This window comes from Citrobacter braakii, from assembly GCF_002075345.1.
In the GTDB taxonomy this organism is placed as follows: Bacteria; Pseudomonadota; Gammaproteobacteria; order Enterobacterales; family Enterobacteriaceae; genus Citrobacter; species Citrobacter braakii.
The window spans coordinates 1-57,180 of the sequence record NZ_NAEW01000003.1 but is presented as its reverse complement, the minus strand read 5'-3'; the positions used below and the strand labels follow the sequence as shown (position 1 = coordinate 57,180).

Here is a 57,180-nt window from a genome sequence, read left to right as displayed (position 1 = left end):
AATATGCCCATGCTGCATCACGATAATCTCGCTGGCTTCCGTCAGGGCCGATAAACGGTGGGCGCTAATAATGACGGTTCTGCCTTCGCCCCACTGGCGCAGGTTATGCAGGATCTGATGCTCGGTACGACCATCTACCGCCGACAGCGCATCATCCAGAATCAGGATTTCAGCGTTCAGGAGTAGCGCTCGAGCGATAGAAATACGCTGTTTTTGCCCACCAGACAGCATCACCCCACGTTCGCCCACTTCGGTGTCGTAGCCCTGCGGAAGACGTAAAATATCCTCATGAACGCTGGCAAGGCGTGCCACATACTCGATCTCTTCCTGCGTGGCCTGAGGGCGTCCTAACGCGATGTTATTGCCAACGGTATCCGAAAACAGGAATGGCGTCTGGCTGACAACTGCCAGCCGGCTGCGCCAGCTATCCAGTTGTAATCGCGTTAAGGGGATATCATGAAAGCGCACATCGCCGTGGGTGATATCAAAATGACGCTGAATCAGCGACAGCACCGTACTTTTCCCCGCGCCGGTAGGCCCACAAATGCCCAGCATCTGCCCAGGTTTAAGCTGGAAGTTCACATTTTCCAGCGCCGGGTGTGTCGTTTGCGGGTAGCAAAACTCGCGAATCGCCACCGCCAGCTCCCCACGCCCTTCCGGTACCGGTTCAGTGCCGTCATCCACCACCGGCGCTTCAGACAGCATGGCGCGAATACGGCTGTACGCCGCGCTGCCACGTTCGACGATGTTAAACATCCATGCCAGCGCCAGCATCGGCCAAATCATCAAACCGAGATACATCATAAAGCTGGTGAGCTGGCCGAGCGTCAGCGAACCGTGCACCACCATCCAGCTTCCCCCAGCAATCGCCAGTAGGTTAGCCATGCCAATGGCGATATAAATCGTGGGATCAAAGCGGGCGTCAATGCGCGCCACGCGCAGGTTTTTCTTACCGGTATCTTCGGCATCGGCGGCAAATAATGCCGATTGCCGATCCTCCAGACCGAAGGCCTTAATCATGCGAATACTGGTCAGGCTTTCCTGAGTACGGTCGTTGAGACTGGAAAACGCCGCCTGCGCCAGCTTAAAGCGGTTATGGAGTCGATCGCCGTAACGTTTGATCATCAACGCCATCACCGGCATCGGCAGCAGCGCAATTAACGTCAACTGCCAGCTTATCTGCGTTGACATCACGATCAGCACCGCACATCCCATTACCAGCGAATCTACCAGCGTCAGCACGCCTTCTCCGGCGGCAAATACGACGCGATCGACATCGTTGGTCGCACGCGCCATCAGATCGCCCGTGCGGTGACGCAGATAAAATTCTGGATGCTGGCGACTCAACTGACGGTAATAATCTTCCCGCAGCTCAACCGCTAGTTGGTAGGATGCGCCAAACAGCAGCACGCGCCAGACATAGCGCAGCAAATAAACCACCACTGCAATCAGGGCAATTGTTCCCACCCACATCAGCAGCCACTCGGTGGTGAAGCGTTGAGTCGTCACGCCATCCACAATGATCCCGACCACTTTCGGCGGAATAAGCTGAAGGATAGCGATGATGATAAGCAGGGCCACCGCCCCGAGGTAGCGACGCCACTCCCGGCGGAAGTACCAGCTTAATTGAGCAAATAATCGCACGCGTTATGTCCTGACAAGATTTCCGGCAATAAGCGCCGGGAGAGTTATTCAATAGGGAGAGCAGTTGTGTATTTAATCTGTTCCATCGCAAAGCTGGAGGTGACGTCAGACAGGCCCGGTACGCTGTTCACCAGGCGCTTATAAAATTCATCGTAGCTTTTCATATCGGCGACCTGCACTCGCATCAGGTAATCATATTCCCCAGCCATACGCCAGAACCCCAGAACCTCCGGCATACCGGTGACTTCGGTGACAAAGCGGCAATACCATTCACTGCTGTGATGCTGAGTCTTAATCAGCACAAACGCGGTCAGCCCCAGCCCCAGTTTTTCTGGATCTAACAGGGCGACTCTACCCAGCAGGATACCGTCATCCTCAAGCCGTTTGAGGCGTTTCCAGCAGGGGGTGGTAGTCAGATTAACGGCATCTGCTAACGCCTGCAAAGAAAGGGTGCAGTCCTGTTGCAGTAAGCTAAGCAGCTTACGGTCAATTTTGTCTAACATATCCACTCCACAGAGAAGAATTTTCTCCTTACATTCTATTTTAAAGGCTAAATGGCAACAATTTTTTCCGTGCTTTTCGCTATTCTTGGCACAAAATGACAAATGGATATCTATTAATGATGAATAGCTCCTGGGTTAAAAACGCCATCAATGAAATCAACGCGGATTATCAGCGTTCTGCGGATACGCATCTCATTCGTCTGTCGCTACCGGCGTTCCCGGGCATTCAGATCTATTTAAAAGATGAGAGCACGCATCCCACCGGGAGCCTGAAGCATCGTCTGGCGCGTTCACTGTTTCTGTACGGATTGTGCAATGGCTGGATTAAAGAAGGCACCACCATCATTGAATCATCGTCCGGTTCAACGGCGGTCTCTGAGGCTTATTTCGCCCGACTGTTAGGGCTGCCGTTTATTGCCGTCATGCCTTCCTGTACGGCGAAGCGTAAAATTGAACAGATTGAGTTTTACGGTGGTCGCTGTCATTTCGTGGAAAGCGCCTGTGAAATCTATGCGGCCTCTGAACAGCTGGCGCGTGAGCTGAACGGTCATTACATGGACCAGTTCACTTATGCTGAGCGCGCTACCGACTGGCGTGGCAATAACAATATTGCTGACAGCATCTTCCGTCAGATGCAGTGCGAGCCCAACCCTGTCCCCCGCCATATTGTAATGAGCGCCGGAACCGGCGGCACCTCTGCAACCATTGGCCGCTATATTCGCTGTCAGGGCTACGACACCCGCCTGATGGTGGTGGATCCGGAAAACTCAGTCTTTCTGCCCTTCTGGCAGGATCGCGATGCAACGTTACGCAGCCCGGTAGGAAGCAAAATCGAAGGCATCGGCCGCCCACGTGTCGAACCCTCCTTCATTCCTGACGTAGTCGATGAAATGCTGCGCGTGCCGGATGCCGCAAGCGTGGCCACCGCACACTGGCTGGAAACGCAGTTGGGCCGCAAAGTCGGCGCTTCAACCGGCACCAACATGTGGGGAACGCTGCAACTTGCCGCCCGTATGCGCGATGCCGGAGAAAGCGGTTCACTGGTCACGCTGCTGTGCGACAGCGGCGAACGCTATCTTGAAACCTACTACAACCCGCAGTGGATCGACACGCACATCGGTGATTTAACGCCGTGGAAAGCGGAACTCACCCGGCTTCTGAACACCCATTAATGGGATAAAAAAAGCCAGACGCGAAGTCTGGCTTGCTGGAAGGGATCTCTCATTCGGGGGAATAAGGTAGATGCGGATTGTCCAGCCAATGCGTCAAAAAGTGTGACACCGCCTGATTGCGGCAATGCCCAATCACCGACAAATGCGGCAGTTCAGCAATCAGTTGTGGCATCGCGTTACCCATAATCAGGCCGCGCCCAACGCTACCTAACATTTCGCGATCGTTCATGGCATCGCCAAACGCCATACATTCGGCCATTGAATAACCTAAGTGGTCGCTTAGTACCGCCAGCGCCGACCCTTTGTTACAGCCCACCGGCAGCACCTCAAGGCAATCAACCGCGGAAAAACAGAGATTTACCTGCTCACCCAGCGCCTCATTCAGTTGAATGCGTAATTGGATCAGGGAGTCATGATCCCCACAGAAACAGACTTTCGTTACCTGATGAGCCGGGATACGTTTCACATCGACGATCTGGTAGCGAAATCCGCTATACACATGCGCCTGTAGCAGCGATAGGATCTCTTGTCCGGTGAACCAACCGTTGTCATTAAAGACATGCATGCTGGCTGTAGTATCCCACTTCTGATGTAACACGATATCCGCCACAGTCGGATCCAGATCCTGACGGTGCAATACATCGCCCTCAACAGAGTGAATGCGCGTGCCGTTACCCGTGATCAAAAAGGCGTCCAGTGAGATAGACCCCAAAATATGGCGCATCTCCAGCACATGGCGGCCGGTGGCAAATGTCAGGGTGATCTCGCGTTCACGCAGGCGCGCCAGCGTTGAAAGCGTTTCGTCACCTAAATGGTGATTCGGCATCAAAAGGGTGCCATCCATATCAAATGCAGCCAGACGAGCCATTTCTTTCTCCACACTGTGACGCGGTTAACTTGTGATTCAGTATCACCTGAGATATACGGAAGTAATAGTGAATATATAAAATGAATTGTTCCGGGTTTATTACACAAAATCATTCAAGTTGCATCCAGGCGGTAAGTGAATGAACGTCCAGGAGCATGCAGTGACTGGGGTGAATTAACGCCGCCAACAAAGAGGTAGCTTGAAGGATGACGTGTATATGAGATTGTTGAATCGCCTGAATCAGTACCAACGCCTGTGGCAGCCGTCGGCGGGAGAACCGCAGTCGGTGACCGTCGGGGAGCTGGCAGAACGCTGTTTTTGCAGCGAGCGCCACGTGCGTACCCTGCTGAAGCAAGCGCAGGATGCTGGCTGGCTGGAGTGGCACGCCCAGTCGGGGCGTGGGAAACGCGGGCAACTGCGCTTTTTGGTGACGCCAGATTCGCTACGGAGCATTATGATGGAGCAAGCGCTGCAAAAGGGGGAGCAACTTAGCGTACTGGAGCTGGCTCAGCTGGCGCCGGGAGAATTAAGAACGCTGCTCCAGCCGTTTATGGGCGGTCAGTGGCAAAACGACACGCCAACCCTGCGTATCCCCTATTACCGCCAGCTCGACCCTTTGCACCCTGGATTTCTCCCCGGTCGCGCAGAGCAACACCTCGCCGGACAAATATTCTCGGGCCTGACCCGGTTCGACAGTATTACGCAACGCCCCTGCGGAGATTTAGCCCACCACTGGAATATCTCCGCCGACGGCCAGCGCTGGGATTTCTATATTCGTTCCACCCTGTACTGGCATAACGGCGATGCGGTCAGCAGCACACAGCTACATCAACAGTTGCTGAAGCTGTTAGAGCTACCCGCGTTAAATAAGCTGTTTATCAGCGTAAAGCACATTGAGGTGACGCATCCCCAGTGCCTAACCTTTATTTTGCATCGCCCCGACTTCTGGCTGGCGCATCGTCTGGCAAGCTACAGCAGTCACCTGGCACATCCCGAACTCCCGTTTGTTGGTACCGGTCCGTTTCGGTTGACGCTGTTTACCCCAGACCTGGTGCGCATCGAGAGTCACGATCACTACCACCTGAGTCATCCGCTACTAAAAGCCATTGAATACTGGATAACCCCGCAGCTTTTCTCCCAGGATTTGGGCACCAGCTGTCGCCATCCGGTTCAAATTGCAATTGGTAAACCCGAAGAGCTTCCCATGCTAAGCCAGGTAAGCAGCGGGATCAGCCTCGGTTTCTGCTATCTCACGCTCAGAAAAAGCGCGCGGCTGAATACGCAGCAGGCCCGTCGCCTGGTCAATATTATCCACCGTTCTTCCCTGCTACAAACGCTTGACGTGGATGAAAACCTGATCACGCCAAGCAATGCGCTGCTGCCGGGATGGACGATCCCCCAATGGGATGAACTGGACGACGTGCCGCTACCGGAAAAACTTACGCTGGCCTATCACCTGCCGGTAGAGTTGCACGCCATGGCTGAACAGCTTCGCCAGGCGCTGGCGCTACTCGGCTGTGAATTAACGCTTATTTTTCATAATGCTAAAAACTGGGATGGCGACCATCCTTTAGCCCAGGCCGACCTGATGATGGGAGACAGGCTGATTGGCGAAGCACCTGAATATACCCTCGAACAGTGGCTGCGCTGCGATCAGCTCTGGTCACATGTATTGAGCTCGCCAGCATATACTCATCTGCAAACCACCCTGGATGCCCTGCAAATCCAGGCCGATGAGGACGATCGTCATGCGGCTTTACAACACGTTTTCGCCTCGCTGATGCATGACGCGACCCTGACACCGCTGTTCAATTATCACTATCGTATTAGCGCTCCGCCGGGCGTGAACGGCGTACGCCTGAATCCTCGCGGCTGGTTTGAATTTACCGAAGCCTGGCTACCGCCTCCGTCGGCGTGAAGAAGCTGGTCGGCGACACGCCCAGGCGCTACCATAAGGGTTTCGTTATTTGTCAGGAAAAACCATGAAACGTGCCGTTGTTGTATTCAGTGGGGGTCAGGACTCCACAACCTGTCTGGCGCAAGCGCTGCATCAGTATGATGAAGTGCACTGCGTGACCTTTGATTATGGTCAGCGCCATCGCACTGAGATTGATGTCGCACGTGACCTGGCCTTAAAACTTGGCGCGCGTGCGCACAAGGTACTTGATGTAACGCTGCTCAGCGAACTGGCCGTCAGCAGCCTGACCCGCGATAATATTCCGGTACCCGATTACGAACCGGATGCGAACGGCATTCCCAATACCTTTGTGCCAGGGCGCAATATTCTGTTTTTAACGTTGGCGGCGATTTACGCGTATCAGGTGCAGGCGGAGGCGGTCATTACCGGCGTTTGTGAAACGGATTTCTCTGGATATCCGGACTGCCGCGATGAGTTCGTCAAAGCCCTGAACCATGCCGTAAGCCTGGGAATGGCGAAAGATATCCGCTTTGAAACCCCGCTGATGTGGATCGATAAAGCCGAAACCTGGGCACTGGCCGATTACTGGGGCAAGCTGGACCTGGTACGCGAAGAAACGCTGACCTGCTATAACGGCATCAAAGGTGACGGTTGCGGTCACTGCGCGGCCTGTAATCTGCGCGCCAACGGCCTGAACCATTATCTGGCAGATAAACCGGCAGTGATGGCGGCAATGAAGCAGAAAACAGGACTAAAGTGATCGATTTGCCGGATGGCGGTGCACGCACCTTATCCGGCTTTCGACGTTCACCGTGGTCAATATCGCCCGTAAGCCTGATAAGCAAAGCGCCGTCAGGCTTCCTTCCATCACTTCACCATCTGCTCCAGTTTTTCGCGCAACTCCCCTTCCAGCGGTAGCGCCTTTTGCGTTTTCAAATCAATACAGACGAAGGTAATCAACGCGTCTGCCACCACCTGTCCTTCCGGCTCCAGGGTGATAGTCTGGTTCAACACACCGCTTTTGCCATTTAGCTGTTGCACCTGACTGGTAATGGTCAGCAGGTCGCTCAGCACCGCAGGGCGGCGGTAGTTAATGTTAATATTCACGACCACAAAAGCGATGTTGTGTGCGGTCATCCACTGAAAGCTGTCGCTGTTTTCCAGGCCATCCCAGCGGGCTTCTTCCAGAAACTCAAGATAGCGAGCATTGTTAACGTGCTGATAGACATCAAGATGAAAACCACGAACTTTGATTTGTGTTTGCATAGCGCAGGAGCCTTACGTTGTTTTTATAGGAACACACTTCAGGGTAAGAGGTCATAACTGGTATGACCTCTACAGTCTGGCAAACTTTCAGCACTCTGCAAGTTATTAAAGTGTTAAAACTGCCAGATTGCGCTCTACCAGCGAACTCCCCATGCCCGGCACCTGCTTTAAGTCCTCCACCGTTTTAAACGGCCCGTACTCCTCACGATAGCTGACAATCGCCTGTGCTTTCTTCAGACCTACGCCATTCATGACTCGCGCTAAATCCTCCGCAGAAGCGCTGTTGATGCTTACCCTAGTGCCTTCATCATCGCTCGCTTTAGCCGGTTGCGTGGCTTTGCTTTGTGCTACTCCCGTAGCATCCGCTTTGGCTTGAGTCGCCTGGCTTTTGGCGACTGGCTCTGCAGCCAGTGCGCTTTGAGCCATACCGGTGCAGGTCAATGAAAGGGTAATAAGCAGGGCTTTGATTCCATGTTTCATACTGTTTTCTCCTTGTTTGTTAACAGTGGAATCACGATAGCGAGGTGCAGAACGGCAGACAAACGGCAAATATCAGAAATGGAAAAGGCCGCGAAAGCGGCCTTTGGTTGATACAACTTTTTGCAATTTTTTGCGAGTAGCCTCGGTTATTGCTGCTGTTCCAGCGCGTCACCGACTTTAATTTTTGCGGCTTTACGCAGGTTGCTCATCAGCGCTTCAAAGACAATCTGCGCATTGTTCTGGGTAATCCCCTGAACCATCGCTTTCTTCTGCTCTTCAGGCATAGAACCGGCTTTCACCTCGTCCAGCGCCAGCAGTACAACGTTACCCTGCATGTCGTTCGCCACGCCGTAGCTCGGTTTATCTTTCGCCGGCAGGCTCAGGCCAAAGGCCGCCTGACTCAGCGGATCCTGACCCGTACGGCTCAGCGTTTTCGCCTCGCCAAAGCTCAGACCCGCCGCTTTCATGGCTTCATCGCCTTTACCAGCTTTCAGATCCGCCAGCAGTTTATCGGCATCAAGCTTCGCCTGCTGCTCTGCTTTATTGTGCTTAACAAGCGCAGTTACCTGATCTTTCACTTCAGCCAGTGGTTTAACGGCTTCAGCTTTGTGCTCTGCAATTCGCAATACAAACGCGCGATCGCCATCCACGGTGATGATGTCGGAGTTACTGCCAGGCGTACCGTTCTCACCAACCAAACCACCATTGAAAATGATGTCAGCGACCGGTTTGAAGTTCAGCTCTTCCGGCAGGCTGTCACGGCTAAACCAGCCCGTTTCAACCGCTTTCATACCCGCCGCCTGCTCCGCGCCCGCCAGGGATTCGTTATCGTTGCTGGCGGCATCGCTCACTTTCTGCTGCAGCGCATAGTAGGCATCCAGCGCTTTTTCCTGCTTCACTTTCGCCGCAATGTCGTCACGCGCTTCGCTCAGCGGTTTAACCTGCGCAGGCTGCACGTCGTCAAGACGCGCAACGAGGAAACCAACGGAAGACTTAATCACACCTGACAGCTGGCCTTTCTCTTTCAGACCGGCATTCTTCAGCTCATCCGGGGTGGTGGAATCTTCCAGCCATCCCATATCGCCGCCTTTACGGGCAGAGATGATGTCAGCAGATTTTTCTTTTGCCAGCGCAGCGAAATCACCGCCTTTGTTCAGCTCGTCCAGTACCGCTTTGGCTTCATCTTCCGTTTTGGTCTGAATGATGCTGTAGCGGTTACGCTGCGGCTGAGTGAACTGATCCTGATGCTGGTCATAATAAGCCTGAATATCAGCATCGCTGGCCGTCTCCTGCATAGCAGCAGCATCCAGCTTGATGTAGCTCACGCGGAACTGTTCCGGCGTCATAAAGTTGTTTTTATTCTGCTCGTAGTAGCTGGCAACTTCCTGCTCGGTAACAGACTGCTTCGCGGCCAGTGCGTTAACGTCAATTGTCGCCTCGCGAACGATACGCTGCTGTGCGACCAGCGCCGCCAGCTCGTCCGTTTCGCCTTTCAGCATGAAGTCCGTACCGGCAACGCCGTTAATCAGTTGCTGGGTAGTAAGCTGATTACGTAATGCCTGAGCGTACTGGTCTGCGGTCATTCCCATCTGATTAACAATCGCGTTGTAGCGATTGTTATCAAATTTACCGTCCACCTGGAACGCAGGCGTGGCGAAAATAGCCTGTTTAACCTGATCGTCGCTGATGTTGAGATTAAGCTCGCGGGAGTACTGATCCAGCAGCGCTTCGTCAATAAGACGATTCAGCACCTGCTGACGCAGCGTTTTCATGTAGCCTTCGTTCGCAGCCAGTTCGGAGTATTGATCGCCCAGCTGTTGCTGCATGCGGTTACGTTCGCTGTTGAACGCATTCTCGAACTGCCCGCGGCTAATCTCCTGGCCATTCACTTTGGCGGCGAAGTTATTGCCCCCGCCAATCAGGTAACCACTCACGCCGGTCAAAATGAACGACACGATAATGATACCGAAAATAATCTTGAGCACGAGACTGTTAGCAGCCGTGCGTAAGCTGTCCATCATGGTGTAACCACACTCCGCTGTAGATGACTATACGCGTTATCTCTCAAGCCGCCTGCGCGTTGTCACAACAGCGGCGGCAAGGATTTTGAGTATATATGCTTCACGCAGCATAGCGTTTCCTGAACGCTGCGTACAAAGGCCTATTGTGACAAGAAACAGGGGCAATTGTCAGCCCACAACGCGTAGAAAGTACCGGAATTACAAATAAAAAAGGCACATCAGTCGATGCGCCCTTGTACTTCGTCACATCCCCAAAGGGGAAATCACTTAGTTTACCGCGTCTTTCAGTGCTTTACCTGCACGGAAGCCCGGTACTTTAGCCGCGGCGATGGTGATCTCTTTACCTGTTTGCGGGTTGCGACCAGTACGGGCAGCACGCTCTTTAACGGCAAAAGTACCAAAACCTACCAGCGCTACGTCATCACCTTCTTTCAGAGATTCGGTAACAGAAGCAATAATTGCATCTAACGCACGTCCAGCCGCAGCTTTAGAGATATCAGCCCCTGCAGCAATTTTGTCGATCAGTTGAGATTTATTCACTCTTCTCTTCCTCTTTATAATTTATATCGCACCTGAATCCTTCAAAGTGCGAACGCGCAGCAGTTATATCAGGCCTGCCATGCCCTTACAACACCCGTTAATGATGGCAAGCCCAATCCGTCATCTAAATTAGCTATACAAAAAAAGGCTGGCAAGTCCGAAATGGTCTGCCAGCCCTGTTTTTATTAGTGCTCTTTGCGCGAGGTCACTATTTTGCGGTCACAACCTGCATTCCGGAGGGCTCATTTTGCAACGCGAGCGTCAGAACCTCCTCAATGCGTTTCACCGGATGGATGTCCAGATCGGCAATTACGTTGTCCGGAATCTCTTCCAGGTCACGTTTGTTTTCGTCTGGAATTAAGACCGTTTTAATACCACCACGGTGTGCTGCCAGCAGTTTTTCTTTCAAACCACCAATAGGCAGAACCTGGCCACGCAGGGTGATCTCGCCGGTCATCGCCACGTCGGCGCGAACCGGGTTACCGGTCAGACAAGAAACCAGCGCGGTACACATGGCAATACCCGCACTTGGACCGTCTTTCGGCGTCGCCCCTTCAGGTACGTGAACGTGGATGTCGCGTTTTTCGTAAAAGTCCGGATTAATGCCCAGTTTTTCCGCACGCGCGCGCACCACGGTCAGCGCAGCCTGAATGGATTCCTGCATGACTTCACCCAGAGAACCGGTGTAGGTCAGCTTACCTTTACCCGGTACGCAAGCGGTTTCGATGGTCAGCAGATCGCCGCCAACTTCCGTCCATGCCAGACCGGTTACCTGGCCAACGCGGTTTTCGTTGTCCGCGCGGCCATAGTCAAAGCGCTGTACGCCCAGGTAGTCGTGCAGGTTGTCGCCATTGATCTCAATATGTTTCAGCGACTTGTCGAGCAGCAGCTGTTTCACCGCTTTACGGCACAGTTTGGAAATTTCACGCTCCAGACTACGCACTCCAGCTTCACGGGTGTAATAACGAATAATGCCCACAATGGCGCTATCGTCGACCGTCAGCTCGCCTTTTTTCAGCGCGTTACGCTCAATCTGTTTCGGCAACAGGTGACGTTTAGCAATGTTCAGCTTCTCGTCTTCGGTATACCCGGACAGACGGATCACTTCCATACGATCCAGCAACGGTGCGGGAATATTCATGGAGTTAGAGGTCGCAACGAACATCACGTCGCTGAGATCGTAGTCCACTTCCAGGTAATGATCGCTGAACGCCACGTTCTGCTCTGGATCCAGCACCTCAAGCAGTGCGGAAGCCGGATCGCCACGCATGTCGGAAGACATTTTGTCGATCTCATCAAGCAGGAACAGCGGGTTTTTAACGCCCACTTTAGCCATTTTCTGGATCAGTTTACCCGGCATCGAACCAATATAGGTCCGGCGGTGACCGCGAATTTCAGCTTCATCACGCACGCCACCCAGCGCCATACGGATGTATTTACGTCCGGTTGCTTTAGCGATGGACTGTCCCAGAGAAGTTTTACCTACCCCCGGCGGCCCAACCAGGCACAGGATCGGCCCCTTGATTTTATTCACACGGCTTTGAACCGCGAGATACTCAAGAATACGGTCTTTGACGCGTTCCAGACCGTAATGGTCGGTATCGAGGATTTCCTGAGCCTGACGCAGATCTTTTTTGACCTTGCTACGCGCATTCCATGGCACCTGAACCATCCAGTCGATGTAGCCACGGACTACGGTCGCTTCCGCTGACATCGGAGACATCATTTTCAGCTTCTGCAGTTCTGCTTCCGCTTTCTCTTTTGCCTCTTTCGGCATTTTCGCCGCGTCGATTTTACGCTTCAACGCTTCGTTTTCGTCCGGCGCATCGTCCATCTCGCCGAGCTCTTTCTGAATGGCTTTCATCTGCTCGTTCAGATAGTACTCACGCTGGGATTTTTCCATCTGCTTTTTCACGCGGTTGCGAATGCGTTTCTCAACCTGCAGCAGATCGATTTCAGACTCCATCATCGCCATCAGATATTCCAGACGTTCGTTAACGTCGGACATCTCCAGTACGGACTGCTTGTCAGCAAGCTTCAGCGGCATGTGCGCAGCGATGGTGTCCGCCAGACGTGCAGGATCGTCAATGCTGTTCAGCGACGTCAGCACTTCGGGCGGGATTTTCTTGTTCAGCTTGATATAGCCTTCGAACTGGCTGATAGCGGTACGCACCAGCACTTCCTGTTCGCGCTCATCAATAGCAGGCGAGTCGAGGTACTCCGCTTTCGCAGAGAAGTGCTCGCCGTTGTCAGACAGCGCTGAAATACGCGCGCGCTGTAACCCCTCGACCAGCACTTTTACGGTGCCGTCAGGCAGTTTCAGCATCTGCAAAATAGAGGCCACGGTCCCGACGGTGAAAAGATCGTTTACACCCGGCTCATCCGTTGACGCTTCTTTCTGGGCAACCAGCATGATTTTTTTATCATGGTCCATAGCCGCTTCCAGACAACGGATAGATTTTTCCCGCCCTACAAATAAGGGTATGACCATGTGCGGATAAACCACCACATCGCGCAACGGCAATACGGGGATTTCAATGCGTTCAGAACGCTCAGGATTCATAGAGCTCTCTCTTAGTTTAGTTTCCGCCAGGTAATCAGGTGGTACGACTGTGCTCCACACCACCTTTAACATGTATGTCAGTATATGGGGATGTTTCCCACACATTCAACGCCATGTTTACGGAAAAATAAAAGGGGAGATAAAATCCCCCCTTATTAATTAAATGTCTGTATGAATTGATGAATTATTCGCCAGATGCCTGCTGCGCTTCCGGCTTACCGTAAATCAGCAATGGCTTGCTCTGGCCGCCAATCACCGACTCATCGATCACCACTTTTTCGACGTCTTCCATAGAAGGCAGATCGTACATAGTGTCAAGCAGTGCGGCTTCGACGATAGAACGCAGACCACGAGCACCGGTTTTACGTGCCATCGCTTTTTTGGCGATCGCATCCAGCGCTTCCTCACGGAATTCCAGATCAACACCTTCAAGATTGAACAGCGCCTGGTACTGCTTGGTCAGGGCATTTTTCGGCTCTTTCAGGATCTGGATCAGCGCTTCTTCACTCAGTTCGCTCAGCGTCGCTACAACCGGCAGACGCCCGATGAACTCAGGGATCAGACCAAATTTGATCAGATCTTCCGGCTCCACCTGCGACAGCAGTTCACCTTCACTGGCTTTATCAGACTGCGCTTTTACCGTTGCGCCAAAACCAATGCCGGAGCCCGTTTCAACACGGTTAGCAATGACTTTATCCAGACCGGCAAAGGCACCGCCGCAGATAAACAGGATCTTGGAGGTATCAACCTGCAGGAATTCCTGCTGAGGATGTTTACGCCCCCCCTGCGGTGGAACGGCAGCAACCGTACCTTCGATCAGTTTCAACAGCGCCTGCTGTACGCCTTCGCCAGAAACGTCACGGGTAATGGACGGGTTGTCAGACTTACGAGAAATCTTGTCGATTTCATCGATATAGACGATCCCGCGCTGTGCTTTCTGCACGTCGTAATCGCACTTCTGCAGTAGTTTCTGAATAATATTTTCAACATCTTCACCCACATAACCAGCTTCGGTCAGCGTGGTGGCATCGGCCATAGTGAACGGAACGTCCAGCAGGCGTGCCAGCGTTTCAGCCAGCAGCGTTTTACCGGAACCCGTCGGGCCAATCAGCAGGATGTTACTTTTGCCCAACTCGACGCCATTGCTGGTGTCGCCGTTGCGCAGACGTTTGTAATGGTTGTATACCGCGACCGCCAGCACTTTCTTCGCCTGCTCCTGACCGATAACGTAATCGTCCAGGTGGTTGCGAATTTCATGTGGCGTCGGCAGCGCACTGCGTTCACGGTGCGGTGCTACTTCCTTAATCTCTTCGCGAATGATGTCGTTACATAAATCAACACATTCGTCGCAGATATACACGGATGGTCCGGCAATCAGCTTACGCACTTCATGCTGGCTTTTGCCGCAAAAAGAGCAGTACAACAATTTGCCCGAGCCATCTTTGCGTTTATCTGTCATGGGTCAAAACCTCTTCTTTGTTCTTTGTGCCGCACACGACGACGCAAATGCCATTCTCAGGCGCAAGACGCTAGTCAGCGTTGTGCCGCTCCAGGTAATTATAGCGGTACACCTGCGCGCTGGGCATTAATTACGATGGGTCAAAATCGAGTCGACCAGACCGTACTCTACCGCTTCAGAAGCGGAGAGGAAGCGATCGCGCTCGGTATCACGTTCAATCTGCTCAAGAGATTGACCCGTATGATGCGCCATAAGTTCGTTCATGCGCCCTTTTACCTTCAGGATTTCACGGGCATGAATTTCAATATCCGTTGCCTGGCCCTGGTAACCGCCCAGAGGCTGGTGGATCATGACGCGAGAGTTAGGCAGGCAAAAACGTTTACCTTTCGCCCCGGCAGTCAGCAGGAACGCGCCCATTGAGGCCGCCTGGCCCATACAAATGGTGCTGACGTCCGGCTTAATAAACTGCATGGTGTCATAGATAGACATCCCGGCAGTGATCACTCCACCAGGGGAGTTGATGTACAGGTAGATATCTTTTTCTGGGTTTTCTGCTTCCAGGAACAGCATCTGCGCCACGATCAGGTTAGCCATATGGTCTTCGACCTGGCCGGTCAGAAAAATGACGCGTTCCTTAAGTAGACGAGAATAGATATCAAAAGAGCGCTCACCACGTGAGGTCTGTTCAATGACCATCGGCACCAGCGCCATATGGGGTGCAAAGTTATCTCGTTCGCCGCTGTATGACATTTCCGTCTCCTGGATAAAATTTGAAAAAACCTGCTGTGCTGATTGTAACCTTATGGACGGATTATCAGCTAGTCCCTCTGTAATGGGTACGACATCGCCATAATTCAAGCATAACAATCTTTTGTTGTAACGCTAACACTGAAACGCTGTTTTCGCACTCTTCCCATGCAAAATCCGTGACAAAAAAAAACCCGCCACCAAAAGGTGACGGGCTTGCGTACGAAATTCGTGCTAAATAAGCGACGAATTACGCCTGCTGGTTCATCAGCTCGTTGAAGGAAGTGGCTTTTTCAGTCACTTTCGCTTTCGCCAGAACAGCTTCAACAGCCTGCTCTTCCAGAGCGACGTTACGCATGTTGTCCATCAGCTCTTTATTTTTGCTGTAGAACTCAACAACTTCTTTCGGATCTTCGTAAGCAGAAGCCATCTCTTCGATCAGGCCTTTAACGCGATCTTCGTCAGCTTTCAGCTCGTTGGTACGAATCACTTCGCCCAGCAGCAGACCTACAACTACGCGACGCTTAGCCTGTTCTTCGAACAGTTCACGCGGCAGTTCCAGAGCTTGTTTTTCGTTGCCGCCAAAACGCTGTGCAGCCTGACGACGCAGAACGTCGATTTCGCTGTCGATCAGAGCAGCCGGAACGTCGATGTCGTTAGCTTTTACCAGACCTTCGATCGCCTGAGACTTAACGCGGTTACGCACAGCGCCTTTCAGCTCACGTTCCATGTTTTTACGTACTTCAGCGCGCAGACCCGCTACGGAACCATCTTCAACGCCGAAACGTTTGATGAATTCTTCAGTCAGTTCCGGCAGTTCGCGCTCTTCAACTTTCTTCAGGTTGATAACGAACTTAGCGGCTTTACCTTTCAGGTTTTCAGCGTGGTACTCTTCCGGGAAGGTCACATCGATAGTGAACTCTTCGCCAGCTTTGTGGCCTTTAACACCTTCTTCAAAGCCTGGGATCATACGACCCTGGCCCATCGCCAGTACGAAGTCAGACGCTTTGCCGCCTTCGAACTCTTCGCCGTCTACAGAGCCGGTGAAGTCGATGGTTACACGGTCTTCTGCATCAGCAGCGCCGTCTTTGTCTTTCCAGGTAGCCTGCTGCTTACGCAGGGTGTCCAGCATCACGTCAACGTCAGCGTCGGTGACTTCAACAACCGGTTTTTCAACTTCGATTGCTTCCAGGCCAGTCAGCTCAACTTCCGGGTAAACTTCGAACTCTACCGCGTAAGTAAAATCTTCACCCAGTTTGTATTCGCCCGGAACGTAGTTCGGTGCGCCAGCCGGATTGATTTTTTCTTTGATGATCGCGTCAACGAAGTTGCGGCTCATCAGGTCGCCCAGAACGTCCTGGCGAACAGACGCGCCATAACGCTGAGCAACAACATTCATCGGTACTTTTCCTTTGCGGAAACCGTCAATACGCACTTTCTTCGCTACGTTGACCAGCTCGCTTTTCACAGCGGTCTCGATGCTGTCAGCAGCGATAGTAATCGTTACACGGCGGCCAAGGCCTTGAGTGGTTTCAACTGAAACTTGCATCTTGTTACCTCAAAAAATCACAGTGCTCGGTCAACTCTTCTCCGCAAGCACAGGTTGTTGGCTTCGCGGAACTGGGATGTTCTCATAAGCAATCACATTCCCTGTCGTCAGAATCATCCCGAAGACATTCCGAAAAATAAGACGCGCATTATAGCGGCATCACTTTTATGAGTCGAGAACGGTTATCGCGCGTTGCTGCGGCTTTTTTCACAATTCCCGGCTAATTTTTGTCTGAATACTGTACGACTGCCCCAGAATTCAGACAAAACAAAACGGCCCGCAGGCCGTTTTCACATAATCTGTAGCAACATACTGGAAAAGCGTCGGTTGTTGCAAATCCGTTTTTACGCGATGCTTCCCGCCCCACGACACGGAGGCGATGCAAAAATCGTATCCTGCAACGCTTCCCACTCCTTAATGGTGTAGGTATGCAGGGCAAGTGCATGAACGGTTGTGGAAAGCTCCACCGTTAAGGTGCTGTAAATCATCCGATGACGATTCAGAAAACGCTCACCTGTAAAGCGATCGCTAACCAGCACAACCTTAAAGTGGCTTTCAGAACCTGCCGGGACATTGTGACGATAGCTTTCATCCACAACTTCGAGGAACACGGGTTGGAACGCTGCCCTTAATTTTTCTTCTATTTGCTCACGAATCATCATGAAGTTTTTCCTCCGACAACGCTGAGATGTCACCCATCCCTTTAAATACTAGCCGCTTTTACCGCTTTCATTACACCTTAGCAACAAAAAATTAGCGTTTGTCTGATTTTCTCAGCCAAATGGATGAAGTTCACTAAATCCTCACTTCGATTTATTGCAAAAAGTCCGTTTATGGTCTCCACAAAGACATAAAACTGACAACACAATGAATTTACATGCGTTACCCACTTCCCCTCATCGTTGGCGATGTTATGATGGCGGGAATTTTCTCCAACCATACAATTTAGATTCGCTGAGAGCCCTGGCATGTTTAAAAAAATCCTCGTCCCGTTTGTCGCGCTGTTTATGTTAGCTGGATGCGCAACGCCGCCGACCACTATTGAAGTTTCCCCGAAAATTACCCTGCCACAGCAGGACCCGAGCCTGATGGGAGTGACCGTTAGCATCAACGGTGCCGACCAGCGTCAGGATCAGGCGCTGGCAAAAGTTACCCGTGACAACCAGCTTGTTACCCTGACCGCGTCCCGCGATCTGCGCTTCCTGCTGCAAGAAGTACTGGAAAAACAGATGACCGCACGCGGTTATATGATTGGGCCAAACGGTGCTGTTAACCTGCAAATCATTGTTAGCCAGCTGTATGCAGACGTGTCCCAGGGTAGCGTGCGCTATAACATCGCCACCAAGGCAGACATCGCCATCATTGCGACCGCTGCTAACGGCAACAAGATGACCAAAAACTACCGCGCAAGCTATTCTGTTGAAGGCGCACTGCAGGCCTCTAACAAAAATATCGCTGACGCCGTTAACAGCGTGCTGACCGATACCATCGCTGATATGTCTCAGGACACCAGCGTTCACGATTTCATCAAGCAGAACGCTCGTTAATTTCTGCCCATATGGCCCGGCGTTCGTCGGGCCTATAGAAGCCCATGTCCAGTCATTACTTACGTATTTTTCAGCAACCACGTTCAGCTATCCTGCTCATACTGGGATTCGCCTCCGGTTTACCACTCGCACTGACCTCGGGTACGCTTCAGGCATGGATGACGGTCGAGAATATCGATCTTAAAACCATCGGTTTCTTTTCTCTGGTCGGCCAGGCCTACGTGTTTAAGTTCCTCTGGTCTCCGCTAATGGACCGCTACACGCCGCCGTTTTTAGGTCGGCGCCGTGGTTGGCTGCTGGCAACTCAGGTGCTGTTACTGATTTCTATCGCCGCGATGGGCTTTCTGGAGCCTGGCACGCAGCTACGCTGGATGGCCGCGCTTGCGGTGGTGATCGCGTTTTGCTCGGCATCGCAGGATATCGTCTTTGACGCATGGAAAACCGACGTGCTACCCGCCGAAGAACGCGGCACCGGCGCGGCTATCAGCGTGCTGGGCTATCGTTTAGGGATGCTGGTTTCCGGTGGGCTGGCTCTGTGGATGGCCGACCGCTGGCTGGGCTGGCAAGGAATGTACTGGCTGATGGCGGCGCTGCTGATACCTTGCATCATCGCTACCCTGCTAGCGCCCGAACCGACTGATGCCATTCCGGTGCCCAAAACGCTGGAGCAAGCGGTTGTGGCCCCGCTGCGCGACTTCTTTGGTCGTAACAACGCCTGGCTAATTCTGCTGCTTATCGTTCTGTATAAGCTCGGGGATGCCTTTGCCATGAGCCTGACTACAACCTTTTTAATCCGCGGCGTCGGATTTGATGCGGGTGAAGTTGGCGTGGTGAATAAAACGCTCGGACTACTGGCAACCATCGTTGGCGCGCTGTACGGCGGGATCCTGATGCAACGCCTCTCGCTGTTTCGCGCATTGCTGATTTTCGGCATCCTGCAGGGGGCGTCGAATGCGGGCTACTGGTTATTGTCCATCACTGACAAACACATGTTTAGTATGGCCGCCGCCGTCTTCTTTGAAAACCTGTGTGGTGGCATGGGTACGGCAGCGTTTGTCGCCTTATTAATGACGCTGTGCAATAAGTCCTTCTCAGCGACCCAGTTCGCTCTGCTCTCCGCGCTTTCCGCCGTTGGTCGCGTTTACGTTGGCCCGGTAGCAGGTTGGTTTGTTGAAGCGCACGGGTGGTCAACGTTTTATTTGTTCTCTGTGTTTGCCGCTATCCCCGGCCTCATACTGCTGCTGGTTTGTCGTCAGACTCTGGAACATAGCTGGCAAAATGAGAGCTTTATTCCGCGCACGGAATTTCGTGGCGCGTACAGCCTGGCATTAATGACGTTGGTTGCGGGCTGCTGTCTGCTGGTGGTTTGGCTGCTGCTGTTAACCATGAACGCGCTGGATTACACCCACTTCTCCTTCCTGCCGGAACTGCTGGAAATCTCGGTAGTGGTCGCGGTCTGCGGGGTCGTTTTTGGTGGATTGCTGGATTATCTGGCACTGCGCAAAACCCGCCTGGCGTAAAAATCCACATTAATATCGCCGTTGTAATCACCCTGCGTAATTATAACGGCTAAATAAACAACAATTACTAAAAATATTATTTGTTATTTTGTGCGCCAAAGAATTTGGAAATTATTGACGCCTTTTATATATACTATTTCCCTTACTCGATTCAGCCACTACAGATTTATTTTTTGTTCTTCAATTGTCTTTTTATTGATAATCAATTGTTAAACAATTGTTTTATTTTCGTATTGGTTATACCAATTGCCCTCAGCACGTCTCCCGCTTGCCCGCTTTCGTTATAACGTGATGTTGCAACAGGTTCTTAAAGTCAAAACGACATATATTGCAACATATGTGACATGCCCGGCAGAACCCAGTAACACAGATCCAAGGATGTTTACAGTAATGTAACCTTCCCGTAAAATGCCCTCACACTTTAAACGCCACCCGGTCCCGTGGAATTGAGGTCGTTAAATGAGACTCAGGAAATACAATAAAAGTTTGGGATGGTTGTCATTAATTGCAGGCACTGCATTACTCAGTGGCTGTAATTCTGCGCTGCTTGACCCTAAAGGACAGATTGGACTGGAACAACGTTCACTGATACTGACGGCATTTGGCCTGATGTTGATTGTCGTTATTCCTGCCATCTTGATGGCTGTTGGTTTCGCCTGGAAGTATCGTGCAAGCAATAAAGATGCGAAGTACAGCCCGAACTGGTCACACTCCAATAAAGTGGAAGCTGTGGTCTGGACGGTGCCGATCTTAATCATCATTTTCCTTGCAGTACTGACCTGGAAAACTACTCACGCTCTTGAGCCAAGCAAACCGCTGGCGCATGACGAGAAGCCCATTACCATTGAAGTGGTTTCCATGGACTGGAAATGGTTCTTCATCTATCCGGAACAAGGTATCGCTACCGTGAATGAAATCGCCTTCCCGGCGAATACTCCGGTTGAGTTCAAAGTGACGTCCAACTCCGTGATGAACTCCTTCTTTATCCCGCGTCTGGGTAGCCAGATTTATGCCATGGCCGGTATGCAGACTCGACTGCATCTGATCGCCAACGAAGTCGGTACTTATGATGGTATCTCCGCAAGCTATAGCGGACCAGGCTTCTCCGGTATGAAGTTCAAGGCTATCGCAACAAAGGACCGCGCCGAATTCGACCAATGGGTTGCTAAAGCTAAACAGTCCACGAACACCATGAGCGACATGGCTGCGTTCGAAAAAGTGGCTGTGCCAAGCGAATACAACCAGGTGGAATACTTCTCCAACGTGAAACCTGATTTGTTTAAAGACGTTATTAACAAATTTATGGCTCACGGTAAGAGCATGGACATGACCCAACCCGAAGGTGAGCACAGCGCACACGAAGGAATGGAAGGCATGGACATGAGCCACGCGGAATCCGCTCACTAAGGGGCCGAGGAAGAATACGATGTTCGGAAAATTGACGCTGGATGCAGTGCCGTTCCATGAACCAATTGTCATGGTTACGATCGCTGCCATTATCATCGGTGGTGCGGCCTTACTGGGCCTAATCACTTACTTCGGTAAGTGGACCTACCTGTGGAAAGAGTGGCTAACTTCGGTTGACCACAAACGCCTTGGCATCATGTATGTCATTGTCGCAATCGTCATGTTGATTCGTGGCTTTGCCGACGCCATCATGATGCGTAGTCAGCAAGCGCTGGCTTCTGCAGGTGAAGCAGGCTTCCTGCCACCTCACCACTACGACCAGATCTTCACGGCTCACGGCGTGATTATGATCTTCTTCGTGGCAATGCCATTTGTTATCGGTCTGATGAACCTGGTGGTTCCGCTGCAGATCGGCGCACGTGACGTTGCATTCCCGTTCCTGAACAACCTGAGCTTCTGGTTCACCGTTGTCGGCGTAATCCTGGTTAACCTGTCTCTGGGCGTGGGTGAATTCGCACAGACCGGTTGGCTGGCGTACCCGCCACTCTCGGGAATAGAGTACAGTCCAAGCGTCGGGGTCGATTATTGGATATGGGCAGTCCAGTTGTCCGGTATTGGTACAACCCTAACCGGGATCAACTTCTTTGTGACCATCATTAAGATGCGTGCGCCAGGAATGACCATGTTCAAGATGCCGGTATTTAGCTGGGCATCGCTGTGTGCGAACATCCTGATTATCGCGTCTTTCCCAATCCTGACGGTTACCGTCGCGTTGCTGACCCTGGATCGCTATCTGGGCACCCATTTCTTTACCAACGATATGGGCGGCAACATGATGATGTACATCAACCTGATTTGGGCCTGGGGCCATCCGGAAGTGTACATTCTGGTTCTGCCGGTCTTCGGTGTGTTCTCCGAAATCGCTGCAACCTTCTCACGTAAACGTCTGTTTGGTTACACCTCACTGGTGTGGGCAACCGTCTGTATCACCGTTCTGTCGTTCGTTGTTTGGCTGCACCACTTCTTCACCATGGGTGCAGGCGCTAACGTTAACGCCTTCTTCGGTATTACCACCATGATTATCGCCATCCCGACCGGGGTGAAGATCTTCAACTGGCTGTTCACCATGTACCAGGGTCGTATCGTATTCCACTCAGCGATGCTGTGGACGATTGGCTTTATCGTTACCTTCTCAGTCGGCGGCATGACCGGCGTACTGCTGGCGGTTCCGGGTGCGGACTTCGTGCTGCACAACAGTCTGTTCCTGATTGCGCACTTCCATAACGTTATCATCGGCGGCGTCGTATTTGGATGCTTCGCAGGTATGACCTACTGGTGGCCAAAAGCGTTTGGCTTCACGCTGAACGAAACCTGGGGTAAACGCGCATTCTGGTTCTGGATCATCGGCTTCTTCGTGGCGTTTATGCCGCTGTATGTGCTGGGCTTTATGGGGATGACCCGTCGCCTCAGCCAGCAGATTGACCCGCAGTTCCATCCGATGCTGGTCGTTGCCGCCTGCGGTGCCGCGCTGATTGCATTGGGTATCCTGTGCCAGCTGATTCAGATCTTCGTTTCTATTCGCGACCGCGAGCAGAACCGCGACCTGACCGGTGACCCATGGGGTGGTCGTACGCTGGAGTGGGCAACCTCTTCCCCGCCTCCGTTCTACAACTTTGCCGTTGTGCCGCACGTTCACGAGCGTGATGCCTTCTGGGAAATGAAAGAAAAAGGTGAAGCGTACAAGCAGCCTGCGCACTATGAAGAAATTCATATGCCGAAAAACAGCGGTGCCGGTATCGTCATTACCGCCTTCGCAACACTGTTTGGTTTCGCCATGATCTGGCATATCTGGTGGCTGGCGATTGCAAGCTTCGCAGGCATGATCATTAGCTGGATTGTGAAAAGCTTTGATGAAGACGTGGATTACTACGTGCCGGTCCCGGAAGTCGAAAAACTGGAAAACCAGCATTTCGATGAGATTACTAAGGCAGGGCTGAAAAATGGCAACTGATACTTTAACGCACGCGACTGCCCACGCGCACGAACACGGGCACCACGATGCAGGCCAGACCAAGATCTTCGGATTCTGGGTCTACCTGATGAGCGACTGCATTCTGTTCTCTATTCTGTTTGCAACCTATGCCGTTCTGGTGAACGGCACAGCAGGTGGCCCAACAGGTAAGGACATTTTTGAACTGCCGTTCGTTCTGGTTGAAACATTCCTGCTGTTATTCAGCTCTATTACTTACGGCATGGCGGCGATCGCCATGTACAAGAACAACAAGAGCCAGGTTATCTCCTGGCTGGCGTTGACCTTCTTGTTCGGTGCCGGATTCATCGGGATGGAACTCTATGAATTCCATCACCTGATTGTTAACGGTATGGGTCCGGATCGCAGCGGCTTCCTGTCTGCGTTCTTCGCGCTGGTCGGCACGCACGGTCTGCACGTCACCTCCGGTCTTATCTGGATGGCGGTGCTGATGGTGCAAGTTGCTCGTCGCGGCCTGACCAGTACTAACCGTACCCGCATCATGTGCCTGAGCCTGTTCTGGCACTTCCTGGATGTGGTGTGGATCTGTGTGTTCACTGTTGTTTATCTGATGGGGGCGATGTAATGAGTCATTCTAACGAGAGCGGCGGCGCATCCCATGGCAGCGTAAAAACCTACATGACAGGTTTTATCCTGTCGATAATCCTGACGGTTATTCCGTTCTGGATGGTCATGACAGGTTCTGCCTCTCCTGCCGTCATTCTGGGAACTATTCTGGCAATGGCAGTGGTACAGATTCTGGTGCACCTGGTGTGCTTCCTGCACATGAATAGCAAATCTGATGAAGGTTGGAACATGACAGCCTTTGTCTTTACTGTGCTAATCATCGCCATCCTGGTTGTGGGCTCCATCTGGATTATGTGGAACCTTAACTACAACATGATGATGCACTAAGAGCGGCGATTATGATGTTTAAGCAATACCTGCAAGTAACAAAACCAGGCATCATCTTTGGCAACCTGATCTCGGTGATTGGGGGATTCCTGCTGGCCTCGAAAGGCAGCATTGATTATCCCCTGTTTATCTACACGTTGGTTGGGGTGTCACTGGTTGTGGCGTCGGGTTGTGTATTTAACAACTACATCGACAGGGATATCGACAGGAAGATGGAGAGGACCAAAAACCGCGTGCTGGTTAAAGGTCTGATTTCCCCTGCGGTCTCGCTGGTATACGCCACCCTGCTGGGTATTGCTGGCTTTATGCTGCTGTGGTTTGGCGCGAACCCTCTGGCCTGCTGGCTGGGGGTAATGGGCTTCGTGGTCTATGTGGGCGTCTATAGCCTGTACATGAAGCGCCATTCCGTTTATGGCACGCTGATTGGCTCACTCTCCGGTGCTGCGCCGCCGGTGATTGGCTACTGCGCCGTAACCGGTGAGTTCGATAGCGGTGCGCTGATTCTGCTGGCTATTTTCAGTCTGTGGCAGATGCCGCACTCTTACGCGATTGCGATTTTCCGCTTTAAGGATTATCAGGCAGCCAACATCCCGGTACTGCCGGTGGTGAAAGGTATTTCGGTCGCGAAGAACCATATCACGCTGTACATCGTGGCGTTTGCTATCGCCACGCTGATGCTAACCCTGGGCGGCTATGCTGGTTATAAATACCTGATTGTTGCTGCGGCGGTGAGTGTCTGGTGGTTGGGCATGGCGCTGCGCGGTTATAAAGTGGAAGATGACAGGGTCTGGGCACGCAAGCTGTTCGGTTTCTCCATCATCGCCATTACCGCGCTTTCCGTGATGATGTCCGTTGACTTTATGGTGCCAAACTCGCAGAACCTGCTGACTTACGTCTGGTAACGATCTGCTGATACGAAAAGGGTGCTTCCGGCACCCTTTTTTATTGGCAGGGATGTTATTCAGTCATAAAGCCATTTCCCCGCTTCAGCCGACTCAGCAAACATCCTTACGGTTAGCGGTATGCGTGTTGCTTCCACTTCTTCCCGGTTAGCTTTGAACCACCGAGTCAGAAGAGGCGTGTTTTCCCAAGGAAAATAGCGGGTCCAGTCAACATTCGATAAATCTACATTGAATGCTTTCTGAAACTCTTCTACTGCATCTGAGAGGTCATCTCGTGGCTCATCGAATAAATCTGTGTCCAATTCTAATGGGATCTCATTTCCGTCTTTATCGTCGTATCCAGGTATCTCCTTCCTGAATAGCTTCAACACTTCATTTTGTATGCTCATTAGAAAGATGTCCACTGTATGCGATCTTTTGGGCGGGCAATCAGATTGTATTTATTCTGTGTACGCCGTGAGATCTGGTAAATAGCGTTGGTTAACGCCACCCATCCTAACCAAGGGCAATAACGCCCAATCACAGCAGCAACCTTGTTAGTTTTCTTCATGGTAAAACCAACTGGTGTTTTAACTCTGAGGCCAAAAGGTAATCGCATATCTCTCAGTATAATTCTTGCGTACTTTGAGGCAACACTTGTTCCTTTAGTCGCGTCTCGTGGTTTTTGCCTTGTCTTTAACCAGGGTTGACCAGCCAGAATAGCGGCTCCCGATTCAATACCAATACCTAACTCATCACAAAACTGTTCCAGAAAGATGAGATCGAACAATTCGCCAGCGGACAGATTGCTGTGACCATGATACCAATAGGTTCCATTCGCCTCTTCAGTTGTGTCCATTCAATCCCCCATTATGCCGTCTGCCGGTCATTCCATGCGTCGGTATAGATAATGTTCCCGTCGCAATGCTTCCAGGTGATTTTTTCGTAGCGTAATTCTATGGTTTCAAGATGGTTATTATTCATGTCCTCTGGACCAGCCATCGAGGGAGAAACGGAGACAATCCGCACCCCTTCCAGAAACATATTGAAGTATTCAACTTCCTGACCGGCATCATTGATTTTGTACCAACGAATCTCTGCAGACTTAAGATTCTGACCTGAAGCGACAGCTTTGTATAAATACGGGCTAGAGTAGTCAAACTCTTTGATGATCATCATCGGTGAATGTTGGCGTGTGCCTGTTGGCTTGCCTGTACCGTTATCAGTGGGAATAGACAAATTGTGATGAAAGCCTTTAAATTCAATACTGTATTCTCTTCCCTCTACATCACACCCGCCCTTAATCAGCGCACCACCATCGTCATAAATCCACATATTGCCCGGAATCGCCATTTTCCTTTTCCCTCTTTCCATTAGAAATAACCACAAAAAGACTACACCTGTAATTATCGCAAGTAAATTAGTCGCAATTGTAATTATTTCAATTTTCCCACTACACAATTCCACATATCGTAGAGGTTTACCGCACTCCTTCCCCGCTTTACACTAGGCGCGAAATTAATACAGAGGTGGGAATGAACGATTACAAAATGACGCCCGGTGAGTTGCGCGCCACCTGGGGTTTAGGGACCGTATTCTCGTTGCGCATGCTTGGCATGTTTATGGTTCTGCCGGTTCTGACCACGTACGGTATGGCGCTACAGGGTGCCAGTGAAGCGCTAATTGGCCTTGCTATTGGCATTTATGGTCTGGCGCAAGCCGTTTTCCAGATCCCCTTTGGTCTGCTTTCAGACCGCATCGGTCGTAAGCCGCTTATCGTCGGCGGGCTGGCGGTATTCGTTCTCGGCAGCGTGATTGCCGCCCTCTCCGATTCAATCTGGGGCATTATTCTCGGTCGCGCTTTGCAAGGCTCTGGCGCGATTGCCGCCGCCGTGATGGCGCTGCTTTCCGACTTAACCCGTGAGCAAAACCGTACCAAAGCGATGGCGTTTATCGGCGTCAGCTTTGGTATCACCTTCGCCATTGCGATGGTGCTAGGACCGATCGTTACCCATGCGCTGGGACTACACGCGCTGTTCTGGATGATTGCAGCTCTTGCAACCACCGGCATCGTGCTAACCATTTGGGTCGTTCCCAATAGCACCAGCCACGTGCTGAACCGCGAATCTGGCATGGTAAAAGGCAGCTTCAGCAAGGTGCTGGCGGAGCCCAAACTGCTCAAGCTCAACTTTGGCATCATGTGTTTGCACATTTTGTTGATGTCCACTTTCGTCGCCTTACCGGGCCAACTGGCGAAAGCCGGTTTCCCCGCCGCAGAGCACTGGAAAATTTATCTGGTGACGATGCTGCTGTCTTTTGTTTCCGTGGTGCCGTTCATCATCTACGCAGAAGTGAAGCGGCGGATGAAGCGCGTATTCCTCGCCTGCGTGTTACTGATCCTTATCGCAGAGATTGTATTATGGAGCGCTAACGTGCGTTTTTGGGGGCTGATTGCGGGCGTTCAGATATTCTTCCTCGCCTTCAACCTGATGGAGGCCCTCCTCCCCTCGCTTATCAGCAAAGAGTCTCCGGCTGGCTATAAAGGCACGGCGATGGGCGTTTACTCCACCAGCCAGTTTCTTGGCGTGGCGATTGGCGGTTCGCTCGGCGGTTGGGTGGTCGAAATGTTTGATGGTCAGGCGGTATTCCTGGCCGGCGCGCTTCTGGCGGCAGTTTGGTTGTTGGTGGCAAGCACAATGAAAGAGCCGCCATATGTCAGTAGCCTGCGAGTGGAAATCCCACCTGAGATTGCCGCAGATGACACCCTTAAGCAGCGTCTGCTGGCTAAAGAAGGGATAAGCGAAGTGTTAATTGTAGCGAAAGAGCATTCGGCTTACGTGAAAATCGACAGCAAAGTGACGAATCGATTTGAGGTTGAACAGGCCATCAGCCAGGCGTGAAGAGTGCCAGATGGCGACTATCGTTTGACCCGGCCTACAAATAGCGTGTGAAACCTGTAGGCCGGATAAGCGTAGCGCCATCAGGCATTACGACTTAATCGCGGAAGTTCTTAAACTGGAACGGCTGGCCGAGATCGCCGCCGCGAACCAGCGCCATAACGGATTGCAGATCGTCACGCGCCTTGCCGGTCACGCGGATTTCTTCGCCCTGAATCTGCGCCTGCACCTTCAGTTTGCTGTCTTTGATCAGCTTAACGATTTTCTTTTGCACCGCGCTTTCAATGCCCTGTTTCAGCTTCGCTTCAACAAACCAGGTTTTACCGCTATGCACGAAGGTTTCTGGTACGTCCAACGAAGTGCCTTCAATACCACGTTTCAGCAGCTTGGCACGTAAAATATCCAGCAGCTGATTGACCTGGAAATCAGACTCGCTTAGCACCTTAATCGTCTTATTCGACTCGTTCAGCTCAAAAGTCGCTTCAACGCCACGAAAATCAAAGCGTGACTCCACTTCACGGCTGGCGTTATCTACCGCGTTACGGGCTTCCTGAAGATCAACTTCAGAAACAATATCGAAAGATGGCATCTTTTCCTCTCCCTTCATTTTTGATGCGAAGCATAATACCTGCAAAGTTACACAACAGACAGCGCTATACTAGGCTGTATCCTTTAATTGTACGTGGTACTGATACCTGCGAACAATAATGGGGTACGGTCGATATGGATTAACACCTGGTGATGTTGCAGGTGAGGAGGAAGAATGAAAATTACCGTACTGGGATGTGGAGCGTTAGGACAGCTTTGGCTAACCACGCTGTGCAAACATGGACATGAGGTTCAGGGGTGGCTACGCGTACCGCAACCCTATTGCAGCGTTAACCTGATCGACACGGATGGGTCAGTATTCAATGAATCCCTGACGGCAAACGACCCCGATTTTTTGGCGAAAAGCGACCTGCTGCTTGTCACTCTGAAAGCCTGGCAGGTTTCTGATGCGGTCAAAGGCCTGGCCGCCATTCTGCCTGACACCACTCCCATTCTGCTGATTCACAACGGTATGGGGACGATTGAAGAGTTGCATAACATTAAGCAACCTCTATTGATGGGCACCACAACCCACGCGGCACGCCGTGACGGGAACGTGATCATTCATGTCGCTCAGGGAACAACAAGGATTGGTCCGGCGCGTGAACAAGACGGTGATTTCAGTTATCTGGCTGAAGTCCTGCAAGAGGTGCTGCCGGACGTCGCCTGGCACAACAATATTCGCGCTGAGTTGTGGCGCAAGCTGGCCGTCAACTGCGTCATTAACCCGCTGACCGCATTATGGGATTGCTCAAATGGAGAGTTACGCCATCATCCTGAAAAAATAGCGCTCATCTGCGAGGAGGTGGCGGCGGTCATTGAACGTGAAGGCCACCACACATCAGCAGATGATTTACGCTATTATGTTGAGCAAGTGATTGACAGTACGGCGGAAAATATCTCATCAATGCTGCAAGACATACATGCCCTGCGCCATACTGAGATCGACTACATTACCGGTTATTTGTTAAAACGCGCCCGCGCGCACGGCATCGCCGTCCCGGAAAATGCCCGCCTGTTTGAAATGGTTAAGAGAAAGGAAAGTGAGTATGAGCGCTCAAGCACTGGTATGTCTCGCCCCTGGTAGTGAAGAGACCGAAGCGGTCACCACTATCGATCTGCTGGTTCGCGGCGGAATTAAGGTCACGACCGCCAGCGTTGCCAGCGATGGCGGCCTGACGATCGTGTGCTCACGCGGCGTAAAACTACTGGCGGATGCACCATTAGTGGAAGTTGCTGACGGGGATTTCGACATTATCGTGCTGCCCGGCGGTATTAAAGGCGCCGAGTGTTTTCGCGACAGCCCTCTGCTTGTCGAAACCGTGAAACAGTTTCATCGCTCCGGGCGCATTGTCGCGGCAATTTGCGCCGCTGCCGCCACAGTCCTCGTCCCACACGATATTTTCCCCATCGGTAACATGACCGGTTTTCCGGCGCTGAAAGACAATATTCCCACTGACCAGTGGCAGGATAAGCGCGTCGTATGGGATCCGCGCGTCAATCTGTTAACCAGCCAGGGACCGGGAACCTCTATCGATTTCGGTTTAAAAATCATTGATCTCCTGGTAAGTCGCGAAAAAGCTTACGAAGTGGCATCACAACTGGTTATGGCAGCGGGAATTTATAACTACTACGAGTAAATATGCTTACCGGATGGTTTCAACCATCCGGTAAAATATTTAAAACCAAGGCACTCCGCTCATAACGTTGCTATAAAACAACATTCTTCCCGCCAGTTCCCCCGTCGCCATTAATACTACCCACACCCAACTCTGTTGGCCGTAGTTCAGGCGCGATATTCCCCACACAGCAACGCAGATACTGGCAAATAGCTGCCACCATAGCAGAGGACTTGACGCATCAGCGCCAGGCACATGATAGCGAAACCACAACCCGCCTGCCGTCAACACGATTCCAATTACAATCCCTGCATTGCATGTCGTTGAAGAGGATTTATGCCAATAGCCACCGGCCACCGCCACACTCATAAAACCCAGCAATACTGCCGTTGCCAGGAAGCCAAGCGGCGTAGCTATGGTATGCCAAAGCGAGTGCAGCGCCATTTGGTAATACACCTGAGACGTCACAAAGATTGACACCAGGCCAACAAACGCAGTCACACCACCCAGAAGATTCGCCCCTGGATGCCCAGGCTTGAGCCAACATAACGCTAACCAGCAAAATATCACGGCATTCAATACTATAAATGCCACTACTTCCCGGCTCAGCCAAGATATTCCCAACCCTGCCATTGCACGGTATGCGCCTGTAGGTGTTCCCAAGTGTGCAAGGGATGCCAAAGAACCCAGCACAGTGATGACCCAAAATAACAGCGCCAGCCGACGATATTCTTCAGCATTGAATTTCAGCGTACCAAAATTCTGACACAACGTTAGTGCCAGGACACCACCAATCCCCCATTGAGCAAAGACCGTAAAAAAGACTAATGGCAATTCATAGTGTTCCATTTCTCTCTCCTCAGTCCCGTGGCGCGATAATCACAATATTGGGCTTACTGATATTGTGATCAGGTAAGTTGTAGCGCTTCTCTAGTACCGTCCATTGGGTGGTATGCTCTTTGCGAAGATCTTCTATCTCGCCAAATCGTAAAACCCCCGCGGGACAAGATTCGACACAGCGTGGTTGTAAACCTTCATCCAGGCGTTCCGCACACAAATTACATTTACTGGTTTTCCCCTCTTCCGCATCGTAAACCGGTGCACTCCAGGGGCAGGCCATGATACACATCCGGCAACCGATACAACGTTCGTGGTCCTGTACAACAATCCCGTCAGCTCGTTTGGTATAAGTCCCGGCAGGGCACACTTTCATGCACTGAGGGTCATCGCAATGGTTACACGACATGCTGATAAAGGCTTGAGTATTAGGTTCATCTGTATTGTGCTCACGCACCCGCCGCCACAACACACCAAGCGGCGTCATATTTTCTGATTTGCAGGCCATGCTGCAGGTTTTACAGCCATAGCAGTTTTGCATATCAATAAGAAATCCATACTGTTTCGTCATGATTATGCCTCCCTTCTCACGTCAACTAACGTACTGTTACAACAGTGTCCATTGCCCAACAACTCGACCTGATCGTTGGTGACGTGGCTACTACTTCCCCCCTGTTGCTCCCACCAGCCGTTATCCAGGCTCACAACTCCCCGTTTTATATGCGTTGTAACATCGGCAATTGCTCTATGCTCTCCACGATGATTGAAAACAACAACCCACTCTCCGGCTTGGATCTGACGATTATGGGCATCTTCTGGATGAATCATAACGTTCGGGCGATTACGCTGAACCTCGAGGATCCATTCATTCATCCCGTGGCTCGAATGTACGCTACGTGCCAGTTTGCGCTGTACCGCCATTAACGGATAGTGGCTTGCCAGTTCAGGTGAACCTTTCACTGACTCTTTCACCTGTTTCCAGGTTACCACCGGCAGGAAGTCTTTTTTGGCCCACTCCTCGATATAAAAATGCGCCTTTCCAGTTGAGGTACGAAACTGCCCATCCTTAAAGGGGATCCAGTCTTCTTTAACGGGGCATACCGGCCCTTTTTTTAACATCTCACGGGTGATACCCGACCCTTTGAGGCAAGTATCAATGTAATGTTCAATGGGCTGATTAAAGACGTCTCCAAATCCAAAACGCTCGGCCAAGCGTGCGAAAATCCAATAATCCGGTTTAGCTTCTCCCGGTGGTTCCACCGCTTTCTCCATCAGTTGTACATAGTGGCTGCGTACCCCCGCCATTAAACTGACATCTTCAAAAATGGTCGTCACAGGCAGCACCAAATCGGCATGCAGTGCAGACGAACTCATCAGATTGTCCGCCACCACGACAAATGGCACTTTTTTAAAGGCTTCTCTGACCTGATTTGTATTCGGCAACTGCGTCATCGCCCCCAGTGTCATGTTCCACCAGAATTTTATTGGATGAGGTTTTTCGTTAACGATCCAGTCCCCAATTTTAGAAATGGGGATCGATGGAATTTTGGCAGCATTTGGCGCAGGGGGGATAATGGGCGAAAATTTCGCCATTTGCCTGACCCCCCCCGCATCACAGACCCCTGCACCAGGCTTACCGATATTGCCGGTTATCAGCGCCAGATAAAATTGGCTGGCAGCAACATAAGTACCAAACTCAGTTCTCTGTGCACCAGACATATTCTGAACTATCATCGCAGGTTGCGTGGAAGCATAGTCTCTCGCCAGGCGTAATACCGTTTGCGCAGGCACATCCGTTTCCTGCTCAACTTTCTGTGTCGTCCAGGGCTTCGCCTGCGCCCAAACGTTATCCAGTACGGTAGTAAAATCGCTCCCGTTGGGCAGTTCATCATTTAGCAATGCAGGAAGAACGCCCGGCACATCATGTCGCTTCACGCTTTGTGTCAGAGTATCAAACACCAGATAACTGTCTGCATCATGCGGATCGGCTCGCATTAGTTTCTGCTTAGCATCCACCAAATAAACTGCGCCAGTATGTTTTCGCAGAAAATTCGCATCATAGCGCTTCTCCTGCATAATGATGTTGATCATCCCTAGTGCCAGCGCGATATCCGTTCCCGGCACAATAGGCACCCACTCATCCGCTTTTGCTGCGGTTTCGTTAAACCGGGGATCGATTACCACCATTCGCGCTCCGTTACGCTGCGCATTTGAATAATCTTTGAAGTAAGCATGCATCGTAACGGCCGGGTTGTTCCCCCAGCAAAGGATATAGCGACTTTCCTTTATTGTGTCGCGGGTATCAGCATACCGTAAGCCCACCATTGGCATCATCGCAGCGGTGACGGCTGCGCAGCATAACGAACCAACATGTTTTGTCGATCCACCAAGATAATCAAAAAATGCCTTCCCCATATCATTTTTGATAGAGTCCATATTCCCTGAAGCTGCTGTTAGCAACAGGCCTTTATTGCCATCGGTAGCGATCGTTTCTCTGATTTTCTTTTCAATAAGCTCAAGCGCGGCATCCCAAGAAATCGGCTTAAATTTTCCTTCACCTTTTTCTCCCGTACGCAGCAAGGGTTGCGTCAGTCGTAGCGGGTGATACACCCATTTCGTTCGGCTAATCCCTCGTAAACAACATTTCACGTTAAAGCCTTTTGTCGCTTCAATTTTCATCAAACGATCTTTCCAGACATATGCCGTCAGGTTGCAATGCAAACATTCCATTGCACAGGTCGAACGAAATGTCTGGTAATCCGATTGCTGCAGACGAAACCGAGGCAGCGGTGCGCCATTGACCTGACGCAACCCTAGAAAGGTTGGACCTAATGAAGCCAGCCCCACCACACCTAGCCCTTTTAACAGGGTTCTTCTTTTTAAACGTATATTGCTCAAAGCATCCATGATCTTTCCCCCCAATGAAGTTCATCATTAGTGAACTAAAATTCACTAATAATTAACTTGAGGTGAGTCATGATCTAATCATTTAGAGGTAACGATCTTTTTGAACTATGAAAGCAGCACTGCTTTCTGAACTCAATGATATAATCGAGGAGTATTTAATAAGAGAACGCATATGACTGAAACATCACAAGGGATTAATTCGGTTGATATAGCCGTCAGCATTTTGACATTTGTCGCCAGTCAGAATGGTCAAGCGAGGGCAATCGATATCGCTACTGGGTGTGGTTTGTCGAAAAGCCGTTTACATAAATATCTTATCTCACTTTGTCGCACCGGCATGCTATGCCAAAACGAAAAAGGGCTTTACTGCCTGGGAGCAACCACACTGCAACTGACTGGAGGCCAAACCGGCGCACGCGATGCAATTGACGAGCTCAATACTATGCTGGTCACTTTTCGCGATACCTTTAACCACTCCACCGGGGTCGTCGTTGCTTCTGAAAATGGATTAATACTCAAACACTACAATCGCAGCTTTCGAAACGTCGATATCGATTTTCTGCCCAATACGCAGGTTCCACTTCATGCCAGTGCTGCTGGGCAAATTTTTATGAGCTTTTCTGATTATCAGGCGCAAAATCTGGCGCAGAAACAGTTGATTAGACAAATAATATCGCAGGGATACGCCGTGCGTTACAACCCAACTCAGGGGATCCCTGGAGCGCAATCTATCGCTTGTCCGCTTCAGAATAGTAAAGGTGAGCTCATTGCAATTGCTGTAACAATGGGTTTTTTTAGTGCCGAAGCCATTCCGCAAATTGCCAACCAACTGGTCAACAGCATCGCATCACTTCAGCCACAAGATTAGCGCAGCCCCGGCGCATAAAGCCGGGGCAGGCCTCAATTATGGGCGATATACCTTCACGTTTTCAAAGCCCTGCTCGCGCAGATACAGCGCCTGCAGACGGCTCATCACCCCGCGTTCACACCACAGCAGCCAGGTTTTACTCTGGTCCAGATCGCCGAATTTGGTGCTCAGTTTGTAGAACGGCAGAGAAACGACGTCCACACCGTCAACTTTCAGCGGTTTGTCATCCTGTTCATCCACAGAGCGGATATCCAGAATCACATCGTTCGGGCCGAAGCCGCTCACGGTTTCCACTTCCACCACGGTCTGCTGCGTCTGCTGGGCGATATCACGAATATCGATATTGTTCGCTTCTTCAACCACTTTATCGAGGATAGAGAAATCGAAGTTTTCTTCTTCGGCCTCAATCTTCGCTTTAATCGCTTTCACCGTCGGGCTTTTTGAAATCACACCGCAGTATTCCGGCATGGTACGGGCAAAGTCCTCAGTACCAATTTCACGCGCCAGATTAATGATGTGCTCCTTATCATGGGAGATAAGCGGGCGCAGGATCAGGGTGTCAGAAACGTTATCGATCAGGCGCAGGTTGGTCAGCGTCTGGCTGGACACCTGGCCCAGCGCTTCACCGGTTACCAGCGCCTGTACGCCGTAGCGCTCAGCGACTTTCGACGCTGCACGAACCATCATACGTTTAAGGACCACGCCCATCTGACCGTCGTCGACTTTCTCCAGGATCTCGCCAACCACCGGCTCAAAGTTGATCGCGACAAAACGCACGCGATGCGAGCTACCAAAGCGGTTCCACAGATAATGCGCCACCTGACGAACGCCGATTTCATGCGCTGCGCCGCCGAGATTAAAGAAGCAGTAGTGCACACGGCAGCCGCGACGCATCAGCATATAACTGGACACGCCGGAGTCGAAACCACCGGAAATCAGCGACAGTACATCTTCTTGCGTCCCGATCGGGAAACCGCCAATACCTTCATAGCGGCCTTTAACCAGCAGCAGACGGTCGTTTTCGATTTCAAGATTAACCGTCACGTCCGGCTTCGTCAGCTTCACGCGCGCGGATTCAATATGCTGGTTCAGTCCACCGCCAACATAGCGTTCCACCTCAATAGAGCTAAACTCATGCTTACCGCGACGCTTAACGCGTACGCAGAAGGTTTTGCCTTCCAGTTGATCGCGATACTGCACCAGCGCTTTCTCGAAAATATCGTGCATATCGGTAAACGGCACGTCTTCAACTTCGAGAATATGGTGGATCCCCGGAATACGGGTCAGCGCGTCGCGAATATCCAGGCGCTGGCTTTCATCTTTAGCGCGAACCTCAACGTGATCCCAGTGGCGGACAACGGCAAGGTCTTCATCATAGTGCTTTAAAACGTTACGAATGTTCCCTGTCAGAATTTTTATAAAGCGCAAACGCACAGATTGGCTTTTGATGGTGATTTCTGGGAACAATTTAATGATAAACTTCATGGCGGCAATGGTTCTTTGGCAAGTCTGAATGACTTGTAATGGAAAAAAATACAGCAGCCCATACCCTGCGGCTGCATCCAGGCGCGCAAGTATACCACCATCATGGTCATCCTGTGCACATCGCCTTACCATTGTGCGTTATTTGCTTATCAGTGCGAGTCCGTTACCATAGCCTTGTGCTGCCAATACAGAGAGTCAGACATTCATTATGCCGAAGAAAAATGAAGCGCCAGCCAGTTTTGAAACAGCGCTGAGCGACCTGGAACAGATTGTTACCCGTCTGGAAAGCGGCGACCTGCCGCTGGAAGAAGCGTTGAACGAATTTGAACGTGGCGTACAGTTAGCACGTCAGGGACAGGTCAAGTTGCAGCAGGCTGAACAGCGCGTACAAATCCTGCTGTCAGATACTGAAGACGCCGCCCTTACGCCTTTCACACCGGATAATGAGTAAATGGATTTTACGCAGCAGCTACAGGCTTGCGTTGAGCAGGCCAACCAGGCACTGAGCCGTTTTATCGCGCCATTGCCCTTTCAGAACACTCCCGTGGTCGAAACCATGCAATATGGCGCATTATTAGGCGGTAAACGTCTGCGCCCGTTTCTGGTGTATGCGACCGGTCAGATGTTTGGCGTCAGCCTGAGTACGCTTGATGCTCCCGCTGCCGCCGTCGAGTGTATCCATGCCTATTCGCTGATGCACGATGACTTACCCGCGATGGACGACGATGACCTGCGCCGCGGTCTGCCGACCTGCCACGTAAAATTTGGCGAGGCTAATGCGATCCTGGCCGGAGATGCGCTACAAACGCTGGCGTTCTCCATTATCAGCGACGCCCCGATGCCGGAAGTTTCTGACCGTGACCGCATCGCGATGATCTCTGAACTGGCCCAGGCCAGCGGTATCGCCGGTATGTGCGGCGGTCAAGCGTTGGATCTGGACGCTGAAGGCCATCAGGTAGAATTGGATGCGCTGGAGCGTATTCACCGCCATAAAACCGGGGCATTGATTCGCGCCGCCGTGCGTCTGGGTGCGTTAAGCGCTGGCGATAAAGGGCGAGAATGCCTGGCAATACTCGACAAGTACGCAGAAAGCATCGGTCTGGCCTTCCAGGTTCAGGATGACATCCTGGATGTGGTAGGCGATACTGCAACATTGGGTAAACGTCAGGGTGCTGACCAGCAGCTTGGCAAAAGTACCTATCCTGCACTTCTGGGTCTTGAGCAAGCCCAGAATAAAGCCCGGGATTTAATTGAGGATGCCCGCCAGTCGCTAAGTTTGCTGGCCGCACAGTCACTCGATACCTCGGCACTGGAAGCGCTAGCGGACTACATAATCCAGCGTGATAAATAAACCAACATATCCCATGAGCTTGCGATGAGTTTTGATATAGCCAAATACCCGACCCTGGCGCTGGTCGACTCCACTCAGGAGTTACGCCTGCTGCCAAAAGAGAGCCTGCCAAAGCTTTGCGACGAACTGCGCCGCTATTTGCTCGACAGCGTAAGCCGTTCCAGCGGGCACTTCGCCTCTGGTCTGGGCACGGTGGAACTCACCGTAGCGCTGCACTACGTCTACAACACCCCGTTTGACCAGTTAATCTGGGATGTGGGACATCAGGCTTACCCGCACAAAATTCTGACCGGCCGCCGCGATAAAATCGGCACCATTCGGCAGAAAGGCGGTTTGCATCCATTCCCATGGCGCGGTGAGAGCGAATATGACGTACTGAGCGTTGGGCACTCCTCAACCTCCATCAGCGCAGGTATCGGTATTGCGGTTGCCGCCGAGAAAGAAGGCAAGGAACGCCGTACCGTTTGTGTGATTGGGGACGGTGCAATCACCGCAGGCATGGCATTTGAAGCGATGAACCACGCGGGTGATATTAAGCCCGACATGCTGGTTATCCTCAACGACAACGAAATGTCGATTTCAGAGAACGTCGGCGCGCTGAACAATCACCTGGCGCAACTGCTCTCAGGCAAACTCTACTCCTCGCTGCGCGAAGGCGGGAAGAAAGTGTTCTCCGGTGTACCACCGATTAAAGAACTGCTCAAACGTACCGAAGAGCACATCAAAGGCATGGTTGTACCGGGTACGCTGTTTGAAGAGCTGGGCTTTAACTATATTGGTCCGGTGGACGGTCACGACGTGCTGGGGCTTATCACCACGCTTAAGAACATGCGCGATCTCAAAGGTCCACAGTTCCTGCACATCATGACCAAAAAAGGTCGTGGCTACGAGCCAGCGGAAAAAGATCCGATTACGTTCCACGCGGTACCCAAATTCGATCCATCCAGCGGATGTCTGCCGAAAAGCAGCGGCGGCCTGCCGAGCTATTCAAAAATCTTCGGTGACTGGCTGTGTGAGACCGCGGCGAAAGACAATAAGCTGATGGCGATCACCCCGGCGATGCGCGAAGGCTCCGGTATGGTGGAGTTCTCACGTAAGTTCCCGGATCGCTACTTTGATGTGGCGATTGCCGAGCAGCACGCGGTGACGTTTGCAGCCGGTCTGGCGATTGGCGGTTATAAGCCGGTCGTGGCTATTTACTCCACCTTCCTGCAACGCGCTTACGATCAGGTACTGCATGATGTCGCCATCCAGAAACTGCCGGTCCTGTTCGCCGTCGACCGGGCGGGTATCGTTGGCGCAGATGGACAAACCCACCAAGGGGCGTTCGACCTCTCTTTCCTGCGCTGTATCCCGGAAATGGTCATTATGACCCCAAGCGATGAGAACGAATGTCGCCAGATGCTGTTCACCGGCTATCACTACAACGACGGTCCAATGGTCGTACGTTATCCGCGCGGTAACGCGGTGGGTGTTGAGCTGGCGCCGCTGGAACATCTGCCAATCGGCAAAGGCATCGTGAAGCGTCACGGTGCGAAAGTGGCGATTCTCAACTTCGGCACCCTAATGCCGGAAGCCGCTCAGGTCGCAGAGTCACTGAACGCCACGCTGGTTGATATGCGCTTTGTGAAACCGCTGGATGAAACGTTGATCCTCGAAATGGCAGCCCAACACGAGGTGCTGGTCACCCTCGAAGAGAATGCCATTATGGGCGGCGCTGGTAGCGGCGTAAACGAAGTGCTAATGGCCCATCGCAAGCCTGTTCCGGTGCTGAACATTGGCCTGCCTGACTTCTTCATCCCGCAGGGAACTCAGGACGAGGCTCGCGCCGAGCTGGGACTTAATGCCGCCGGAATTGAGGCCAAAATCAAGGCCTGGCTGGCATAATCCCCTCCCCGCTCCTGCTATGCTTAACTCATCACGAGCATAGCAGGAGTGGATTAATGAAATACAACACCTTAGGAAAAACCGACCTACGGGTCTCCCGCCTTTGCCTGGGTTGCATGACGTTTGGCGAGCCCAATCGCGGCAATCACGCCTGGACGCTACCAGAAGAAAGCAGCCGCCCGATAATCAAACACGCTCTTGAAGGCGGCATTAACTTTTTTGATACCGCCAACAGCTACTCCGCTGGTAGCAGCGAAGAGATTGTCGGCCGCGCGCTGCGTGATTTCGCCCGCCGAGAAGAGGTCGTGGTCGCCACCAAGGTTTTTCACCAGGTTGATGATTTAGCGGAAGGATTATCCCGCACACAAATCTTGCGCTCAATCGACGATAGCCTCAGACGCCTGGGTATGGACTATGTGGACATCCTGCAAATTCACCGCTGGGATTACAATACGCCTATCGAAGAAACGCTGGAAGCCCTTAACGACGTAGTGAAAGCCGGTAAAGCTCGCTATATTGGCGCCTCATCCATGCACGCGTCTCAGTTTGCTCAGGCGCTGGCTTTACAGAAACAACACGGCTGGGCGCAGTTCGTTAGCATGCAGGATCACTACAACCTGATCTACCGTGAGGAAGAACGCGAAATGCTGCCGCTTTGCTATCAGGAAGGCGTCGCGGTGATCCCTTGGAGTCCGCTGGCGCGTGGTCGCCTGACGCGCCCCTGGGGAGAAACGACCGCACGTCTGGTTTCTGATGAAGTCGGTAAAAATTTATACTCTGAGAGCGATGAAAACGACGCGCAAATTGCCGCGCGGCTGACCGGTGTCAGTGAGGAATTAGGCGTAACGCGTGCGCAGGTTGCGCTGGCCTGGCTGCTGAGCAAACCGGGTGTGGCAGCGCCGATTATCGGCACTTCACGCGAGGAACAGTTGGATGAGTTACTTAATGCGGTGGATTTGACGCTGAAGCCAGAGCAGATTGCCGAGCTGGAAACGCCGTACAAACAGCATCCGGTGGTCGGATTTAAATAATCTGGCATTGCCCGATGGCGCTGCGCTTATCGGGCCTACGAAACCGACATCGTGTTTCCAGGCCGGATAAGGCGTTTACGCTGCCATCCGGCAAGCCCATTTAAATGATACCTACCGGCCAGTGATGGCCGATAAAATACAAAATTCCGGCAGAGAGTATTCCGGCCACAATATCATCAATCATGATCCCCGTACCGCCATGCACGTTGCGATCGAACCAACGGATCGGCCACGGCTTCCACATATCCAGAATACGGAAAATCACAAATCCGGCGGCGACCCACTGCCAGTCGTGGGTCGGCAGCGCCATCAGGGTTATCCACATCCCGACAAACTCGTCCCAGACAATGCTACCGTGATCGTGCACGCCCATATCTTTCGCCGTTTGATGGCACAGATAAACGCCGATACAGATAGACAACATGACCACCAGTGAATACAGCTGCCACGGCAGAAACGTCATTAAATACCAAAAAGGGATCGCCGCCAGCGATCCCATCGTGCCTGGAACAATTGGGCTCAGCCCGCTGCCAAAACCGGTGGCCAACAGGTGCCACGGATTGCGCATACTCAGGCGGCTTTTGGCGACATCTTTTTTAAGGCGCGGCAAAATGGTCATATCCTTTCCAGTCGAACGTGACGGGTTTTCCGTCGCGCGTAAAGTGAATGCCTTCCACGTCCGCGCTCATCTGCCCAATGCAGGTAAACGATGCACCGAGATTTCCCAGCGCCACGTCCAGTGCGCCACGGTTAATTTCCGGTACGGTAAAGCATAACTCATAATCTTCACCCCCCGAAAGCGCCCAGCGCAGGGCTTGTTCCGGCTCAACGTGTTGGGCAAATGCCGTGGAATATGGCAACGCATCGACGTTAACCCGTGCCCCACAGCCGCAGGCATTGACGATATGCCCCAGATCGGAAATCAGGCCGTCGGAAATATCGATAGCCGCACTGGCCAGATCGCGCAGGGCTTGTCCCTGCAAAATACGCGGCGTTGGACGCAGATGACGTTTAAGCAGATAGTCTGCGTCTTTTGCATCTGCCACCTGCAAGCGATCCTGCAAAATCGCCAGCCCGGCCGCGCTGTCGCCCGGCGTACCGGTCACATAAATCCAGTCCCCCGGTTTCGCACCGGAGCGTTTTAAGGCCCGTCCAACAGGGACGTAGCCGTGGATACCCAGCGTCATCGACAGTGGCCCACGCGTGGTGTCACCACCTATCAGCTGCATATCATAGTAATTGAGGAGTTCAAACAGGCTATCGCTGAAGGCTTCAAGCCAGGCTTCATCGACGTCAGGCAGTGTGAGCGCCAGCGTCAGCCACGCAGGATCGGCTCCCATCGCCGCCAGATCGCTCAAATTCACCGCCAGCGCTTTCCAGGCGAGATCGGTGGGATCAATGTCGGGGAGGAAGTGGTTGCCTGCCACCAGCGTATCAGTGCTGATCGCCAGCGTTTGTTTTTCAGGGATGTTCAGAAGTGCGCAATCGTCACCAATACCGGTTTCGACATCAAGACGAGACGTTCTTACGCGGTCAAAATAACGGGCAATCAGGGAAAATTCGCCGCATGCCATACGTTATGCCTCAGCAGAAAAAAAAGAAAAAGCCGGGGGCAGCGGAAACAAGTTCCACCATCCAGCCGGCCTCGGGATTACTTTTTGTTGGGGCGAATCACAGGTGCTGCTTTATCCAGTACGCCGTTCACGAATTTATGGCTGTCTTCAGCGCCGAAGGTTTTCGCCAGTTCAATCGCTTCGTTGATGGCCACTTTGTACGGCACATCACTACGTTTAGACAGTTCAAACAGCGCAATACGCAGCACGGCTTTTTCTACCTGACCCAGCTCTTCCAACAGACGAGACAGATAAGGCTTCATTAATCCATCCAGGTACGCGCTGTTAGTCGCCACCCCGGACAGCAGTTCACGGAAATACAGAACGTCGACATCTTTTACGTCCTGTTCCGCCAGGAACTGGTATTCAACATCAGCGATGTCGTTCTGGGACAACTGCCAGGAGTAGAGCGCCTGGACGGCACACTCACGGGCGCGGCGACGAGCAGCAGGTTTCACGGATTTCCCCTTACAAAAATCAGGCCTTGATGGCTTTCAATACATTAATCATTTCAAGTGCAGTCAGTGCAGCTTCTGCGCCTTTGTTGCCAGCTTTAGTGCCAGCACGTTCGATGGCTTGTTCAATACTTTCGGTGGTCAGAACACCGAAGGCTACCGGAATGCCACTGTCCTGAGCGACATGCGCCAGGCCATTGCTTGCACCGCCAGCCACATATTCGAAGTGCGCGGTACCACCACGAATCACCGTACCTAACGCAATCACCGCGTCGTATTTACCGGATTTTGCAAGTACTGAGGCTGCCAGCGGCAGCTCATACGCGCCCGGAACCCAAACGACGGTAATGTTTTCATCTTTAACCTGACCAATACGTTTCAGGGCGTCGATCGCACCTTCCAGCAGGCTGTCATTGATAAAGTTGTTGAAACGCGCAATGGTGATGGCGACGCGAGCGTCCGGGGTAGCAACGTTAGCTTCAATAATGTTCATATTCTTCCTTCGGATTCACTAGACCCCGCAGGGGGGCGGATTTTATCATAATAATCTGTGCGCTGCTTCCCTTTCGAACCGGGAGATCATGCGCCCACTAAATGCAGGCAAAGGTCCGGACCTACATGGCGTATTTCGTTGAATTTGAAATGGGGGGCGTCAGCCAGTTTCTCAAGGCCTGGAAGCACACATAATCCTCGTGCATCGCTGCCTAACAGTTTAGGCGCAACATACACGATTAGCTCATCGACCAGACCGGCCTGTAATAACGCGCCCGCAAGCGTTGGACCTGCTTCAACCCAAATGCTGTTAATTTGCTGCTTGCCCAGTTGCATCATCAGCACCACCAGATCCAGATGCCCGTTATGTTCCGGCACCTTCAGGCTGCGCACCGTCTCCGGCCAACTACGAGGATCATCTTTTGTCCGGGCAATCCAGGTTTCTCCAGGCTGTTGCACAATACGGTGTTCCGGCGTGACCTGATTCTGGCTATCAACAACAATGCGGATAGGCTGGCGCAGATTTTCCTGCGGGTAACTCGCCTGGGTTGACTCCCCAAGTTCCGACCAACGCACGGTAAGCTGAGGGTCGTCAGCCAACACCGTAGCGCTGCTGGTTAAGATGGCATGGCTTTGCGCCCGTAATCGTTGCACATCGCGACGCGCCTGCGGCGAGGTTATCCACTGGCTTTCACCACTGGCCATCGCCGTACGCCCATCAAGCGACGCACCAAGTTTAAGCTGCACGTAGGGGAATCCCGTACGCATACGCTTGAGAAAGCCTTTATTAAGCTGCTCAACCTCGCTCATCATCAGCCCGTGACTGACGTCAATGCCCGCCTGCTGCAAACGGTAGAGACCACGACCTGCTACCTGCGGATTGGGATCCTGCATCGCTGCTACCACACGTGACACGCCTGCGGCAATCAGCGCATCGCAGCACGGGGGTGTACGACCATGATGGCTGCAGGGTTCAAGCGTTACATAGGCAGTCGCCCCTTGCGCTTTTTCTCCAGCCATGCGCAGAGCGTGGACTTCGGCATGCGGTTCGCCCGCGCGGTGATGATACCCTTCACCGACGATCTCCCCATCTTTGACAATCACGCAGCCCACGTTGGGATTGGGGTGAGTGGTAAAACGTCCGCGCGCAGCAAGCTTCAGCGCGCGCGCCATGTACAATTCATCCTGCATGGCTTAGTCCTGTAGGCGAGCAATCTCTTCGCCAAATTCTTTGATATCTTCGAAACTCCGGTAAACCGAGGCAAAGCGGATGTAGGCGACTTTATCGAGTTTTTTCAACTGCTCCATCACCAGGTTGCCGATCATTTTGCTCGGCACCTCACGCTCGCCAGTCGCACGCAGTTGTGATTTGATATGGTTCAACGCCATTTCGACGTCATCTGAGCTGACCGGACGTTTCTCAAGCGCTCTGAGCATGCCGCTGCGCAGCTTATCTTCATTAAAGGGTTCACGCACATCGTTGCTTTTCACAACGCGCGGCATGACAAGTTCAGCCACTTCAAAAGTGGTGAAACGTTCGTTACAGACCAGACACTGCCGACGGCGGCGTACTGAGGAGCCCTCGCCTACAAGACGAGAGTCAATTACCTTAGTGTCTACGGCGAAACAGAATGGGCAATGCATACGGCGTCCTGTCCTCAGTGGTTAACAGAAATCTATTTTACCCTGAACTGGCGTGACAACAAAGGCGCAGCGCTTTTGAGACAAAGGATCGATGCCTTCGTGCTCGGTGCGCACTACCATTATGCTATCGCGACAATGAAGGAAGTAATCACAATGACAAGACGTTACCTAAGAATTCTCCTGGTGGGAAGTCTCTTTAGTCTTAGCGCATGCGCACAGCAAAGCGAAGTACGCCAGATGCATCAAAGCGTTAGCACGTTGAATAAAGAGATGACACAGCTAAATCAGGAAACGGTAAAAATTACACAACAAAATATGTTGAATGCCAAATCAACCAGCGGAGCCTATCTGCTGCCGGGTTCCAATACACCAGCCCGACTGGACAGCCAGATTGGCATGTTACGGATGTCACTTGTCAATATTGCGCCGAACGCCGACGGCACGCGGCTTACATTACGTATTCAGGGTGAATCCACTACGCCTTTACCCGCCTTTAGCGCCACCGTCGAGTATGGACAAATTCAGGGCACCACGGATAACTATCAGGAAACGAACGTTCAGAACCAATTGGTAACGGCCCCGGCAAGTATCCTTGCTCCCAGCGACGTAGACATTCCGCTGCAGATAAATGGCCTCTCTCCGGACCAGTTAGGATTTGTTCGTATCCACGACATCCAGCCTGTTAATCAATAAACTTTTTTGCGGGACGTTTTGTGCGTTCCGCAACATCACTCCGGCCCGTTTTGTTACTCACCTGACATAACCGATATTTCTGGTAAAACTTGGCAACATTCATGGGAGCCAGTACAATTCGCCGCCTAAAGTAAGCAAACGTGAACGCAATCGATTACGTAAATGATAGAACTGTGAAACAACACATATTTTTGTGAACAATGATTTTTATAATAGGCTCCGAAGAAACACGAAATATTTAGAAACGCAATTTGCGCCTTTTTCACTCCCGAAAGGGATTTCAAACAGTGGCATACATATGAAAAAAACATTACTTGCAGCCGGTGCAGTGCTGGCGCTCTCCTCGTCTTTTACTGCCAACGCTGCAGAAAATGACAAACCGCAATATCTGTCCGACTGGTGGCACCAGAGCGTCAACGTAGTGGGAAGCTACCACACCCGTTTCTCCCCGAAACTGAACAACGACGTTTATCTGGAATACGAAGCGTTTGCCAAAAAAGACTGGTTTGACTTCTATGGCTACATCGATATTCCGAAAACCTTCGACTGGGGTAACGGCAACGATAAAGGCATCTGGTCTGACGGTTCCCCGCTGTTTATGGAAATCGAACCGCGTTTCTCCATCGATAAACTGACCGGTGCTGACCTGAGCTTTGGTCCGTTCAAAGAGTGGTATTTCGCCAACAACTACATCTACGATATGGGTGATAACAAAGCCAGCCGCCAGAGCACCTGGTATATGGGTCTGGGTACCGATATCGATACCGGTCTGCCGATGGGTCTGTCCCTGAACGTGTATGCTAAATACCAGTGGCAGAACTATGGCGCATCCAACGAAAACGAGTGGGATGGCTACCGTTTCAAAGTGAAATACTTCGTGCCGATCACCCAGGTTTGGGGCGGCCAACTGACCTACATCGGCTTCACCAACTTCGACTGGGGCTCCGATTTGGGTGATGATCCGAACCGCACCAGCAACTCTATCGCTTCCAGCCACGTCCTGGCGCTGAACTACGATCACTGGCACTACTCCGTAGTAGCGCGTTATTTCCATAACGGCGGCCAGTGGAAAGGTGGAGATACTCTGAACTGGGGCGAAGGCGACTTCAGCGCGAAATCTACCGGTTGGGGTGGTTACCTGGTCGTAGGTTACAACTTCTAATCCTGCCAATTTATCGCAGACAAGCCAGCTTAACCGCTGGCTTTTTTATGGCTGGTCTTCACAGCGTACTTTACGTAAAAAGTCACTTAGCGAGCGATCTGCAGATTCACGAAAATGCCTGTCGAGCGGCGTGATCTTCAGACACCGATCAACACGAAAGCAGCGATAATCGTCACGTTTCTCACACCAGGCAACCAGCAACCAGTGCTCACCCCAGAAAAATAACCCCAGCGGCTGAACGTCGCGCCAGGAGAGATTCCCGGACTCGTCGCGATAATGCAGCGCCAACACATGCTGCGCCGAAACCGCGCGATGTATGAGATCAAAAGCACTGCGTGAATGCGGCTGATTGCCAAAATCTGGCGCGAAAACCCGCGTTTGCTCGGCTCTGCGCCGACACTCTGGCGGCAATATCGCCAGCACTTTTTCCTGCGCGGATTCCAGCGCCTGTGAAAGTGAATCCCCGCCCCATGTTTTCAGCAACCGAATCGCTACCATTAACGCTTCTGATTCGCGATGCGTTAACATCAACGGCGGCAGATCAAACCCCGCCATTAAGCGGTATCCACTGCCCACTTCTCCTTCAATGGGCACGCCGGATAAAGAGAGATCGCGGATATCGCGATAAATCGTCCGTTCAGAAACCTCAAGACGTTCTGCCAGCAGCGCCGCCGTTGTCACTCGCCTGCCACGCAGGATTTGTACAATCTGAAACAAGCGGTCGGCGCGTCTGGTCATTTTAATCCTCAGTCCTGAAAATATTACGCGGGTTGATGTAAACCAACGCGATTGCCTTCGCTGTCAGTAAACAGCGCAATAGTGCCAATATCCTGCCCCAGTTCGAGCGGACCAAACACGCACTGACCGCCAGCGGTGGCGACGCGTTTAAGCGTTGCAGCCAAATCGTCCGTATGCAGATAAATAATAGCGCCCTGCGCTGAAGGCGTAATACCGTCAAATTTAGCCAGCGCCCCGCCGGGAGCGGGATCCTGATGTGGAAATACGGCCAGCTCCGCGCTGTCCATATTCTCACGACGCAAAGAAACCTGCATCACTGGCTCATAAAAAGCAATGGCGCGCTCCATTTGTGCCACGGGGATTTCAAACCAGCTAATTACGTTATTCATACTTCCTCCTGCCTGTGTGGGTAATCTCAGAAGGACTATAAGACAGGGCTACTGACAGCATACTGTCAGTAGTATGGCGACCGGAAAAGATAATGGACTGCTAGCAAATCGCAGGCAAAAAAAATCCCGACCTTGCGATCGGGATTCCAGTATCTTCACTCTTAATAGTTTAAGGCAGAATTGACGGTTGATCCGCCCCTTCTTTCTCAACCTTCTGCTGCAGCATGTGCTCACGCTTCATACCCAGCTTCAGCGCCAGCGCCGATGCTACGTAGATAGAAGATGCAGTACCGATGGAAACACCGATCAGCATCGTCAGCGAGAAGCCTTCCAGTACCGGACCACCGAACAGGAACAGCATCAGAATAACCATCAACGTCGTACCGGACGTAATCAACGTACGGTGCAGCGTCTGAGTCAATGACACGTTAAAGATTTCGTAAGGCGTACCGCGACGAATTTTGCGGAAGTTTTCACGAATACGGTCAGATACGACGATACTGTCGTTCAGCGAGTAACCGATTACCGACATCAACGATGCGACGATAGTCAGATCAATCTCGATATGGAACAACGACAGGATCCCAAGTGTGATAATCACGTCATGCGCCAGAGCGATAACTACACCTGCCGCCAGTCGCCACTCAAAGCGGAAACCGACGTACACCAGGATGGATATTAACGCCGCCATCAGCGCCATTGCACCGGTTTGCGCCAGGTCCGCACCCACGCTCGGACCCACGAATTCAATTCGTTTCACCGCGGCGTTTTGGTTGGTGGATTCGTTAATCACACTCAACACTTTGCTGCCCAGTACCTGACCGCCGTCTGCGCCTTCAGTTGGCGGCATACGCACCATAATGTCGTGGCTGCTGCCGAAGTTCTGCAGAAGCGGATCAACAAAGCCCGCTTTCTCCAGCGCATCGCGCATCACGTCCATATCGGCCGGTTTTTCCAGCGTGATTTCAATTACCGTACCACCGGTGAAATCGAGACCCCAGTTAAACCCACGTACGCCCATCACCACGATGGCCGCAATCAGCAGGAAACCTGAAATGCCGAAAGCCCAGTAGTCCCAGCGCATAAAGTCCCAGACTTTACGGCCGTGGTTCAATTGTTCAACAGTATATTCCTGTGCCACTTCGCACTCCTCAGATTGACAGCTTTTTGACGCGCTTGCCGCCATACAACAGGTTTACGATGGCACGTGTACCGACAATCGCGGTAAACATCGACGTCGCCACACCAATACCGGTAGTAATCGCGAACCCTTTAATTGCCCCGGTGCCAACTGCGTACAGGATAATGACCTTAATCAGCGTCGTAATGTTCGCATCAAAGATGGAGCTAAATGCGCCCGCATAACCTTCATTGATGGCCTGCTGCACCGAACGCCCGTTACTCAACTCTTCTTTGATACGTTCGTTAATCAGTACGTTCGCATCGACCGCGACAGCAAGGGTTAAGACGATCCCCGCAATCCCCGGCATACTCAGCGTAGCGCCCGGCAGCAGCGACATAATACCGACAATCAGTACCAGGTTAGCAATCAGCGCACTGGTCGCGATCAGACCGAACTTCTTATAGAAGAAGATCATGAACAGGATAGACACCACCAGACCGGCCAGACACGCTTCCAGACCCTGTTTAATGTTCTGCATACCCAGGGTAGGACCGATGGTACGTTCTTCAACAATCTGAATCGGCGCAATCAACGCACCGGCACGTAACAGCAGAGAAAGCTGACGCGCTTCGTTCGGGTTGTTAATACCGGTGATACGGAAGCTGTTGCCCAGGCGAGACTGGATGTTGGCGATGTTAATCACCTCTTCCTGTTTCACCAGCACTGCGCGACCGTTGGCATCTTTTTTACCGCTGTCTTTGTACTCCACGAACAGGGTCGCCATCGGCTTACCGATGTTGTCCTTGGTGAAGTTGGACATGATGTTACCACCCGCGCTATCCAGCGAGATGTTAACCTGCGGCTGATTGTATTCGTCCTGGCTGGAAGTGGAGTCGGTGATATGATCACCGGTCAGGATCACGCGTTTGTACAGCACAACCGGCTGACCTTCACGAGACTGTTTCACTTCCGAATCACCCGGTACACGCCCGGATGCCGCAGCAGACTGGTCAACGTTGGTGTTCACCAGACGGAATTCCAGCGTCGCGGTAGCGCCCAGAATTTCTTTCGCACGCGCGGTATCCTGAATGCCTGGCAGTTCGACCACAATGCGGTCAGCACCCTGACGTTGGACCACCGGCTCAGCAACACCCAGTTGGTTAACACGATTACGCAGAATGTTGATGTTCTGCTGTACCGCGTACTCACGGGCTTCGCTCAGGCGCGCATCGGTCATCACCGCACGCAGAGCATTGCTGCCCTGGCTGGAAATAACCAGATCCTGGTGACGCTTGCTCAGGTAAGAGATAGCTTCATCACGAGCGCTGCTATCACGGAAGGTGATGCTCAGACCGTAGTTATCTTCTTTGCGAACGGTAGTATAAGGAATGCCTTTTTCACGCAGATCGCTGCGCAGGCTATCGATATTTTGTTCCTGCAACTTACTCAGCGCGGTGTCCATATCTACTTCCATCAGGAAGTGAACGCCGCCACGCAGGTCAAGACCGAGTTTCATCGGTTCTGCGTGAATGGCTGCCAGCCAGCGTGGAGTTGCCGGTGCAAGGTTAAGCGCCACGACGTATTGATCGCCCAATACGCCCATTAACACTTCACGAGCGCGCAGTTGGGTATCAGTGGAGTCGAAGCGCGCAAGAATAGCACCCTCTTCCAGAGCCACAGACTTAGGTGTGATTTTATCTTCTTGTAACGTTTTCTGGACCTGGATCAGCGTTTGCTCACTGGCGGCGGCACCGCGCACGCCAGTGATTTGAACAGCCGGATCCTCACCATACAGGTTGGGAAGCGCATAGAGCAGACCGACGACAATAACGACGATCAGCATGACATACTTCCACAAAGGATAACGGTTTAACACGGCAGTTCCCTTTGGGAAAACAATAAATTACAGCGCCTTCATGGTGCCTTTCGGCAGAACGGCAGCTACGAAATCACGTTTAATAACCACTTCAGTGGTGTCGTTCAGCGCGATAGCGATGTAGCCAGATTCTGCTACTTTGGTCACGCGACCCACCAGACCACCGTTAGTCAGCACTTCATCGCCTTTCGCAATGGAGTTCATCAGATTTTTGTGTTCTTTGGTGCGCTTTTGCTGCGGGCGCAGGATCATGAAGTAGAAAATCAGACCAAACACCACCAGCATCAGAATCAGAGACATCGGGCTGCCCTGCGCCGGAGCACCTGTTGCCGCTACCGCATCAGAAATAAAAAAGCTCATTCAAATTCCCTCATTATTAAAATTAATCAACGTTCACAGGTGGAACTGGTCTACCCTGACGTTGGTAAAAATCGGTCACGAAGCTCTCTAATTTACCCTCTTCAATAGCCTTGCGTAAACCCGCCATCAAACGCTGGTAGTAGCGAAGGTTATGAATCGTGTTGAGTCGCGCGCCCAATATTTCGTTGCAACGGTCGAGATGATGCAAGTAAGCGCGCGAATAATTGCGACAGGTGTAGCAATCACACTCAGCATCGAGCGGACTGGTGTCGCTTTTATGTTTCGCGTTACGAATTTTTACCACGCCGTCAGTCACAAACAAATGACCATTACGGGCATTTCGCGTTGGCATCACGCAGTCAAACATATCGATACCGCGACGTACGCCTTCAACCAGATCTTCTGGTTTGCCGACGCCCATCAAGTAACGAGGTTTATCTGCCGGAATCTGTGGGCATACATGCTCCAGGATGCGGTGCATATCTTCCTTCGGCTCACCGACAGCCAAACCGCCGACAGCGTAGCCATCAAAACCGATGTCTACCAGACCTTTAACGGAGATATCACGTAAATCTTCGTAAACACTGCCCTGAATAATGCCAAAAAGCGCATTTTTGTTGCCGAGGCTATCAAAACGATCCCGACTGCGCTTCGCCCAACGCAGAGACATCTCCATCGAGCGTTTAGCATAGTCCCAGTCGGCCGGATACGGTGTACATTCGTCGAAGATCATGACGATATCGGAACCGAGATCGTATTGAATCTCCATTGATTTCTCGGGATCGAGGAAAATCGGATCGCCGTTGATCGGGTTACGGAAATGCACGCCCTGCTCGGTAATCTTACGGATATCACCCAGGCTGAAAACCTGGAAGCCGCCGGAATCGGTGAGGATTGGCCCTTTCCACTGCATAAAATCGTGCAGATCGCCATGCAGTTTCATGATTTCCTGTCCCGGGCGCAGCCACAGGTGGAAGGTGTTACCGAGGATAATCTGCGCGCCAGTTGCTTCAACTTCTTCCGGCGTCATGCCTTTCACGGTGCCGTAAGTACCGACCGGCATAAAAGCAGGTGTTTCTACTACGCCACGATCAAAAACCAAGCGGCCGCGGCGAGCGCGACCGTCTGTGGTATCCAGTTCAAATTTCATCTTAACTCCTGCGTCAGAAAAACAGTCCGACGTTTTAAATACTCATATCGCGGATTTATTCCCCGACACGCTCAGAAATAGCCTGCGGATTGTACGTGATAAACATCGCATCACCGTAACTAAAAAAGCGATATTCCGCTTTTACCGCTTCATGATAGGCGTGCATGGTGTTTTTATAACCAGCAAACGCGGAAACCAGCATGATCAGCGTTGATTCCGGTAGGTGGAAGTTGGTTACCAGGGCATCAATCACCTGATATTTATAGCCAGGATAAATGAATATTTGCGTATCGCCGAAAAACGGCTCGATAAGGTCGTTTTTGGCCGCCTGTGCCGCGCTTTCCAGTGAACGTACGGAGGTGGTGCCCACCGCAATCACGCGGTTGCCGCGCGCTTTCGCCGCCAGCACAGCATCAACGACATCCTGCGGCACTTCCGCATATTCGGAGTGCATGATGTGATCTTCGATGGTGTCTACGCGCACCGGCTGGAAAGTCCCCGCGCCCACGTGCAGCGTGACGAACGCCATTTCAATGCCTTTATCGCGCAGCTTAGCCAGCAGCGGATCGTCAAAGTGCAGACCCGCAGTCGGCGCGGCGACCGCCCCCGGTTTTTCGCTATACACGGTCTGATACAGCTCGCGATCGGCATCTTCATCCGGACGGTCAATATACGGTGGCAGCGGCATATGGCCGATGGCGTTAAGGATATCCAGCACGCTGCGCTCGTCGTTAAACTCGACTTCAAACAGCGCGTCATGGCGTGCCACCATCGTTGCTTTAATACTTTCGTCGTCGCCCAGCAGCAGCTCGGCCCCCGGCTTCGGCGCTTTCGAGGCGCGAATATGCGCCAGAATACGTTTGTCATCCAGCATACGCTCGACCAGCACTTCAATCTTGCCGCCGCTGGCTTTACGGCCAAACAGACGCGCCGGAATAACGCGGGTGTTGTTAAAGACCAGCAAATCGCCAGGGTTGAGCTTATCGAGCAAATCGGTGAAAGTACCGTGCGTCAGCGCACCCGTCGGCCCGTCCAAAGACAGCAAGCGGCAACTACTGCGCTCAGCTTGCGGATAGTGGGCAATCAGGAATTCGGGTAGTTCAAAGGTGAAATCGGTAACGCGCATGACACTGACTCAGACTAAAATAAGAGGCGGGTAGTCTAGTGCCGGGGCGTCCTCCCTGCAACCTTTACCCCTCAAGTTAAAAGACATAATCTATACACAAAATCATTCAAGATGCATCGAGGCGGCAACTGAATGAGTCCCCGGGAGCTTACTCAAGTAAGTGACTGGGGTGAGTGAAGGCAGCCAACAAAGAGGCAGTTTGAAGGATGAAGTGGATATGAATTTTCTTGCACATTTGCATCTGGCTCACCTCGCCGACAGCTCGCTTTCCGGCAATTTGTTGGCCGACTTTGTCCGGGGCAATCCGGAAACGCACTATTCGCCTGACGTGGTGGAAGGCATCTTCATGCACCGTCGTATCGACGTGATGACCGATAACCTGCCGCAGGTGCGTGAAGCCAAAGAGTGGTTTCGCAGCGAAACGCGCCGTGTCGCGCCGATTACGCTGGACGTAATGTGGGATCATTTTCTGTCGCGCCACTGGTCGGAAATATCCCCCGACTTCCCGCTGGCGGACTTTGTCCGCTATGCACGCACCCAGGTGACCACTATTTTGCCTGAATCGCCACCGCGCTTTATCAATTTAAACAACTATATGTGGTCAGAGAAATGGCTTGAGCGCTATCGGGACATGGATTTTATCCAGAACGTCCTGAATGGCATGGCCAGCCGCCGCCCACGACTCGATGCCCTGCGTGACTCATGGTATGACCTGGATACGCATTACGATGCGTTAGAGGAACGGTTCTGGCAGTTTTATCCGCAAATGATGGAACAGGCGCAGCGTAAAACCCTTTGACTACAGCCCGTATTAGCCGCCGGATAAGCAGTAGCCGCCATCCGGCAAAAGATTGATAGACAAAACCTGTCTCATTGATTGCCAGCGCCTCTTTGTCTTATTCGCGAACACTCTCTATACTGGCCCGCGTTGCGTTCCAAAAAACCCTTAACATTGCAGGAGAATTATATGGTACTGGTAACTCGTCAGGCTCCGGATTTCACAGCAGCTGCGGTACTGGGTAGCGGTGAGATCGTTGAAAACTTCAACTTCAAACAGCATACCAACGGTAAAACTACCGTTCTGTTCTTCTGGCCGATGGACTTCACCTTCGTTTGCCCGTCTGAACTGATCGCTTTCGACAAACGTTACGAAGAATTCCAGAAGCGCGGCGTGGAAGTTGTTGGCGTTTCCTTCGACTCTGAATTTGTCCACAACGCATGGCGTAACACCCCTGTCGACAAAGGCGGCATCGGTGCAGTGAAATACGCAATGGTTGCTGACATCAAACGCGAAATCCAGAAAGCCTACGGCATCGAGCACCCGGAAGCGGGCGTTGCTCTGCGCGGTTCTTTCCTGATCGACGCTAACGGCGTTGTTCGCCACCAGGTGGTTAACGATCTGCCGCTGGGTCGTAACATCGACGAAATGCTGCGCATGGTTGACGCGCTGCAGTTCCACGAAGAGCACGGCGACGTTTGCCCGGCACAGTGGGAAAAAGGTAAAGAAGGTATGAACGCGTCTCCGGACGGCGTGGCAAAATACCTGACCGAGAACGTTTCCAGCCTGTAATTGGCATGAATCGTAAGAGGCCCGCAAATGCGGGCCTTTTTTATTGGTCTATGTCGGATTATCCTTTTTCACTTCACGCCAGATTCGCCACGCCATAAGCGCCAGTACGGCGACCCCAAGAATTAACGCCCCCCACACCAACAACGTTTTCCACTGGCTTTGTTGCTCAGCTACTGACGTTGCCGTCAATCGCGCTTCACCACCAAGCGCCACGCTCTCCTGAAGAGTCGCCCACGGTAGATAATCTATCTCCTGCGATTTACGCAGCGACGCCGGGATCAGCATATCGAGACCAACATCTGCCTTTTTCGCCGCCCTGTTTCCCCACGCCAGCATATAAGGCCCTTTGCCCTGCGTATTAAACACCAGTTGATAACTGTCGCGCATGCCGCTCAACTCAGGCAGCCTCTCTGGCAAGCGGGCGTTAATGGTCGTCATCCGGACGGCCTCAACCAACTGACCGGAAAGATGAATATCTTCCGCACTCCTCCAGTCCAGATTGTAAAGCATGGTTTTTGTCAGCGGCTGCCAGGGCTCTTTTTCAGCGCTGCGCCAGGCCAGTTCCACCGGTAAAACACCTTCACTTTCCAGATCGATGCGAAGCGAGGTCAGCGGCTGGGGCTGCGCCCATCGCCAGACGGCTTCGTCATCCGAAACCTTATTCCCCTGGGCTTCAATCACGATACGCTCGGATTCCGGCTCGCTGCTGGCCGCTATCGCGCTCACGCTGTTTAACGTCAGCGCCGGACTTTGCGAGTCGAGGATCACAAGCAGGTAGCGAGTCGCCTCCACAGAGAGCGTGAGGCTGGCGCTGATGGTGTCCATTTTCAGGCGATCGTTATCACGCGTCAGATCCATTAACGGCGCATCTTCCTGCACGGGTCGCCAGTAGCGCAAATCACTGCTTGCATAAACCGAGGCTTTCCCCTGCCAGTTGCCCGCCTGCGAGTCCCAGTTCAGGCGTAACTGCGCCAGTGAAAAGGCATCTTTCGTCTCTTCCGGGAGCGTCAGTAAATAGCTCTGGCCGAGCGCTTTGACATCATCACTTTGCAAATGAATTTCAATGCCGCTCTTCGAGCGTAAAACAATAGCGTCTCCGCCTCGTTGCCCCTCCTCACGCGGCACAACCGGTGACATATCAAGCGGGAAAAAACGCAGCGCCACTGCCTCTGGCGTAACGGGCTGGGTTTTCTGCGCCACCAGAGTAAACGGCACCGTCTCCCCCAGATGGTTAAAGACCCGGACATCGCGCAAATCCGCCCAGGCGGTACCCGGATACACCGCCGGAGGTAGCGAAAGGCGATACCACGGCGATGTGCCCGTAGTTTCCAGCGTCACCCCCGTTACGTAGTCCGCCGGAGACTCTTTCACTTCATCGCTGCTTACCGCCGCGCCTGTCACGCCCAGCAGTACGCTGCATAACACCGCTTTCATCCATTTCATTTTTCTTCTCCAGCTTTGGGCGGTAATGGTGAAAAATACCCGATAATCAACACCAGAATGGCCACACCGATAAACGCAACCGCGCGCGCCAGGCCGCCTCCTCCTGCGCTGTCCACCAGCATCAGTTTCACAATGACTATCCCCAGCAATACCGCGCCACACAGCCATTCCCGATGCGAGCGGCGCCGGGTCGCCCGCAGCATCACCACCAATGCCGCCAGCATCCAGAACAGAGCAAAACAGGTTTGAATCAGCCGTGAATCCCATAGTGTGTCTACACGCCACGCAACCTCGCCATACCAGGACAATGCGCGCAGCAGCACACCATTGAGCCACCAAAAGCTGAGCGCCATCAGCGCCACAACCGGCCATGGGCGACATACCGAAAGCTGCGCCGGGAAATAGCGTTCAGACGCGCGATAAAACACCACCAAGCCCAGCAGGGCAAAAGCTGCGCCCTCTTCCAGCGGGTTGAGCAACGGCAGATAAGTCTGACGATAAACCACGCCATCTTGTAAATTGGTCAGCACGAGCAGACCGACCAGCACCAGCACAACGGGAACCATCGCCTGAACAGAATAGAGGGTAGGCCAGATGCGAAACGGCCAGATTTGTCGATGAACAGACTGATAAATCAGGAAAATAAGCAGCCCGCCAGCCGCCATCATCAGGCCGCTACCCCACGCTGCCCTTCCCCACGGCAGCCCCTGCGCGAACCAGAACAGCTCAACCGCGAGCGCCAGTAAAATCATCCAGAAGAACGATAAATGCGCCAGTCTGGAAAGCATTGGCGGTAATATTTGTGCGTCACGCCAGAGCAGCGCTACCGCAACAAATAGCGCCGCGC

General features: G+C 52.3%; 57 protein-coding genes (1 of these 57 only partly in view). 22 read left to right on the top strand and 35 right to left on the bottom strand.

What is annotated here, in order from left to right; all coding sequences use genetic code 11:
* Window positions 1-1,644, bottom strand: partial view of a SmdA family multidrug ABC transporter permease/ATP-binding protein gene (locus tag BZK42_RS07465; RefSeq protein WP_080858958.1) — the 5' portion only. It extends 129 nt beyond the left edge of the window; the window shows 1,644 of its 1,773 coding nt (coding positions 1-1,644); the start codon lies at window positions 1,642-1,644; the stop codon falls past the left edge of the window.
* 44 nt (window positions 1,645-1,688) lie between these two features.
* Entirely contained in the window at window positions 1,689-2,147 is a 459-nt protein-coding gene (gene decR, locus BZK42_RS07460; protein WP_016152059.1) for a DNA-binding transcriptional regulator DecR, read from the bottom strand.
* A 116-nt stretch (window positions 2,148-2,263) separates the two neighbouring features.
* Here decR and BZK42_RS07455 point away from each other — a divergent pair, with 116 nt between their 5' ends.
* Complete coding sequence (locus BZK42_RS07455; RefSeq protein ID WP_094168793.1) at window positions 2,264-3,319, top strand: PLP-dependent cysteine synthase family protein; 1,056 nt, start codon at window positions 2,264-2,266, stop codon at window positions 3,317-3,319.
* A gap of 49 nt (window positions 3,320-3,368) precedes the next feature.
* Here BZK42_RS07455 and cof read toward each other — a convergent pair whose 3' ends face one another.
* Entirely contained in the window at window positions 3,369-4,187 is an 819-nt protein-coding gene (gene cof / locus BZK42_RS07450) for an HMP-PP phosphatase (RefSeq protein WP_080858957.1), read from the bottom strand.
* Between the two features lie 217 nt (window positions 4,188-4,404).
* Between cof and BZK42_RS07445 the strand changes: the two genes are divergently transcribed.
* On the top strand, window positions 4,405-6,105 hold the full coding sequence (locus tag BZK42_RS07445; RefSeq protein WP_080858956.1) for an SgrR family transcriptional regulator: 1,701 nt from the start codon (window positions 4,405-4,407) through the stop codon (window positions 6,103-6,105).
* A gap of 64 nt (window positions 6,106-6,169) precedes the next feature.
* Entirely contained in the window at window positions 6,170-6,865 is a 696-nt protein-coding gene (gene queC / locus BZK42_RS07440) for a 7-cyano-7-deazaguanine synthase QueC (protein ID WP_080858955.1), read from the top strand.
* A 107-nt stretch (window positions 6,866-6,972) separates the two neighbouring features.
* On the opposite strand, the gene fadM is transcribed toward queC, so the two are convergent.
* From fadM to bolA, 9 genes are all read right to left on the bottom strand, one after another.
* Window positions 6,973-7,371, bottom strand: a complete 399-nt coding sequence (fadM, locus tag BZK42_RS07435; RefSeq protein ID WP_016152055.1) for a long-chain acyl-CoA thioesterase FadM — start codon at window positions 7,369-7,371, stop codon at window positions 6,973-6,975.
* 105 nt (window positions 7,372-7,476) lie between these two features.
* Entirely contained in the window at window positions 7,477-7,851 is a 375-nt protein-coding gene (locus tag BZK42_RS07430) for a helix-hairpin-helix domain-containing protein (protein ID WP_080858954.1), read from the bottom strand.
* Between the two features lie 146 nt (window positions 7,852-7,997).
* Window positions 7,998-9,872 (bottom strand): peptidylprolyl isomerase, encoded by a 1,875-nt coding sequence (ppiD, locus tag BZK42_RS07425; protein WP_016152053.1) that lies wholly within the window; start codon window positions 9,870-9,872, stop codon window positions 7,998-8,000.
* A 267-nt stretch (window positions 9,873-10,139) separates the two neighbouring features.
* Window positions 10,140-10,430: a nucleoid-associated protein HU-beta gene (hupB, locus tag BZK42_RS07420; protein WP_219352570.1), complete on the bottom strand. Its 291-nt coding sequence runs from the start codon at window positions 10,428-10,430 to the stop codon at window positions 10,140-10,142.
* A gap of 190 nt (window positions 10,431-10,620) precedes the next feature.
* On the bottom strand, window positions 10,621-12,975 hold the full coding sequence (gene lon, locus BZK42_RS07415) for an endopeptidase La (protein ID WP_016152052.1): 2,355 nt from the start codon (window positions 12,973-12,975) through the stop codon (window positions 10,621-10,623).
* Window positions 12,976-13,159: 184 nt separating this feature from the next.
* Window positions 13,160-14,434: an ATP-dependent protease ATP-binding subunit ClpX gene (clpX, locus tag BZK42_RS07410; RefSeq protein ID WP_003831013.1), complete on the bottom strand. Its 1,275-nt coding sequence runs from the start codon at window positions 14,432-14,434 to the stop codon at window positions 13,160-13,162.
* A gap of 126 nt (window positions 14,435-14,560) precedes the next feature.
* Window positions 14,561-15,184 carry an ATP-dependent Clp endopeptidase proteolytic subunit ClpP gene (gene clpP, locus BZK42_RS07405; protein ID WP_003021624.1) on the bottom strand — a complete coding sequence of 208 codons (624 nt, stop codon included), beginning with the start codon at window positions 15,182-15,184 and terminating at the stop codon, window positions 14,561-14,563.
* Window positions 15,185-15,431: 247 nt separating this feature from the next.
* Entirely contained in the window at window positions 15,432-16,730 is a 1,299-nt protein-coding gene (tig, locus tag BZK42_RS07400) for a trigger factor (protein ID WP_003021622.1), read from the bottom strand.
* 344 nt (window positions 16,731-17,074) lie between these two features.
* The gene (gene bolA, locus BZK42_RS07390; protein ID WP_016152051.1) at window positions 17,075-17,392 is read right to left on the bottom strand and encodes a transcriptional regulator BolA; all 318 of its coding nucleotides are present in this window, start codon (window positions 17,390-17,392) and stop codon (window positions 17,075-17,077) included.
* Window positions 17,393-17,698: 306 nt separating this feature from the next.
* On the opposite strand from bolA, the gene BZK42_RS07385 reads away from it, so the two are divergent.
* From BZK42_RS07385 to cyoE, 7 genes are all read left to right on the top strand, one after another.
* Window positions 17,699-18,277, top strand: a complete 579-nt coding sequence (locus tag BZK42_RS07385) for a lipoprotein (RefSeq protein WP_016152050.1) — start codon at window positions 17,699-17,701, stop codon at window positions 18,275-18,277.
* Window positions 18,278-18,321: 44 nt separating this feature from the next.
* Window positions 18,322-19,797 carry a muropeptide MFS transporter AmpG gene (gene ampG, locus BZK42_RS07380; RefSeq protein ID WP_046276089.1) on the top strand — a complete coding sequence of 492 codons (1,476 nt, stop codon included), beginning with the start codon at window positions 18,322-18,324 and terminating at the stop codon, window positions 19,795-19,797.
* Between the two features lie 459 nt (window positions 19,798-20,256).
* Entirely contained in the window at window positions 20,257-21,204 is a 948-nt protein-coding gene (gene cyoA, locus BZK42_RS07375) for a cytochrome o ubiquinol oxidase subunit II (RefSeq protein ID WP_003847580.1), read from the top strand.
* Between the two features lie 19 nt (window positions 21,205-21,223).
* Window positions 21,224-23,215, top strand: a complete 1,992-nt coding sequence (gene cyoB, locus BZK42_RS07370) for a cytochrome o ubiquinol oxidase subunit I (protein WP_003831008.1) — start codon at window positions 21,224-21,226, stop codon at window positions 23,213-23,215.
* On the top strand, window positions 23,205-23,819 hold the full coding sequence (locus BZK42_RS07365; RefSeq protein ID WP_003831007.1) for a cytochrome o ubiquinol oxidase subunit III: 615 nt from the start codon (window positions 23,205-23,207) through the stop codon (window positions 23,817-23,819). Before cyoB ends, BZK42_RS07365 begins: the two co-directional genes overlap by 11 nt.
* Window positions 23,819-24,148, top strand: a complete 330-nt coding sequence (locus tag BZK42_RS07360; protein ID WP_003831006.1) for a cytochrome o ubiquinol oxidase subunit IV — start codon at window positions 23,819-23,821, stop codon at window positions 24,146-24,148. Before BZK42_RS07365 ends, BZK42_RS07360 begins: the two co-directional genes overlap by 1 nt.
* An 11-nt stretch (window positions 24,149-24,159) precedes the next feature.
* Window positions 24,160-25,050 (top strand): heme o synthase, encoded by an 891-nt coding sequence (gene cyoE, locus BZK42_RS07355; RefSeq protein WP_003831005.1) that lies wholly within the window; start codon window positions 24,160-24,162, stop codon window positions 25,048-25,050.
* A gap of 59 nt (window positions 25,051-25,109) precedes the next feature.
* Here cyoE and BZK42_RS07350 read toward each other — a convergent pair whose 3' ends face one another.
* The 3 genes from BZK42_RS07350 to BZK42_RS07340 are packed head-to-tail and all read right to left on the bottom strand — an operon-like array spanning window position 25,110 to window position 26,382.
* The gene (locus BZK42_RS07350) at window positions 25,110-25,454 is read right to left on the bottom strand and encodes a DUF1493 family protein (protein ID WP_046276090.1); all 345 of its coding nucleotides are present in this window, start codon (window positions 25,452-25,454) and stop codon (window positions 25,110-25,112) included.
* Window positions 25,439-25,888 (bottom strand): STM2901 family protein, encoded by a 450-nt coding sequence (locus BZK42_RS07345; RefSeq protein WP_049042295.1) that lies wholly within the window; start codon window positions 25,886-25,888, stop codon window positions 25,439-25,441. Before BZK42_RS07345 ends, BZK42_RS07350 begins: the two co-directional genes overlap by 16 nt.
* Before the next feature lie 11 nt (window positions 25,889-25,899).
* The gene (locus tag BZK42_RS07340; protein WP_046276105.1) at window positions 25,900-26,382 is read right to left on the bottom strand and encodes an Hcp family type VI secretion system effector; all 483 of its coding nucleotides are present in this window, start codon (window positions 26,380-26,382) and stop codon (window positions 25,900-25,902) included.
* A 182-nt stretch (window positions 26,383-26,564) separates the two neighbouring features.
* Between BZK42_RS07340 and BZK42_RS07335 the strand changes: the two genes are divergently transcribed.
* Window positions 26,565-27,929 (top strand): MFS transporter, encoded by a 1,365-nt coding sequence (locus tag BZK42_RS07335; RefSeq protein ID WP_016152045.1) that lies wholly within the window; start codon window positions 26,565-26,567, stop codon window positions 27,927-27,929.
* Between the two features lie 94 nt (window positions 27,930-28,023).
* Here the strand turns inward: BZK42_RS07335 and BZK42_RS07330 are convergent, their stop codons facing one another.
* Window positions 28,024-28,515, bottom strand: a complete 492-nt coding sequence (locus BZK42_RS07330; RefSeq protein ID WP_003831002.1) for a YajQ family cyclic di-GMP-binding protein — start codon at window positions 28,513-28,515, stop codon at window positions 28,024-28,026.
* A gap of 174 nt (window positions 28,516-28,689) precedes the next feature.
* On the opposite strand from BZK42_RS07330, the gene panE reads away from it, so the two are divergent.
* The gene (panE, locus tag BZK42_RS07325; RefSeq protein ID WP_016155860.1) at window positions 28,690-29,601 is read left to right on the top strand and encodes a 2-dehydropantoate 2-reductase; all 912 of its coding nucleotides are present in this window, start codon (window positions 28,690-28,692) and stop codon (window positions 29,599-29,601) included.
* A complete protein-coding gene (yajL, locus tag BZK42_RS07320) occupies window positions 29,564-30,154 on the top strand; it encodes a protein deglycase YajL (RefSeq protein ID WP_016152043.1) in 591 nt (196 codons plus the stop codon). The genes panE and yajL overlap by 38 nt, the downstream gene beginning before the upstream one ends.
* Window positions 30,155-30,193: 39 nt before the next feature.
* Here the strand turns inward: yajL and BZK42_RS07315 are convergent, their stop codons facing one another.
* Genes BZK42_RS07315 through BZK42_RS07305 form a run of 3 tightly spaced genes read right to left on the bottom strand, consistent with a single transcriptional unit; the run spans window position 30,194 to window position 33,877 of the window.
* The gene (locus tag BZK42_RS07315) at window positions 30,194-30,982 is read right to left on the bottom strand and encodes a dimethyl sulfoxide reductase anchor subunit family protein (RefSeq protein ID WP_080858952.1); all 789 of its coding nucleotides are present in this window, start codon (window positions 30,980-30,982) and stop codon (window positions 30,194-30,196) included.
* Between the two features lie 10 nt (window positions 30,983-30,992).
* Window positions 30,993-31,541, bottom strand: coding sequence for a 4Fe-4S dicluster domain-containing protein (locus BZK42_RS07310; RefSeq protein ID WP_165499997.1), 549 nt, complete (start codon window positions 31,539-31,541; stop codon window positions 30,993-30,995).
* Window positions 31,542-31,543: 2 nt separating this feature from the next.
* On the bottom strand, window positions 31,544-33,877 hold the full coding sequence (locus BZK42_RS07305) for a molybdopterin-containing oxidoreductase family protein (RefSeq protein ID WP_080858951.1): 2,334 nt from the start codon (window positions 33,875-33,877) through the stop codon (window positions 31,544-31,546).
* A gap of 172 nt (window positions 33,878-34,049) precedes the next feature.
* On the opposite strand from BZK42_RS07305, the gene BZK42_RS07300 reads away from it, so the two are divergent.
* Window positions 34,050-34,745: a helix-turn-helix domain-containing protein gene (locus BZK42_RS07300; protein WP_080858950.1), complete on the top strand. Its 696-nt coding sequence runs from the start codon at window positions 34,050-34,052 to the stop codon at window positions 34,743-34,745.
* Window positions 34,746-34,781: 36 nt separating this feature from the next.
* On the opposite strand, the gene thiI is transcribed toward BZK42_RS07300, so the two are convergent.
* The gene (thiI, locus tag BZK42_RS07295) at window positions 34,782-36,230 is read right to left on the bottom strand and encodes a tRNA uracil 4-sulfurtransferase ThiI (protein ID WP_005125147.1); all 1,449 of its coding nucleotides are present in this window, start codon (window positions 36,228-36,230) and stop codon (window positions 34,782-34,784) included.
* A gap of 208 nt (window positions 36,231-36,438) precedes the next feature.
* Between thiI and xseB the strand changes: the two genes are divergently transcribed.
* The 4 genes from xseB to yajO are packed head-to-tail and all read left to right on the top strand — an operon-like array spanning window position 36,439 to window position 40,499.
* Window positions 36,439-36,681 (top strand): exodeoxyribonuclease VII small subunit, encoded by a 243-nt coding sequence (gene xseB / locus BZK42_RS07290; protein ID WP_016152040.1) that lies wholly within the window; start codon window positions 36,439-36,441, stop codon window positions 36,679-36,681.
* The gene (ispA, locus tag BZK42_RS07285) at window positions 36,682-37,581 is read left to right on the top strand and encodes a (2E,6E)-farnesyl diphosphate synthase (protein WP_016152039.1); all 900 of its coding nucleotides are present in this window, start codon (window positions 36,682-36,684) and stop codon (window positions 37,579-37,581) included.
* A gap of 24 nt (window positions 37,582-37,605) precedes the next feature.
* Window positions 37,606-39,468 carry a 1-deoxy-D-xylulose-5-phosphate synthase gene (gene dxs, locus BZK42_RS07280; RefSeq protein WP_080858949.1) on the top strand — a complete coding sequence of 621 codons (1,863 nt, stop codon included), beginning with the start codon at window positions 37,606-37,608 and terminating at the stop codon, window positions 39,466-39,468.
* A 56-nt stretch (window positions 39,469-39,524) separates the two neighbouring features.
* A complete protein-coding gene (yajO, locus tag BZK42_RS07275; protein WP_080858948.1) occupies window positions 39,525-40,499 on the top strand; it encodes a 1-deoxyxylulose-5-phosphate synthase YajO in 975 nt (324 codons plus the stop codon).
* Between the two features lie 100 nt (window positions 40,500-40,599).
* Here yajO and pgpA read toward each other — a convergent pair whose 3' ends face one another.
* The 6 genes from pgpA to nrdR form a co-directional block, all read right to left on the bottom strand.
* Window positions 40,600-41,118 carry a phosphatidylglycerophosphatase A gene (gene pgpA, locus BZK42_RS07270; RefSeq protein ID WP_016152036.1) on the bottom strand — a complete coding sequence of 173 codons (519 nt, stop codon included), beginning with the start codon at window positions 41,116-41,118 and terminating at the stop codon, window positions 40,600-40,602.
* The gene (thiL, locus tag BZK42_RS07265; RefSeq protein WP_075846808.1) at window positions 41,096-42,073 is read right to left on the bottom strand and encodes a thiamine-phosphate kinase; all 978 of its coding nucleotides are present in this window, start codon (window positions 42,071-42,073) and stop codon (window positions 41,096-41,098) included. The genes pgpA and thiL overlap by 23 nt, the downstream gene beginning before the upstream one ends.
* 77 nt (window positions 42,074-42,150) lie before the next feature.
* Window positions 42,151-42,570 carry a transcription antitermination factor NusB gene (gene nusB / locus BZK42_RS07260; RefSeq protein WP_000801129.1) on the bottom strand — a complete coding sequence of 140 codons (420 nt, stop codon included), beginning with the start codon at window positions 42,568-42,570 and terminating at the stop codon, window positions 42,151-42,153.
* Window positions 42,571-42,589: 19 nt separating this feature from the next.
* Window positions 42,590-43,060 (bottom strand): 6,7-dimethyl-8-ribityllumazine synthase, encoded by a 471-nt coding sequence (ribH, locus tag BZK42_RS07255; RefSeq protein ID WP_016152034.1) that lies wholly within the window; start codon window positions 43,058-43,060, stop codon window positions 42,590-42,592.
* Between the two features lie 86 nt (window positions 43,061-43,146).
* On the bottom strand, window positions 43,147-44,250 hold the full coding sequence (gene ribD / locus BZK42_RS07250; RefSeq protein WP_016152033.1) for a bifunctional diaminohydroxyphosphoribosylaminopyrimidine deaminase/5-amino-6-(5-phosphoribosylamino)uracil reductase RibD: 1,104 nt from the start codon (window positions 44,248-44,250) through the stop codon (window positions 43,147-43,149).
* A 3-nt stretch (window positions 44,251-44,253) separates the two neighbouring features.
* The gene (nrdR, locus tag BZK42_RS07245) at window positions 44,254-44,703 is read right to left on the bottom strand and encodes a transcriptional regulator NrdR (RefSeq protein ID WP_016152032.1); all 450 of its coding nucleotides are present in this window, start codon (window positions 44,701-44,703) and stop codon (window positions 44,254-44,256) included.
* Window positions 44,704-44,856: 153 nt separating this feature from the next.
* Here nrdR and BZK42_RS07240 point away from each other — a divergent pair, with 153 nt between their 5' ends.
* Together BZK42_RS07240 and BZK42_RS07235 are read left to right on the top strand one after the other, a co-directional pair.
* Window positions 44,857-45,396, top strand: a complete 540-nt coding sequence (locus BZK42_RS07240) for a SadB/YajI family lipoprotein (protein ID WP_016155853.1) — start codon at window positions 44,857-44,859, stop codon at window positions 45,394-45,396.
* 298 nt (window positions 45,397-45,694) lie between these two features.
* The gene (locus BZK42_RS07235) at window positions 45,695-46,558 is read left to right on the top strand and encodes a nucleoside-specific channel-forming protein Tsx (RefSeq protein WP_003021561.1); all 864 of its coding nucleotides are present in this window, start codon (window positions 45,695-45,697) and stop codon (window positions 46,556-46,558) included.
* Window positions 46,559-46,603: 45 nt separating this feature from the next.
* Here the strand turns inward: BZK42_RS07235 and BZK42_RS07230 are convergent, their stop codons facing one another.
* The 7 genes from BZK42_RS07230 to queA form a co-directional block, all read right to left on the bottom strand.
* Window positions 46,604-47,296, bottom strand: a complete 693-nt coding sequence (locus BZK42_RS07230; RefSeq protein WP_047357691.1) for a helix-turn-helix transcriptional regulator — start codon at window positions 47,294-47,296, stop codon at window positions 46,604-46,606.
* A 23-nt stretch (window positions 47,297-47,319) separates the two neighbouring features.
* The gene (locus BZK42_RS07225; RefSeq protein ID WP_016152028.1) at window positions 47,320-47,685 is read right to left on the bottom strand and encodes a VOC family protein; all 366 of its coding nucleotides are present in this window, start codon (window positions 47,683-47,685) and stop codon (window positions 47,320-47,322) included.
* A gap of 169 nt (window positions 47,686-47,854) precedes the next feature.
* The gene (gene secF / locus BZK42_RS07220; RefSeq protein ID WP_003021550.1) at window positions 47,855-48,826 is read right to left on the bottom strand and encodes a protein translocase subunit SecF; all 972 of its coding nucleotides are present in this window, start codon (window positions 48,824-48,826) and stop codon (window positions 47,855-47,857) included.
* Window positions 48,827-48,836: 10 nt separating this feature from the next.
* The gene (secD, locus tag BZK42_RS07215) at window positions 48,837-50,684 is read right to left on the bottom strand and encodes a protein translocase subunit SecD (protein WP_003021547.1); all 1,848 of its coding nucleotides are present in this window, start codon (window positions 50,682-50,684) and stop codon (window positions 48,837-48,839) included.
* Window positions 50,685-50,711: 27 nt separating this feature from the next.
* Window positions 50,712-51,044 (bottom strand): preprotein translocase subunit YajC, encoded by a 333-nt coding sequence (yajC, locus tag BZK42_RS07210; RefSeq protein WP_003021544.1) that lies wholly within the window; start codon window positions 51,042-51,044, stop codon window positions 50,712-50,714.
* 22 nt (window positions 51,045-51,066) lie between these two features.
* Window positions 51,067-52,194 carry a tRNA guanosine(34) transglycosylase Tgt gene (gene tgt / locus BZK42_RS07205; RefSeq protein ID WP_003021535.1) on the bottom strand — a complete coding sequence of 376 codons (1,128 nt, stop codon included), beginning with the start codon at window positions 52,192-52,194 and terminating at the stop codon, window positions 51,067-51,069.
* A 55-nt stretch (window positions 52,195-52,249) separates the two neighbouring features.
* A complete protein-coding gene (queA, locus tag BZK42_RS07200) occupies window positions 52,250-53,320 on the bottom strand; it encodes a tRNA preQ1(34) S-adenosylmethionine ribosyltransferase-isomerase QueA (RefSeq protein ID WP_080858947.1) in 1,071 nt (356 codons plus the stop codon).
* Between the two features lie 217 nt (window positions 53,321-53,537).
* Here queA and acpH point away from each other — a divergent pair, with 217 nt between their 5' ends.
* Both acpH and BZK42_RS07190 read left to right on the top strand, forming a co-directional pair.
* Window positions 53,538-54,119: an ACP phosphodiesterase gene (acpH, locus tag BZK42_RS07195; RefSeq protein WP_019076154.1), complete on the top strand. Its 582-nt coding sequence runs from the start codon at window positions 53,538-53,540 to the stop codon at window positions 54,117-54,119.
* Between the two features lie 168 nt (window positions 54,120-54,287).
* Entirely contained in the window at window positions 54,288-54,890 is a 603-nt protein-coding gene (locus tag BZK42_RS07190) for a peroxiredoxin (RefSeq protein WP_003021524.1), read from the top strand.
* A gap of 48 nt (window positions 54,891-54,938) precedes the next feature.
* Here the strand turns inward: BZK42_RS07190 and BZK42_RS07185 are convergent, their stop codons facing one another.
* Window positions 54,939-56,333, bottom strand: coding sequence for a DUF3999 domain-containing protein (locus BZK42_RS07185; RefSeq protein ID WP_080858946.1), 1,395 nt, complete (start codon window positions 56,331-56,333; stop codon window positions 54,939-54,941).
* The coding region (locus tag BZK42_RS07180) for a DUF2339 domain-containing protein (RefSeq protein WP_143329693.1) at window positions 56,330-57,180 on the bottom strand (851 nt) is incomplete at its 5' end. The genes BZK42_RS07180 and BZK42_RS07185, both read right to left, overlap by 4 nt.

Excerpts from the sequence above, each read along its gene's own strand:
- acpH (WP_019076154.1), top strand. The coding sequence starts at position 53,538 with ATGAATTTTCTTGCACATTTGCATCTGGCTCACCTCGCCGACAGCTCG.
- ampG (WP_046276089.1), top strand. The coding sequence starts at position 18,322 with ATGTCCAGTCATTACTTACGTATTTTTCAGCAACCACGTTCAGCTATC.
- BZK42_RS07185 (WP_080858946.1), bottom strand. The coding sequence starts at position 56,333 with ATGAAATGGATGAAAGCGGTGTTATGCAGCGTACTGCTGGGCGTGACA.
- clpX (WP_003831013.1), bottom strand. The coding sequence starts at position 14,434 with ATGACAGATAAACGCAAAGATGGCTCGGGCAAATTGTTGTACTGCTCT.
- BZK42_RS07315 (WP_080858952.1), bottom strand. The coding sequence starts at position 30,982 with ATGGAACACTATGAATTGCCATTAGTCTTTTTTACGGTCTTTGCTCAA.
- decR (WP_016152059.1), bottom strand. The coding sequence starts at position 2,147 with ATGTTAGACAAAATTGACCGTAAGCTGCTTAGCTTACTGCAACAGGAC.
- fadM (WP_016152055.1), bottom strand. The coding sequence starts at position 7,371 with ATGCAAACACAAATCAAAGTTCGTGGTTTTCATCTTGATGTCTATCAG.
- ppiD (WP_016152053.1), bottom strand. The coding sequence starts at position 9,872 with ATGATGGACAGCTTACGCACGGCTGCTAACAGTCTCGTGCTCAAGATT.
- xseB (WP_016152040.1), top strand. The coding sequence starts at position 36,439 with ATGCCGAAGAAAAATGAAGCGCCAGCCAGTTTTGAAACAGCGCTGAGC.
- yajL (WP_016152043.1), top strand. The coding sequence starts at position 29,564 with ATGAGCGCTCAAGCACTGGTATGTCTCGCCCCTGGTAGTGAAGAGACC.
- BZK42_RS07445 (WP_080858956.1), top strand. The coding sequence starts at position 4,405 with ATGAGATTGTTGAATCGCCTGAATCAGTACCAACGCCTGTGGCAGCCG.
- BZK42_RS07225 (WP_016152028.1), bottom strand. The coding sequence starts at position 47,685 with ATGAATAACGTAATTAGCTGGTTTGAAATCCCCGTGGCACAAATGGAG.
- dxs (WP_080858949.1), top strand. The coding sequence starts at position 37,606 with ATGAGTTTTGATATAGCCAAATACCCGACCCTGGCGCTGGTCGACTCC.
- tgt (WP_003021535.1), bottom strand. The coding sequence starts at position 52,194 with ATGAAATTTGAACTGGATACCACAGACGGTCGCGCTCGCCGCGGCCGC.
- cof (WP_080858957.1), bottom strand. The coding sequence starts at position 4,187 with ATGGCTCGTCTGGCTGCATTTGATATGGATGGCACCCTTTTGATGCCG.
- BZK42_RS07310 (WP_165499997.1), bottom strand. The coding sequence starts at position 31,541 with ATGACGAAACAGTATGGATTTCTTATTGATATGCAAAACTGCTATGGC.
- lon (WP_016152052.1), bottom strand. The coding sequence starts at position 12,975 with ATGAATCCTGAGCGTTCTGAACGCATTGAAATCCCCGTATTGCCGTTG.
- nrdR (WP_016152032.1), bottom strand. The coding sequence starts at position 44,703 with ATGCATTGCCCATTCTGTTTCGCCGTAGACACTAAGGTAATTGACTCT.
- yajC (WP_003021544.1), bottom strand. The coding sequence starts at position 51,044 with ATGAGCTTTTTTATTTCTGATGCGGTAGCGGCAACAGGTGCTCCGGCG.
- pgpA (WP_016152036.1), bottom strand. The coding sequence starts at position 41,118 with ATGACCATTTTGCCGCGCCTTAAAAAAGATGTCGCCAAAAGCCGCCTG.
- queA (WP_080858947.1), bottom strand. The coding sequence starts at position 53,320 with ATGCGCGTTACCGATTTCACCTTTGAACTACCCGAATTCCTGATTGCC.
- yajO (WP_080858948.1), top strand. The coding sequence starts at position 39,525 with ATGAAATACAACACCTTAGGAAAAACCGACCTACGGGTCTCCCGCCTT.
- tig (WP_003021622.1), bottom strand. The coding sequence starts at position 16,730 with ATGCAAGTTTCAGTTGAAACCACTCAAGGCCTTGGCCGCCGTGTAACG.
- BZK42_RS07455 (WP_094168793.1), top strand. The coding sequence starts at position 2,264 with ATGATGAATAGCTCCTGGGTTAAAAACGCCATCAATGAAATCAACGCG.
- clpP (WP_003021624.1), bottom strand. The coding sequence starts at position 15,184 with ATGTCATACAGCGGCGAACGAGATAACTTTGCACCCCATATGGCGCTG.
- BZK42_RS07240 (WP_016155853.1), top strand. The coding sequence starts at position 44,857 with ATGACAAGACGTTACCTAAGAATTCTCCTGGTGGGAAGTCTCTTTAGT.
- cyoE (WP_003831005.1), top strand. The coding sequence starts at position 24,160 with ATGATGTTTAAGCAATACCTGCAAGTAACAAAACCAGGCATCATCTTT.
- BZK42_RS07340 (WP_046276105.1), bottom strand. The coding sequence starts at position 26,382 with ATGGCGATTCCGGGCAATATGTGGATTTATGACGATGGTGGTGCGCTG.
- BZK42_RS07305 (WP_080858951.1), bottom strand. The coding sequence starts at position 33,877 with ATGGATGCTTTGAGCAATATACGTTTAAAAAGAAGAACCCTGTTAAAA.
- BZK42_RS07365 (WP_003831007.1), top strand. The coding sequence starts at position 23,205 with ATGGCAACTGATACTTTAACGCACGCGACTGCCCACGCGCACGAACAC.
- panE (WP_016155860.1), top strand. The coding sequence starts at position 28,690 with ATGAAAATTACCGTACTGGGATGTGGAGCGTTAGGACAGCTTTGGCTA.
- ribD (WP_016152033.1), bottom strand. The coding sequence starts at position 44,250 with ATGCAGGATGAATTGTACATGGCGCGCGCGCTGAAGCTTGCTGCGCGC.
- cyoB (WP_003831008.1), top strand. The coding sequence starts at position 21,224 with ATGTTCGGAAAATTGACGCTGGATGCAGTGCCGTTCCATGAACCAATT.
- bolA (WP_016152051.1), bottom strand. The coding sequence starts at position 17,392 with ATGATGATTCGTGAGCAAATAGAAGAAAAATTAAGGGCAGCGTTCCAA.
- BZK42_RS07360 (WP_003831006.1), top strand. The coding sequence starts at position 23,819 with ATGAGTCATTCTAACGAGAGCGGCGGCGCATCCCATGGCAGCGTAAAA.
- thiI (WP_005125147.1), bottom strand. The coding sequence starts at position 36,230 with ATGAAGTTTATCATTAAATTGTTCCCAGAAATCACCATCAAAAGCCAA.
- ribH (WP_016152034.1), bottom strand. The coding sequence starts at position 43,060 with ATGAACATTATTGAAGCTAACGTTGCTACCCCGGACGCTCGCGTCGCC.
- queC (WP_080858955.1), top strand. The coding sequence starts at position 6,170 with ATGAAACGTGCCGTTGTTGTATTCAGTGGGGGTCAGGACTCCACAACC.
- BZK42_RS07235 (WP_003021561.1), top strand. The coding sequence starts at position 45,695 with ATGAAAAAAACATTACTTGCAGCCGGTGCAGTGCTGGCGCTCTCCTCG.
- cyoA (WP_003847580.1), top strand. The coding sequence starts at position 20,257 with ATGAGACTCAGGAAATACAATAAAAGTTTGGGATGGTTGTCATTAATT.
- BZK42_RS07385 (WP_016152050.1), top strand. The coding sequence starts at position 17,699 with ATGTTTAAAAAAATCCTCGTCCCGTTTGTCGCGCTGTTTATGTTAGCT.
- BZK42_RS07430 (WP_080858954.1), bottom strand. The coding sequence starts at position 7,851 with ATGAAACATGGAATCAAAGCCCTGCTTATTACCCTTTCATTGACCTGC.
- ispA (WP_016152039.1), top strand. The coding sequence starts at position 36,682 with ATGGATTTTACGCAGCAGCTACAGGCTTGCGTTGAGCAGGCCAACCAG.
- BZK42_RS07190 (WP_003021524.1), top strand. The coding sequence starts at position 54,288 with ATGGTACTGGTAACTCGTCAGGCTCCGGATTTCACAGCAGCTGCGGTA.
- BZK42_RS07335 (WP_016152045.1), top strand. The coding sequence starts at position 26,565 with ATGAACGATTACAAAATGACGCCCGGTGAGTTGCGCGCCACCTGGGGT.
- BZK42_RS07345 (WP_049042295.1), bottom strand. The coding sequence starts at position 25,888 with ATGGACACAACTGAAGAGGCGAATGGAACCTATTGGTATCATGGTCAC.
- BZK42_RS07330 (WP_003831002.1), bottom strand. The coding sequence starts at position 28,515 with ATGCCATCTTTCGATATTGTTTCTGAAGTTGATCTTCAGGAAGCCCGT.
- thiL (WP_075846808.1), bottom strand. The coding sequence starts at position 42,073 with ATGGCATGCGGCGAATTTTCCCTGATTGCCCGTTATTTTGACCGCGTA.
- BZK42_RS07300 (WP_080858950.1), top strand. The coding sequence starts at position 34,050 with ATGACTGAAACATCACAAGGGATTAATTCGGTTGATATAGCCGTCAGC.
- BZK42_RS07230 (WP_047357691.1), bottom strand. The coding sequence starts at position 47,296 with ATGACCAGACGCGCCGACCGCTTGTTTCAGATTGTACAAATCCTGCGT.